57 protein-coding genes and 1 pseudogene (1 of these 58 only partly in view) are annotated in these 55,551 nt (G+C 72.4%); 24 read left to right on the top strand and 34 right to left on the bottom strand.

The genetic code is table 11. From position 1 onward, the window contains the following. Positions 1-492: 492 nt before the first annotated feature. The 3 genes from ABD901_RS49315 to ABD901_RS49325 form a co-directional block, all read right to left on the bottom strand. Positions 493-1,083: a hypothetical protein gene (locus ABD901_RS49315; protein WP_345139911.1), complete on the bottom strand. Its 591-nt coding sequence runs from the start codon at positions 1,081-1,083 to the stop codon at positions 493-495. 382 nt (positions 1,084-1,465) lie between these two features. Further along, entirely contained in the window at positions 1,466-1,627 is a 162-nt protein-coding gene (locus ABD901_RS49320; RefSeq protein WP_345139914.1) for a hypothetical protein, read from the bottom strand. 372 nt (positions 1,628-1,999) lie between these two features. Next, positions 2,000-2,599, bottom strand: coding sequence for a ribonuclease FAU-1 family protein (locus tag ABD901_RS49325; protein ID WP_345139917.1), 600 nt, complete (start codon positions 2,597-2,599; stop codon positions 2,000-2,002). A gap of 10 nt (positions 2,600-2,609) precedes the next feature. On the opposite strand from ABD901_RS49325, the gene ABD901_RS49330 reads away from it, so the two are divergent. Next, positions 2,610-3,512 carry a GIY-YIG nuclease family protein gene (locus ABD901_RS49330; RefSeq protein WP_345139920.1) on the top strand — a complete coding sequence of 301 codons (903 nt, stop codon included), beginning with the start codon at positions 2,610-2,612 and terminating at the stop codon, positions 3,510-3,512. A 245-nt stretch (positions 3,513-3,757) separates the two neighbouring features. Here ABD901_RS49330 and ABD901_RS49335 read toward each other — a convergent pair whose 3' ends face one another. The 3 genes from ABD901_RS49335 to ABD901_RS49345 form a co-directional block, all read right to left on the bottom strand. Next, the gene (locus tag ABD901_RS49335) at positions 3,758-4,429 is read right to left on the bottom strand and encodes a tyrosine-protein phosphatase (protein WP_345139923.1); all 672 of its coding nucleotides are present in this window, start codon (positions 4,427-4,429) and stop codon (positions 3,758-3,760) included. A gap of 324 nt (positions 4,430-4,753) precedes the next feature. Beyond that, positions 4,754-5,506 (bottom strand): peptidylprolyl isomerase, encoded by a 753-nt coding sequence (locus ABD901_RS49340; RefSeq protein WP_345140151.1) that lies wholly within the window; start codon positions 5,504-5,506, stop codon positions 4,754-4,756. A gap of 77 nt (positions 5,507-5,583) precedes the next feature. Next, positions 5,584-8,316 carry a cellulose binding domain-containing protein gene (locus ABD901_RS49345; RefSeq protein WP_345139926.1) on the bottom strand — a complete coding sequence of 911 codons (2,733 nt, stop codon included), beginning with the start codon at positions 8,314-8,316 and terminating at the stop codon, positions 5,584-5,586. A 445-nt stretch (positions 8,317-8,761) separates the two neighbouring features. Between ABD901_RS49345 and ABD901_RS49350 the strand changes: the two genes are divergently transcribed. Then, the gene (locus ABD901_RS49350; protein ID WP_345139929.1) at positions 8,762-9,874 is read left to right on the top strand and encodes a hypothetical protein; all 1,113 of its coding nucleotides are present in this window, start codon (positions 8,762-8,764) and stop codon (positions 9,872-9,874) included. 225 nt (positions 9,875-10,099) lie between these two features. On the opposite strand, the gene ABD901_RS49355 is transcribed toward ABD901_RS49350, so the two are convergent. Then, positions 10,100-10,453, bottom strand: a complete 354-nt coding sequence (locus ABD901_RS49355) for a DUF1304 domain-containing protein (RefSeq protein WP_345139934.1) — start codon at positions 10,451-10,453, stop codon at positions 10,100-10,102. Beyond that, on the bottom strand, positions 10,450-11,430 hold the full coding sequence (locus ABD901_RS49360) for an NADP-dependent oxidoreductase (RefSeq protein WP_345139937.1): 981 nt from the start codon (positions 11,428-11,430) through the stop codon (positions 10,450-10,452). Before ABD901_RS49360 ends, ABD901_RS49355 begins: the two co-directional genes overlap by 4 nt. 52 nt (positions 11,431-11,482) lie before the next feature. On the opposite strand from ABD901_RS49360, the gene ABD901_RS49365 reads away from it, so the two are divergent. Both ABD901_RS49365 and ABD901_RS49370 read left to right on the top strand, forming a co-directional pair. Further along, positions 11,483-12,073, top strand: coding sequence for a TetR/AcrR family transcriptional regulator (locus ABD901_RS49365; protein WP_345139939.1), 591 nt, complete (start codon positions 11,483-11,485; stop codon positions 12,071-12,073). Beyond that, positions 12,070-12,978: an aminoglycoside phosphotransferase family protein gene (locus ABD901_RS49370; RefSeq protein ID WP_345139942.1), complete on the top strand. Its 909-nt coding sequence runs from the start codon at positions 12,070-12,072 to the stop codon at positions 12,976-12,978. The genes ABD901_RS49365 and ABD901_RS49370 overlap by 4 nt, the downstream gene beginning before the upstream one ends. A 12-nt stretch (positions 12,979-12,990) precedes the next feature. On the opposite strand, the gene ABD901_RS49375 is transcribed toward ABD901_RS49370, so the two are convergent. Then, complete coding sequence (locus ABD901_RS49375; protein ID WP_345139945.1) at positions 12,991-13,257, bottom strand: hypothetical protein; 267 nt, start codon at positions 13,255-13,257, stop codon at positions 12,991-12,993. A gap of 384 nt (positions 13,258-13,641) precedes the next feature. Continuing rightward, positions 13,642-14,595 (bottom strand): quinone oxidoreductase family protein, encoded by a 954-nt coding sequence (locus ABD901_RS49380; RefSeq protein ID WP_345139947.1) that lies wholly within the window; start codon positions 14,593-14,595, stop codon positions 13,642-13,644. Positions 14,596-14,677: 82 nt separating this feature from the next. Between ABD901_RS49380 and ABD901_RS49385 the strand changes: the two genes are divergently transcribed. Next, a complete protein-coding gene (locus tag ABD901_RS49385) occupies positions 14,678-15,262 on the top strand; it encodes a TetR/AcrR family transcriptional regulator (protein ID WP_345139949.1) in 585 nt (194 codons plus the stop codon). A gap of 421 nt (positions 15,263-15,683) precedes the next feature. On the opposite strand, the pseudogene ABD901_RS49390 reads toward ABD901_RS49385, so the two are convergent. Continuing rightward, a pseudogene (locus ABD901_RS49390) lies at positions 15,684-16,547 on the bottom strand (phosphatase PAP2 family protein); the annotation flags it as partial. Positions 16,548-16,633: 86 nt separating this feature from the next. Between ABD901_RS49390 and ABD901_RS49395 the strand changes: the two are divergent. Beyond that, positions 16,634-17,983: an MFS transporter gene (locus ABD901_RS49395; protein ID WP_345139952.1), complete on the top strand. Its 1,350-nt coding sequence runs from the start codon at positions 16,634-16,636 to the stop codon at positions 17,981-17,983. 22 nt (positions 17,984-18,005) lie between these two features. Further along, entirely contained in the window at positions 18,006-18,209 is a 204-nt protein-coding gene (locus ABD901_RS49400) for a hypothetical protein (RefSeq protein ID WP_345139955.1), read from the top strand. A gap of 30 nt (positions 18,210-18,239) precedes the next feature. Here ABD901_RS49400 and ABD901_RS49405 read toward each other — a convergent pair whose 3' ends face one another. Genes ABD901_RS49405 through ABD901_RS49420 form a run of 4 tightly spaced genes read right to left on the bottom strand, consistent with a single transcriptional unit; the run spans position 18,240 to position 21,125 of the window. Next, positions 18,240-18,914 (bottom strand): GNAT family N-acetyltransferase, encoded by a 675-nt coding sequence (locus ABD901_RS49405; protein ID WP_345139957.1) that lies wholly within the window; start codon positions 18,912-18,914, stop codon positions 18,240-18,242. Positions 18,915-18,923: 9 nt separating this feature from the next. Next, on the bottom strand, positions 18,924-19,457 hold the full coding sequence (locus ABD901_RS49410) for a hypothetical protein (RefSeq protein ID WP_345139959.1): 534 nt from the start codon (positions 19,455-19,457) through the stop codon (positions 18,924-18,926). Between the two features lie 58 nt (positions 19,458-19,515). Beyond that, positions 19,516-20,484 carry a Gfo/Idh/MocA family protein gene (locus ABD901_RS49415; protein WP_345139961.1) on the bottom strand — a complete coding sequence of 323 codons (969 nt, stop codon included), beginning with the start codon at positions 20,482-20,484 and terminating at the stop codon, positions 19,516-19,518. A 14-nt stretch (positions 20,485-20,498) separates the two neighbouring features. Beyond that, entirely contained in the window at positions 20,499-21,125 is a 627-nt protein-coding gene (locus tag ABD901_RS49420) for a hypothetical protein (RefSeq protein ID WP_345139963.1), read from the bottom strand. Positions 21,126-21,145: 20 nt separating this feature from the next. Between ABD901_RS49420 and ABD901_RS49425 the strand changes: the two genes are divergently transcribed. From ABD901_RS49425 to ABD901_RS49435, 3 genes are all read left to right on the top strand, one after another. Continuing rightward, positions 21,146-21,337 (top strand): hypothetical protein, encoded by a 192-nt coding sequence (locus ABD901_RS49425; RefSeq protein ID WP_380132657.1) that lies wholly within the window; start codon positions 21,146-21,148, stop codon positions 21,335-21,337. A gap of 20 nt (positions 21,338-21,357) precedes the next feature. Further along, positions 21,358-22,584, top strand: coding sequence for a phosphoglycerate dehydrogenase (gene serA / locus ABD901_RS49430; RefSeq protein ID WP_345139966.1), 1,227 nt, complete (start codon positions 21,358-21,360; stop codon positions 22,582-22,584). Positions 22,585-22,748: 164 nt separating this feature from the next. Further along, entirely contained in the window at positions 22,749-23,381 is a 633-nt protein-coding gene (locus ABD901_RS49435) for an HNH endonuclease family protein (protein ID WP_345140157.1), read from the top strand. On the opposite strand, the gene ABD901_RS49440 is transcribed toward ABD901_RS49435, so the two are convergent. After that, positions 23,368-24,972 (bottom strand): alkaline phosphatase D family protein, encoded by a 1,605-nt coding sequence (locus ABD901_RS49440; RefSeq protein ID WP_345139969.1) that lies wholly within the window; start codon positions 24,970-24,972, stop codon positions 23,368-23,370. The two genes, ABD901_RS49435 and ABD901_RS49440, sit on opposite strands and share 14 nt — an antisense overlap. 73 nt (positions 24,973-25,045) lie before the next feature. After that, positions 25,046-25,531 (bottom strand): hypothetical protein, encoded by a 486-nt coding sequence (locus ABD901_RS49445; RefSeq protein ID WP_345139972.1) that lies wholly within the window; start codon positions 25,529-25,531, stop codon positions 25,046-25,048. 75 nt (positions 25,532-25,606) lie between these two features. On the opposite strand from ABD901_RS49445, the gene ABD901_RS49450 reads away from it, so the two are divergent. Then, on the top strand, positions 25,607-26,503 hold the full coding sequence (locus ABD901_RS49450; protein ID WP_345139975.1) for a ribonuclease Z: 897 nt from the start codon (positions 25,607-25,609) through the stop codon (positions 26,501-26,503). Here ABD901_RS49450 and ABD901_RS49455 read toward each other — a convergent pair. Then, positions 26,500-26,793: a DUF4193 domain-containing protein gene (locus tag ABD901_RS49455; RefSeq protein WP_345140160.1), complete on the bottom strand. Its 294-nt coding sequence runs from the start codon at positions 26,791-26,793 to the stop codon at positions 26,500-26,502. The genes ABD901_RS49450 and ABD901_RS49455 overlap by 4 nt on opposite strands. Before the next feature lie 330 nt (positions 26,794-27,123). Here ABD901_RS49455 and ABD901_RS49460 point away from each other — a divergent pair, with 330 nt between their 5' ends. The 9 genes from ABD901_RS49460 (at position 27,124) to ABD901_RS49500 (ending at position 39,967) form a co-directional block, all read left to right on the top strand. After that, on the top strand, positions 27,124-29,547 hold the full coding sequence (locus ABD901_RS49460) for a GcvT family protein (RefSeq protein ID WP_345139978.1): 2,424 nt from the start codon (positions 27,124-27,126) through the stop codon (positions 29,545-29,547). A gap of 256 nt (positions 29,548-29,803) precedes the next feature. Further along, complete coding sequence (locus ABD901_RS49465; protein WP_345139981.1) at positions 29,804-30,631, top strand: ATP-grasp domain-containing protein; 828 nt, start codon at positions 29,804-29,806, stop codon at positions 30,629-30,631. Next, complete coding sequence (locus ABD901_RS49470) at positions 30,624-31,169, top strand: phosphoribosyltransferase family protein (protein ID WP_345139984.1); 546 nt, start codon at positions 30,624-30,626, stop codon at positions 31,167-31,169. Before ABD901_RS49465 ends, ABD901_RS49470 begins: the two co-directional genes overlap by 8 nt. A gap of 217 nt (positions 31,170-31,386) precedes the next feature. Further along, positions 31,387-33,303, top strand: a complete 1,917-nt coding sequence (locus tag ABD901_RS49475) for a cellulase family glycosylhydrolase (protein WP_345139987.1) — start codon at positions 31,387-31,389, stop codon at positions 33,301-33,303. Positions 33,304-33,334: 31 nt separating this feature from the next. Continuing rightward, the gene (locus ABD901_RS49480) at positions 33,335-34,642 is read left to right on the top strand and encodes an ABC transporter substrate-binding protein (RefSeq protein WP_345139992.1); all 1,308 of its coding nucleotides are present in this window, start codon (positions 33,335-33,337) and stop codon (positions 34,640-34,642) included. Continuing rightward, positions 34,639-35,541 (top strand): carbohydrate ABC transporter permease, encoded by a 903-nt coding sequence (locus ABD901_RS49485; protein WP_345139999.1) that lies wholly within the window; start codon positions 34,639-34,641, stop codon positions 35,539-35,541. The genes ABD901_RS49480 and ABD901_RS49485 overlap by 4 nt, the downstream gene beginning before the upstream one ends. Further along, complete coding sequence (locus ABD901_RS49490) at positions 35,538-36,350, top strand: carbohydrate ABC transporter permease (RefSeq protein WP_345140011.1); 813 nt, start codon at positions 35,538-35,540, stop codon at positions 36,348-36,350. Before ABD901_RS49485 ends, ABD901_RS49490 begins: the two co-directional genes overlap by 4 nt. A 37-nt stretch (positions 36,351-36,387) precedes the next feature. Next, positions 36,388-37,440 carry a LacI family DNA-binding transcriptional regulator gene (locus ABD901_RS49495; RefSeq protein WP_345140017.1) on the top strand — a complete coding sequence of 351 codons (1,053 nt, stop codon included), beginning with the start codon at positions 36,388-36,390 and terminating at the stop codon, positions 37,438-37,440. A gap of 100 nt (positions 37,441-37,540) precedes the next feature. Beyond that, positions 37,541-39,967, top strand: coding sequence for a glycoside hydrolase family 2 protein (locus ABD901_RS49500; protein ID WP_345140020.1), 2,427 nt, complete (start codon positions 37,541-37,543; stop codon positions 39,965-39,967). On the opposite strand, the gene ABD901_RS49505 is transcribed toward ABD901_RS49500, so the two are convergent. Both ABD901_RS49505 and ABD901_RS49510 read right to left on the bottom strand, forming a co-directional pair. Continuing rightward, positions 39,957-40,607: a TMEM175 family protein gene (locus ABD901_RS49505; protein ID WP_345140024.1), complete on the bottom strand. Its 651-nt coding sequence runs from the start codon at positions 40,605-40,607 to the stop codon at positions 39,957-39,959. The genes ABD901_RS49500 and ABD901_RS49505 overlap by 11 nt on opposite strands. 54 nt (positions 40,608-40,661) lie before the next feature. Next, positions 40,662-41,279, bottom strand: a complete 618-nt coding sequence (locus ABD901_RS49510; protein WP_345140030.1) for an L-threonylcarbamoyladenylate synthase — start codon at positions 41,277-41,279, stop codon at positions 40,662-40,664. 28 nt (positions 41,280-41,307) lie between these two features. Here ABD901_RS49510 and ABD901_RS49515 point away from each other — a divergent pair, with 28 nt between their 5' ends. After that, positions 41,308-41,661, top strand: a complete 354-nt coding sequence (locus ABD901_RS49515) for a nuclear transport factor 2 family protein (protein ID WP_345140034.1) — start codon at positions 41,308-41,310, stop codon at positions 41,659-41,661. On the opposite strand, the gene ABD901_RS49520 is transcribed toward ABD901_RS49515, so the two are convergent. Both ABD901_RS49520 and ABD901_RS49525 read right to left on the bottom strand, forming a co-directional pair. Next, complete coding sequence (locus ABD901_RS49520) at positions 41,658-42,365, bottom strand: hypothetical protein (RefSeq protein WP_345140037.1); 708 nt, start codon at positions 42,363-42,365, stop codon at positions 41,658-41,660. The two genes, ABD901_RS49515 and ABD901_RS49520, sit on opposite strands and share 4 nt — an antisense overlap. A 239-nt stretch (positions 42,366-42,604) precedes the next feature. Then, entirely contained in the window at positions 42,605-43,462 is an 858-nt protein-coding gene (locus tag ABD901_RS49525; protein WP_345140041.1) for an NAD(P)H-binding protein, read from the bottom strand. A gap of 99 nt (positions 43,463-43,561) precedes the next feature. Between ABD901_RS49525 and ABD901_RS49530 the strand changes: the two genes are divergently transcribed. Next, positions 43,562-44,125, top strand: coding sequence for a TetR/AcrR family transcriptional regulator (locus ABD901_RS49530; RefSeq protein ID WP_345140046.1), 564 nt, complete (start codon positions 43,562-43,564; stop codon positions 44,123-44,125). Here ABD901_RS49530 and ABD901_RS49535 read toward each other — a convergent pair. The 6 genes from ABD901_RS49535 to ABD901_RS49560 form a co-directional block, all read right to left on the bottom strand. After that, positions 44,081-45,328 carry an RNA polymerase sigma factor gene (locus ABD901_RS49535; protein WP_345140057.1) on the bottom strand — a complete coding sequence of 416 codons (1,248 nt, stop codon included), beginning with the start codon at positions 45,326-45,328 and terminating at the stop codon, positions 44,081-44,083. The genes ABD901_RS49530 and ABD901_RS49535 overlap by 45 nt on opposite strands. Before the next feature lies 1 nt (position 45,329). Then, positions 45,330-45,692 carry a YciI family protein gene (locus ABD901_RS49540; protein ID WP_345140163.1) on the bottom strand — a complete coding sequence of 121 codons (363 nt, stop codon included), beginning with the start codon at positions 45,690-45,692 and terminating at the stop codon, positions 45,330-45,332. A gap of 5 nt (positions 45,693-45,697) precedes the next feature. After that, entirely contained in the window at positions 45,698-46,405 is a 708-nt protein-coding gene (locus ABD901_RS49545) for a DUF998 domain-containing protein (protein ID WP_345140061.1), read from the bottom strand. 80 nt (positions 46,406-46,485) lie between these two features. Then, positions 46,486-47,091 (bottom strand): response regulator transcription factor, encoded by a 606-nt coding sequence (locus ABD901_RS49550; RefSeq protein ID WP_345140067.1) that lies wholly within the window; start codon positions 47,089-47,091, stop codon positions 46,486-46,488. Continuing rightward, positions 47,088-48,218, bottom strand: coding sequence for a sensor histidine kinase (locus ABD901_RS49555; protein WP_345140072.1), 1,131 nt, complete (start codon positions 48,216-48,218; stop codon positions 47,088-47,090). Before ABD901_RS49555 ends, ABD901_RS49550 begins: the two co-directional genes overlap by 4 nt. Positions 48,219-48,231: 13 nt before the next feature. Further along, on the bottom strand, positions 48,232-49,389 hold the full coding sequence (locus ABD901_RS49560) for an alpha/beta hydrolase family protein (protein ID WP_345140075.1): 1,158 nt from the start codon (positions 49,387-49,389) through the stop codon (positions 48,232-48,234). Between the two features lie 121 nt (positions 49,390-49,510). Between ABD901_RS49560 and ABD901_RS49565 the strand changes: the two genes are divergently transcribed. Then, positions 49,511-50,614 (top strand): WD40 repeat domain-containing protein, encoded by a 1,104-nt coding sequence (locus ABD901_RS49565; protein WP_345140078.1) that lies wholly within the window; start codon positions 49,511-49,513, stop codon positions 50,612-50,614. Here the strand turns inward: ABD901_RS49565 and ABD901_RS49570 are convergent. From ABD901_RS49570 to ABD901_RS49595, 6 genes are read right to left on the bottom strand one after another with little or no spacing between them, the layout of a single operon-like run. Beyond that, entirely contained in the window at positions 50,577-52,100 is a 1,524-nt protein-coding gene (locus ABD901_RS49570; protein WP_345140081.1) for a polyamine aminopropyltransferase, read from the bottom strand. The two genes, ABD901_RS49565 and ABD901_RS49570, sit on opposite strands and share 38 nt — an antisense overlap. Further along, on the bottom strand, positions 52,097-52,813 hold the full coding sequence (locus ABD901_RS49575) for a hypothetical protein (RefSeq protein WP_345140084.1): 717 nt from the start codon (positions 52,811-52,813) through the stop codon (positions 52,097-52,099). The genes ABD901_RS49570 and ABD901_RS49575 overlap by 4 nt, the downstream gene beginning before the upstream one ends. Then, positions 52,813-53,235 (bottom strand): DUF350 domain-containing protein, encoded by a 423-nt coding sequence (locus ABD901_RS49580; protein WP_345140087.1) that lies wholly within the window; start codon positions 53,233-53,235, stop codon positions 52,813-52,815. Before ABD901_RS49580 ends, ABD901_RS49575 begins: the two co-directional genes overlap by 1 nt. 6 nt (positions 53,236-53,241) lie before the next feature. Next, entirely contained in the window at positions 53,242-53,667 is a 426-nt protein-coding gene (locus tag ABD901_RS49585; RefSeq protein ID WP_345140092.1) for a DUF4247 domain-containing protein, read from the bottom strand. Continuing rightward, on the bottom strand, positions 53,664-54,143 hold the full coding sequence (locus ABD901_RS49590; RefSeq protein ID WP_345140095.1) for a DUF2617 family protein: 480 nt from the start codon (positions 54,141-54,143) through the stop codon (positions 53,664-53,666). The genes ABD901_RS49585 and ABD901_RS49590 overlap by 4 nt, the downstream gene beginning before the upstream one ends. Position 54,144: 1 nt before the next feature. Further along, positions 54,145-54,765 (bottom strand): DUF4178 domain-containing protein, encoded by a 621-nt coding sequence (locus ABD901_RS49595; protein ID WP_345140098.1) that lies wholly within the window; start codon positions 54,763-54,765, stop codon positions 54,145-54,147. A gap of 89 nt (positions 54,766-54,854) precedes the next feature. Between ABD901_RS49595 and ABD901_RS49600 the strand changes: the two genes are divergently transcribed. Continuing rightward, positions 54,855-55,551 carry the 5' portion of a DUF2252 domain-containing protein gene (locus ABD901_RS49600; RefSeq protein ID WP_345140105.1) on the top strand. 590 nt of this gene lie beyond the right edge of the window, so the window shows 697 of its 1,287 coding nt (coding positions 1-697); it begins with the start codon at positions 54,855-54,857; its stop codon lies off the right edge, out of view.

Below are 55,551 nucleotides of genomic sequence, written 5' to 3' on the forward strand. Positions count from 1 at the left end.
ATGCGAGGCGGGGCGCCATGCGAGGCGGGGCGCCATGCGAGGCGGGGCGCCATGCGAGGCGGGGCGCCATGCGAGGCGGGGCGCCATGCGAGGCGGGGCGCCATGCGAGGCGGGGCGCATGGCCGCGCGGGGCCGGGCGCCGCGCGGGGCGGGGCGCCGCGCGGGGCGGGGCGTCGATCACGTGCCAGCAGCGCGGCGAGCGGATCGCCGGCACGATGCGCACCACCGACCAGTGGGACCGCCGTGCAGGGCGGGGCGCCGCTTCGGGTAGCCCACTTGGTCATCGCGTCGCGCCCCGCCCCGTTTCGTCCCGGCCAGCCGGGCCGCGGCGGGGCGGGGACTATGCGGGGCCGGGCACCATGCGCGCCATGCCGCGGGCGGGGCCACGATCGCTCTGCAGGGCGCGGCCGCCGTGCGGGGAGCGGCCAGTCCATCGCGCGGGCGGGGCCGCCGAGCGGGGTCGGCCGGGCTGCGGCGCCGAAGCCGGCGGGCTCAGGCGAGGTGCGTGTTGACCCAGGTTGCGAGGCGGTTCGCCGACTCGTGAGGGGTTCCGTCGTCGGTGCGGATCAGCGTCGGGACGGTGGCGCGCAGGTAGGCGGCGAACGCGTTGTGCCGGTCGATCTCGCGCTCGCGCCACCGCGCGCGGGCGTTCAGCCGCGCGGCGCGCACGTCGTCGGCGCAGTCCAGCGCCGCGAAGTGGATGTCGGTTATCCAGCGGCGGGACGGCAGCTCGTCGAGTTGCGCCTCGGTGAAGGGGCCCAGCAGCACCGTAGGCCGGGCGCTCTGGGCGGCGCCGTGTGCGATCGTCAGCCAGGCATCGCGCAGCGCCGGCCAGTCGACCTCGCCGAACTCGCAGGCGCGCTGGAACGGGCCGATCAGCCAGTCCACGTCGAAGACCACGCAGTCCGTGAGGGCCGCCACCAGGTGCGGGAACACGGCCGTCTTGCCCGATGCCGAGGCGCCGGTGACGACGAACAACGGAAGGCGGCGGGCCTGCTCGGTCGCGCCGCAGTCGGGGCAGACGGCCAGGTCGTCTTGCGGTGCCATGACGATGGGGTCGTCGCAGCGCTGGCAGTAGTGCACCGATCGACCCTACCCGGCGCGCACGAGGCCCCGGCCGATCGCGCACGCCGCCGGCCGCACCACGAAGCGCGCCCGAGCGATCCGGCACGGCGGGTCATCGGCCGGCCGACCGAACGGCGCGCGAGCAAGCGCGGGCCCAGAACGTCCGACCGCACAAAACCAGGCGGGTGCGCAAGAATGGCGCGTGGGCGAGAACCGGGCGCCTGCGGGAGAAGCGGCCGCACGGAGTAGGCGGTGGCTCCGCGAGACTGGCGTCGTATGCGAGAACGCCGCGCGGAGTGGGCGGTGGCTCCGCGAAGCTGGCGTCGTATGCGAGAACGCCGCGCGGAGTGGGCGGTGACTCCACGAGGCTGGCGTCGTGTGGTGTGTGGCGTGGGTGTGGTTATCCGACCAGGCGCGTGAAGAAATCGCCGAAGCCGGTGCCGAGCTGGCCGATCAGGGCGGCGATCCCGCGGACGACCTTGGCGGCCGAGTCCGGGCGGAACGCCACGAACCAGATTACGAAAGCGACCGCGCTATACGTCAGAGTCTTTTTCAGCGTCATTGACCTTGTTGACCTTGCCCCGTGCGAGTCATTGGTGTATTGAACTCCAAAGTAGACCCACTCGGGCGAGGTAGAGGGCGAAACGGCGCCACAGCAGGTTCTGCGGCAGCTCGAGGCGCGGCCGCGATCATCGGCACAGCGCTCCAGCGGGTCCTCCAGCAGCCCAAGGCGCGTCCGCACGGTCGAGGCAGAGCGCTGCGCCGGGTCCTGCGGCAGCCCGCGGCGCGGCCGCAACCCGGGGCGACGCTACAGCGGTCCCGCGGCGCGGCCGCAACGGTCGGGGCGACGCTACAGCGGTCCCACAGCGCGGCCGTGACGGTCTGGGCGACGCTACAGCGCTCCCGCGGCGCGGCCGTGACGGTCGGGGCAGCGCTACAGCGGGTCCTGCGGCAGGGCCGGGCGCGGCCAGGACGGGTCGGGCCGGAAGTCGCACCAGGTGCCGTCGAACGGGAACCTTGCGGCCTCGATCGCGGCCGCCACGCGTTCGCCCTCGGCGCGGATCCCCTGCGCTTCGGCCTCGGACCAGAAGCCGGGGACGCCGGTGCGGTCGGTGAAGGTGTCCTCGTCCTTCCATCGCCACTCGCGGTCGGGGGTCACGACGATGTCGAGGTGGTGGTCGACCACGTCGATCGCATCGGTACGCCGGGCCGGCCGGGCCTCGAGGTTGACGTACCAACCATGGAAGCCTTTGTTCTTGAAGAACCACCACACAGAGTGCGCGGCGCCGGGCGGGTGCAGGATCAGCACGTCGAGGTCGGTCCAGGTGCGGCGCTGCAGCGGGGCTGCGCCGTAGTCCTCGATGCCGGGCGCGTCGCGCAGCGGATCGCCGTCGAGGCCGACGCGGCAGGCGAAGTCGGCGCCCACCGGCAGCCACAGGAGCAGGCCGCGCTCGTCCTCGCCGACCGGGTGGGTGGCCTGCGCCCAGCTCACATACGGGCCGCGAAGGTACCGGCGCACGAACACCTGTCGCATAATACCGGCAATGTCCATGCCTGCGGGGGCCCGCCGCCTGCCGTACACGCCCGGCGTGTACCGATTCCGCGACGGTGCCGGCCGGATCCTCTACATCGGCCGGGCCACGCAGCTGCGCTCGCGCGTGGGCTCGTACTGGTCGGACCTGCGCGACCGGCCTCGACTGCGGCGCATGGTCGCGCAGGTCACGGCGGTCGAGGCGGTGGTCTGCGACTCGGTGCACGAGGCGGCGTGGCTCGAGCACAACCTGCTCACGCGCCGCAAGCCGCGCTGGAACCGCACGCGCGGCGGGCAGGAGTCCACGGTCCACATCGGACTCGACGCCGGGCCGGCGGCGCCGGGGCTGCGGGTGACGCACCTGCCGACGCCGGGGTGCTACGGGCCGTACCTCGGCGGCGGCCGCACCCGCCTGGCCGTGTCCGGGCTGCATCGCATCCGGCCCTTGGCGTACACGGGAAGTCGGCTGACCGGCGCCGAGCGTGACCTCGCCGCCAAGCGCGGCGTGACGGCGGGCGACCGCGAGACCTTCGCCGCGTCGGTGGCCGCGGTCCTGGACCGCGACGCGGCGTCGGTGGCCGAGGCGTGCGCCGACCTCGAGGCGCTGCGCGACCGGGCCGCCGAGGGGCTGCAGTTCGAGCTGGCCGCGCAGATCCACGAGGAGTTGCAGGCCCTGGAATGGATCACCAGCCCGCAGCGGGTGTCCGCGTTGGAGCCGGCCGACCTGCGGGTCGCGGGCTGGGCCGACGGGGTTCTGGTGTTGTTCACGGTACGAGCGGGTCGGCTCGACGAGTGGACCCAGCGGCCGTCGACGGCGGGGCGAGCGGCACGGTACCTCGAGGCCACGCCCGCCGAATGGCGCGAGTTCGCCACGCGCAACGCGGAGCTCGCCGTCACACTCGGTGGGGGCGAGTAGACGCATGGTCACGTCCACGCGGCGCGAGTCGGCGGTGCGCAGCGACGAGCTGGCCGTTGCGCTCGGTGGACGCGGGTAAACGCACGGTCAGACCGCAGCGGCGCGAGTGCGCGGTGCGCAACGACGAGCTAGGCGTCGCGCTCGGTGGACGCGGGTAAACGCACAGTCAGACCGCAGCGGCGCGAGTGCGCGGTGCGCAACGACGAGCTAGGCGTCGCGCTCGGTGGCGGTGTGTAGGCGGACGGTCAGGGGCGCAGACGAGTGCGTAGGCGCTCGAGCTGGGGCTCGGTCAGGCCGTGCGCGAGCAGGTACGCCTCGACGCCCCCGTAACGCTCGTCGACGCGGTCCAGCGCGGCGCGGATCGTGGCCGGCTCGCACTCGCCGGGGCGGTCCCAGCAGACGGCCGAGTACGCGTAGTCGGCGGCGATGACCTCGTCGGAGACGCCGGCGATCCGCAGCAGCAGCGCGACCAGCATGCCGGTGCGGTCCTGGCCGCTGGTGCAGTGCACGAGGACCGCGCCCGGCGGGGCGTCGGCGACGGCGGCGATCGCGGCCGCCACGTGCGGGGCGTTGCCGATAATGCTCGCCCGGTACACGTCCGCGAGCGGGGCCAGGTCGGCCAGGTCCCGGGCCGGGTCGGCGGTCTCGTCGATGAAGGGCATCAGGCGGTACATCGCCTCGCCGGCCAGCACGCTCGGCTGCCGCGCGGCCTCGTCGGTGGCGCGCAGGTCGATGACCCGGCGCACCCCGTAGGCGCGCAGCGCGGCGAGGCCCTCGGCGGTCAGGCGGTGCGGCGAGTCCGAGCGCACGATCGACCGCTCGCGCACGGTGCCGCCGCCGGCGATCGGCAGGCCGCCCGGGTCGCGCACGTTGCGGCAGTCGGGCCAGTGCAGCCGGTGCCGATCGAGGGTGATCATGGCCGCGGAATTATCGATTACCGAATTGCCGATAATTGCTCTTCACGCCGGGCAGCCTACCGGGCGCGGCCAGGCGATCTATCACTCGCTGCCGGGGCGAACCGCCGGTCGCGGCGGCGCGGCCCGTCAGGCGCGGCCCGTCAGGCGCGGCCCGTCAGGCGCGGCCCGTCAGGCGCGGCCCGTCAGGCGCGGCCCGTCAGGCGCGGGCCGTCAGGCGCGGCCCGGGGGGCTCGTTGGGCACGGCAAGGCAGCCTACTGGGCGCAAGCGAGCAGCCGGCTGGTCCACGCGTCGCTGAAGGGGCTCGGCAACGGCGAGCTGCCGGCCTAGGCGTAGGACACCGTGACCTGCTGCAGGACGATCTCAACCTTCGGCGTGCCGTCGGTCGGGGAGTTCGGGTCGCTCGACGTGGCACCGCCGGCGGCGACCTTGTCGACGATGTCCATGCCGGTCGTGACGGTGCCGAGCACCGTGTACAACGGGTCGAGGTTCGTGTTGTCCCTGTAGTTGATGAAGAACTGGCTGGCGCTGGAGGCCGGCTGGCCGGTGTTCGCGATCGCGACAACGCCTCGCGTGTACGGCACAGTGAGGTTCTCCTCGGCGTAACGGTACGTCGGCCCGCCGTAACCGGTCGCGGACGGGTCGCCGCATTGCAGCACCCAGATGCCCGCGGTGGTGAGGCGGTGGCATTTCGTGTTGTCGAAGAAGTGCTTGCCGGCGAGGTAGTTGAAGCTGGCCACCGCGCACGGTGCGGCCTTGGCGTCCATGTCGACGACGATCGGGCCGAGGTTCGTCGTGAGGCGCATGACGGCCTTGCCGGAGTTCTTGGCCTTCGCCGGCGGCACGCCGACGTCCTTGGTGGCCGCTTTGGTGTTCGCGTCGGGGGTCTCGGTCGGCACCGTGTATCGGCAGTCGACGCCGTTGCCGGCGGCCGCGGAGGTCGAACCCGGCCCGGCGGCGTGCGAGGCGGAGAGCGGGCGGCCCTGCGCCGTCCCGCCCGTCACCGTCGTCGAGCAGGCGGTGAGGGCGAGTGCGCTCAGGGCGAGCAGGGGCACGAAGAGCACACCGTTGGCACGCATGGTCACGACCGCAGGGTAGAGCAGTGACGCCACGGGCCCTCGCGGTTGGCGTCGCGAGGGCCCGTGTGTCCGGTCCGTCAGCTCACGGAGCAGGCGGTGCCGTTGAGCGTGAACGCGGTCGGTTTCGCGTTCGTCGTGTTGTTCCAGCTGGCGATGAAGCCGAACTCCACGGTACCGCCACCGGCCGCGATGGTCTTCGTGTAGTCGGCATTGGTGATGGTCACGTTCGCGCCGCTCTGGCCGTTGACGCCGCCCCAGATCTGGCTGATGACCTGGCCGTTGGCGTACGTCCACTTGAGCGTCCACCCGTCGACCGCGGTCGACGAGTTGTTCGTGATCTTCACGCCGCCCTGGAAGGCACCGCCCCACTGCCCGGCGATGCTGTACGCGACGCTGCACCCGCCGGTCGGCGACGAGGACGCCGAGCGCGACGGCGACACCGACACGGACGGCGACGTCGAGCGGGACGGGGACACCGACACGGACGGCGACACCGAGCGGGACGGGGAGGCGGAGAACGACGGCAGCGGCCCGGTGCGGTCGCCGTAGATGATGCCGCGGCCGTTGGTGCCGAGGTAGACGCGGCCAAAGATGCGCGGGTCACCGGTGATGGTCTCGCCGATGTTGCCGTACTGGTGCTGGTCGTCGTTGATGCGCAGCCAGGTCGCGCCGGCGTCGTCGGAGCGGAACACGCCCTTCTTGCCGTCGACCTGCCCGACCAGGAACACCGCCGGGTTCGTCCGGCCCGGTGCCGCCTTGCCGAAGCCGACCGCGAGCGCGCCCTGCACCGTGGTGACCTTGGTGAACGAGGTGCCGCCGTTCGTCGAGCGCAGCAGGCCGCCGGTGTCGCCGCCGGCCAGCCAGATCTCGCCCTGCGCACCGGCCACGGCCTTGAACTTGGCGGTCGAGGGCAGGCCGGTCGCCGCGGCCGTGAAGCTCGCGCCGCCGTTGTGGCTGACGTAGAAGGTGCCGCCGGAGTACCCGTAGAACGTGTTCGGGTCGACGCGGTCGGACTCGACGATCGCGTTCTGCGGGATGCCGCTGGCCTGCGTCCAGCTGTTGCCGAAGCCGACGCTGTACACCACGGCGCTGTTCTTCGGCGCCCACAGGAAGCGCGACCCGTCGGCGTTGGCGGCGATCGTGCCGCCCTCGTTGATGCCGCCGGGCTCGCTGCCCTGGAACCAGTTCGCGCCGCCGTCGGTCGAGAACGCGGCGTGACTGTCGTTGGGCCGGTCCGAGTCGGTGAAGTTGCCCGCGCGCACCATAACGCTCGGGTTGAGCTCGGCGTAGTCGAGGCTCGTGGTCGAGGTGAACGTCGGCGCGCTGAACATCGCCGAGGGCACCGCGTCGAGGTTGGTGTGGCGGAAGCCGCCGATGTCGCCGAGGGCGGAGACCAGCGGCGCGCCGGTCGGCGGGCTGATCAGGTCGAGGACGGCGGTCTCCTCGAGGCCCGGGGCCATCGGCTTGATGGTGATCTGGCCGCCGGTGTCCCACGTCGTCAGGTCGGTGCTGCCGTAGATCGTGGCGCCGGTGCCGTACATGAACCGGTTCGAGTTGAACGGGTCGATCTCCAGCGACTCGTTCATCCAGCCCAGCTTCGGGGTGACCTCCGGCGGCTGGGGGTTCGTCCCGAAGTTCAGCCACGGCGAGCGGGTGATGTCCATCTTGTACCGGAAGCTGCGGTTGGGGTAGCTCGTCCAGTCCCAGATCCGGGTCCACGTCGCGCCGCCGTCGGTGCTGCGCCAGAAGATGGCGTCGGGCCACCACGACACCTGCGTCGCGACCATGATGGTGTTCGGGTGCAGGCGGTCGATCGTCAGGCCGCTGTAGCCGAAGTAGTCGTCGCTGCTGCTGACCGCCACCGGGGAGATGTTCGTCCAGGTGCCGGTCGCCGTCGCGTACTTCCACACCTCGCCCTTGGCGCCGTCGTACGGGCCGCCGGTGTCGCTCGTGGAGATGTACAAATAGCCGCCCGACGTGTCGAGCACGCCCTTGTGGGCGATGTACCCGGTCGGCTGCCCCGCCAGGCGAGACCACGTGCTGCCGCCGTCGGTGCTGCGGTACACCGTGTTCTGCTTGTCGGCGACGCCCACGTAGATCGTCTGCGTGGTGTTGCCGGCGGTGCCGGTCCGCTTGTCGAAGGTCACCCAGACGACGCCCTGGTTGTCGGTGAGGTACCCGTTGGCGTCGTTCGGGTCCTGCACGTAGTTGCCAGGGTTGGGGAACGAGGTCACCTTCGCCCACGTCGCGCCGGAGTCGGTGCTGCGCCACAGGCCGTTGCCGCTGGGGGTGCCGAGGTACAGGATGGAGTTCTTGTTGGGGTCGACCGCGAGGCGCTCGCCCATGCCGCGCCCGGGCATGTTGCCGCCGAGCTTGAACGGCAGCGCCGTGGCCTGCCAGGTCGCGCCCTTGTCCGAGGAGCGCAGCACGGCGCCGTTGTTCGGGTCCCAGGAGTTGGTGTACATGCCGACCGCTGCGTACACCTTGTTGGGGTCGACGGAGTCCGTCGCCAGGCTCACGACGCCGTTGTACCCCCAGTTGTCCTGCCCGACCCAGTCGAGCAGCGGGATCCAGCGGTTGGTGCTCGGGTCGAGGCGGTACGCCCCGCCGATGTCCGTCCGGGCGTACACCAGGTTCGCCTGCGACTGGTTGAAGATGATGCCCGGCACGAAGCCGCCACCCTCGATCTGCACGTTCTTGAACGCGTACGGGTCGGCGGCAGCGGCCTCCGCGGGCCGCACGGCGGTCTGCACGGCGAAGCCGATGGCCGCGACCACCACGGCCGCCACGGCACAGGCGCCGAGTCTCATCGATCTGTTTCGTTGGCGCTGGGGGCTCATTCGCATGCGCGGATCGTGTGAGCCCTCGATGTCCCGGGTCAATCACCCCCAGCTCGCGGGCAGGTCAAGCGCTTCGACAGTGTGAAACTCTCACGGCTTTGCAACTGTCCCGAGCCCGTAAATGGCCCCCGACCTGGAGGATTGCCGTACTGCGCACCGCGACCGCCGGCGCGACCGCGCTGCGGCCCCTGCTCATCCCTGACCGACGCGCGTGCCGCGACGCTCTCCTCGGCACGGCCCGCGTCTCGTTCGCCGGCACAGTGGCATCGTCCTGCGCCGGCGCGATCGTCGCGTCGGTCCGCACTGGCCGCCGCGACGGCAGCCCGCGCTCGGTCCCGGTCGCCGCGGCGTCGATCCGCCACGCGCTGACCCCGCGTGTTTGGAAACGGTGTTCAACACCGGCTACCTTGCTGCGGTGACCTCGGCCAGCCCAGCGCCCGCACCGCCTCGACCGTCGCGGCTCACCTGGCGAAGGGCGCGCCCACTGATCGCGCTCGCGGCGGCGCTCGCGGCGGCCGGCTGGCTCCTGACGGTCGTGGAGTCGTCGTCGCCGCCGACCTCGGTCCCGATGCAGCAGGCGGCGTCCGCGTCGCCGCCTCCCGCCGTCTCGATCTCCGGGAAGCTGGCCGACGGCTCGGAGTACACGCCGCTGTTCTACGCCGACGCCGCCACCTCGGTCGGCACGGCCTCGTCCGCAGGCACCGACGACCGGCTGGTGCTACGCTCGCCCGCCGGCGAGCGCGAGCTGCGCCGCGTCGCCAGCGACCGGTACGCCCAGTTCCTGGGCTTCACCGCCGCGGACCGCGTCCTGTACTGGGCCGAGTCCGCGGCCCTGCCGGACGGCACCTACGAGACCCGGATGTGGCGCGCCCCGCTGGACGGCAGCGCTCCCCCGGCGTCGCTCACCGCCGACACGGGCGCCGCGGTGTTCTTCGACTCCGAGTTCGACCTGGTCGTCGCGGGCGGCCGGCTGCACTGGATCGCCGCGCCGCCCGACGACTCGGCCCGCACCGAGCTGCGCAGCGTCGCGCTCACCGGCGGCGCGGTCACCACGACGTCGTTCGAGGGCCGCTTCCGGCACACGTCCTGGCCGTGGCTGCTCAGCGTCGACGAGCAGGCCCCGCTGGTGCTGGCCAACCCCGAGACCGGCGAGCGCCGTACCGTCACCCGGGCGGCGGCCGAGTCGGTGGTGTGCACCCCGACGTGGTGCCGCTCGATGGTGCAGGCCGGCGACCGCCACCTCTACGACGTGCGCCACCCCGACGGCACCGCCCGCCGCCGCGTCCCCGGCGACCTGACCGCCATCACGGTCGACGCCGCCGCGGCGGGCCGCTACGAGCTGTTCACCGAGCTCAACGTCGACCAGGTACGCCTGGTCGCCTACGACCTCGACTCGTCCTCGATGCGCATCCTGAGCCCGAGCATCGGCATCACGTCCACCCGCGCCGGCGTCGTATGGTGGGCCGACCGCCCCGCCAACCCGACGGCCTGGCTGTCGATCGACCTACGCACGCCGCTCGACCGCTGACTCCCGCCGCACCCCGCAGCGGCCGCACTGCCGACTCCACCGCAACCCGCGGCAGACTCCGACCGCCGACTCGGCCACACCCCGCAGCGGCCGCGCTGCCGACTCCACCGCAACACCGCGGCGCGCACCCCGACCGCTGGCTCCACGGCAACCCGCGGCAACCCGACCGACGACGCCTCGGCCGGCTGCGGTGTGAGCAGCGGCGGCTTGCGGAACTGGCTCGCTCTACCGGGCGATGAGCACGGCCGCGAGTGCGAGCGCACCCGGCAGCGCCTGCACCAGCAGGATGCGACGGTTGGCGGTGACCGCGCCGTAAAGCCCGGCGACGATGACGCAGATCAGGAAGAACACCTGGAACGCGAGGCTGGAGGCGATCAGGCCGTAGACGAGGCCCGCGACGAGGAACCCGTTGTAGAGGCCCTGGTTGGCGGCGAGCGCCTTGCTGGCGTTGGCGAACTCCTCCGTCGTGCCGAAGGCCGCCCGGGTGCGCGGCGCCGTCCAGAGGAACATCTCGAGCACCAGGAAGTACAGGTGCAGGGCGGCGACGAGCCCGACGAGGATGCCGGCGGCGATCTTCACGACCGAGAGAGTACCCGCACCACCAGCTTCCCGGTCTTGTGCCGCCCGGCGAAGTCTGCCAATGCCCGCACGGCGTCGGCGAACTCGTATCGCGCCGCGATCCTGGCCCGCAGCCGCCCGGCGAGCGCATCGACCGCGACCTCCGCCATGCCGCCGTATCGCCCCTCCATGTCCAGCACCAGCCGGACGTCGACCTCGTCGTGCGGCGCCGGCGGCGGGAACGTGATGCTCAGCAGCGTCCCGCCGGGCCGGACGGCCGCGACGAGCCGCTCCAGCCGGTCGCCGGGCAGCACCAGGTTGAGCGCGAGGTCGACGCCTTCGGGATAGTCGTCGTATCCGACGGCCTCGGCCGCGCCGAGCGAGCGCACCAGGTCGGCGTCGGCGTCGCGCGCGGTCGCCACGACGTGGGCGCCGGCCTGGGCGAGGAGCGGTAGCACCGCGGTGCCAACCCCTCCAGTCGCGCCTACAACCAGGACCCTGGTTTCCGGCTTGACCTCGGCGGACGCCATGAGCGCCCGAGCCGTGAGCCCCACGGTCGGCAGGGCGGCCGCCTGCTCGACGTCGAGGGCGTCGGGCCTTCGCGCGAGGAACGGCGTCTCGGCCTCGAACACCGCGTACTCCGCGAGGGCGCCGGTGCTCAGCGATGAGCTGCCCATGTGGCGCAGCACCCGCGGCGTGGCGAAGCCGAATATCTCGTCGCCGACGGCGTATCGCGTGACGCCCTCCCCGACGTCGCTCACGGTGCCGACGAAGTCGTTGCCGGGCACGTGCGGGAACGGCAAGTCGATGGCATCGCGGAAGTCGCCGGCGGCGAGGCGCACGTCGGCGGGGTTGATCGACGCCGCGGCGATGCGGACCTGGATCTGCCCGGGGCCGGGTTGAGGCACCGGGAGGTCGGCTATGGAGTGCTCCTCGGCGGGGCCGTATCGGTGGGCGACGACTGCCTTCATGGTTGACTGGGCGTTGAAGCGGACCATGCGGTCACCTTATCGGAAGCGGACCGGGCGGTCAACTTGCTAGGCTGTGGGGGTGACCCGACCGCTGCGCGCCGACGCCGCGCGCAATCGGCGGCTGCTGCTGGCCGCGGCCGCCGACGAGTTCGCCGAGCGCGGCCTCGATGCGTCGATCGCCGACATCGCGCGGCGCGCCGGCATCGGCAAGGGCACGGTGTTCCGCCACTTCGCGACGAAGGAGGACCTGATCGCGGCGATCGTGCTCGACCGCGTCGAAGTCCTCATCGAGACCGGCGACCACCTGCTCGAGGCCGAGGACTCCGGCGAGGCGCTGCTGGAGTTCCTGAGCGTGGCCGCGGAGCAGCGCCAGCAGCGCGACCTGTCGTTCCTGCAGGGCGCGAGCGGCGGCAACGCCGAGGTGTCGCGCGTGCAGGCCCGGCTGCAGGAGACCATCGACGCGCTCGTCGGCCGCGCGCGCGACCAGGGCGCCGTGCGCGACGACGTCACGGGCACGGACCTGTTCCTGCTCATGTGCGCGCCGAACTACGTCGCCGGCTACGCCCCCGGCGCCCCGCCCGACCTGTGGCGGCGCTACCTGGCGATCATCTTCGACGGCCTCCGGCCACAGGGCGCCCACCCGCTCCCGCACCCGGCACCGCGCCTGTGACCCCGGTCTCCGCAGAGCTCGTCGGCTGGCTCGACGAGCGGCTGGCCGCCGCCGGCCGGCGCCGCACCGGCGAGGTCGAGGTGCCGCGCGAGCGCCCGTGGGGCACGGTCCTGCGCACCGACACCGACGCCGGCGGCGTGTGGCTCAAGATGCCCGCGCCCACGACGGCGTTCGAGGTGGAGTTGTACCCCGTGCTGCACCGCCTGGCCCCGCACCAGGTCCTCGCCCCGATCGCCGCCGACCCGCCCCTCGGCCGCCTGCTGCTGCCCGACGGCGGCCCGGCCCTGCGCGACGCCTTCACCGGCGACGAGCTCGACGAGGCATTGATCAAAATTCTCCCGCGGTACGCCGAGCTGCAGCGCTCCCTCATGCCCGCCGTCGACGAGCTGCTGGACATCGGCGTCGCGGACATGCGCCCGGCGGTCCTGCCGGAACGGTTCGAGGAGGCCCTCGAGGCCGCGTCGATCGCCGGCGACGTGCGCGCCGTCCACGCCCGGCGCTCCTGGTTCGCCGACGTCGCCGCCGCGCTCGCCGATTCCCGGGTCCCGCCCAGCCTCGACCACGCCGACCTGCACCCCGGCAACATCTTCGCCGACGGCGGCCGCTTCTTCGACTGGGGCGACAGCGTCGTCGCCCACCCGTTCGCGTCGATGCTGGTGACGCTGCGGGGCGCGACCGACGACCGCCTGCGCGACGCCTACCTGGAGCCCTTCACCGACCTGGCCCCGCGCCAGGAGCTCCTGGCCGACCTGCGCAACGCCATGATCGCCGGCAACGTGATCCGCGCCCTGACCTGGCACCGCGCAGTGGTCATCGCCGGTTACGAGCACGCCGGTGCCTTCGCCACGGGCCCGGCGACGCACATGAACCAGCTGCTCGCCGCCGCGCCGTGGACGTGCCCGTAGCCGCGGCGGGTCTCAACGCCTGCGCTCGCAGTACGGGTGCTCGGACATCTCGACGCTCTTGTCCGTTGGGCCTTCCGTGCTGCCGTGGTCGACCTGGGTTTCGTCGGTCTGGTAGTTCTCGTGGTGTGCGTGCCCGGTGAGCCCGTCCACCATCGCCTCGATCGGCTGCGCGATGTAGTCGAACGCCGGCACGGCGATGTCCTCGGCCTCGTCGCGGATGGTGTCAAGGTCGACGGCCTCGTCAACGCGGGGCACCCCGAGGTTGTCCGTCTTCGTCATATATCTGAGTTATCCACGCCGGTACCCCTCAAACGCCCACATTCCACCCGTCAGCCCGTTGACGCCGAGCGCCGTGGCGTCCCACGTCCCGTAGGCAAGCGGCCACCGCGCCGGGCTCCCGGAAGGCGACAGAACCTCCAGGGCCCCGACGCGGAGACCCGGGCGCCGCCGAAGGCCGCTCACCCCTCCCCGGGAACAGCGACGACCGCGACAACAACAGCCACAGCGACAACAGCGACGACGACGACGGCTGCGGCGGCGACAACGACAACGACGACGGCGGCAGCGACGGCAGCGACGACGACGGCGGCAGCGACGACTACGGCAGCGACGGCGACGGCGGCAGCGACGGCGACGACGGCGGCAGCGACCGCGGCGGCGGGGCTAGGTCGACGGGTCGAGGACTAGTTTGCCGATCGTGTTGCGGGTCCGGAGGTCCTCGTGGACGCGGCGGACCTCGCTCATGGCGTAGTCGCCGCCGTGGATTACTCGCAGCTCGCCCGCCACGACGAGGGTGGCGAGCTCCGCGTATGCCTTCTCGAGGAGCTCCGGGCGGGCGAAGGCGTGCATCAGCCAGAAGCCGCTCACCGTCGCCGAGCGGCGTTGCAGAGCGCGCAGTGAGACCTTTTCGGGCTCGATGCGGCTGGCCATGCCGTAGAACGCGAGGCGGCCGAACGGGGCCAGCGCCGCCAGGCTCTGGTCGGTCACGCGGCCGCCGGTCATTTCCAGGACCGCGTCTACCGGGGTGCCCGCGTTGGCGGCGATGAGCTCGGCGGTCAGGTCGTCGGCGGACGGGTCCACCGTGGCGTCGGCGCCCAGGGAGGTCGCGACGTCGCGCTTTTCCTGGGTGCCGGCCACGGCGATGACGCGGGTCGCGCCGCGCAGGCGTGCGAGCTGGATGGCCAGGGAACCTACGCCGCCGGCCGCGGCGTGCACGACGACGCTGTCGCCGGGCTGGACTCGGGCGGTGTGGTGGACCAACCACCAGGCGGTCAGGCCCTGGGCCAGCAGGGCGACGGCCTCGACGTCGTCGAGCCCGTCGGGCACCGGGAAGGCGTGTGCCGCCGGCACGGCCACCCGTTCGGCGTAGCCGCCGCGCTCGATCATCGCGGCGACGCGGCGGCCGTCGGGGGTCCGGCCGGTGACCTCGCCGCCGGGGATCAGCGGCAGCGTCGCCGACGCGATGTAACCGTCCTCGCGTAGCAGGGAGTCGGCGAAGTTGACGCCGCTGCGGGCCACCTCGACCAGCACCTCGGACGGGGCGGGAACCGGGTCTGGGAGGTCGCGCACCTGCACGACCTCGGGGCCGCCGAACTCTCTGATCTGGACCGCTCGCATAATTCTCCCCCGGTTCGGTATTGAGTTCCGATTGGTACTGAGTACCGTAACGGACTCGGTTCAAGAACGCTAGACTGGTGGGGTGGGTGGTCACGAAGCGTCACTGCGGGAGCGCAAGCAGCAACGGGCGCGCGAGGAGATCGTTGCGGCTGCGTATGATTTGTTCGAGGAGCGCGGCTACGCCGACGTGACCGTCACCGATATCGCCGAGCGGGCGCAGGTCGGCCGGACGACCTTCTTCCGGTACTTCGGCGACAAGCAAGAAGTCGTATTCGCCAACGAACAGGACTGGCTCGACGGGCTGCAACTGCCGCAGAGCCTGAGTGACCAAGGCAAGCCCGGCTTCGGCGACGCCATCGCGTTGCTTCGGGCCGTTGCGGAGCGGATCTGCGCAGCCGTGACGAGCGACCCGGAGCTGTACGTGCGGCGGGAGCGCCTACTCGCCGAGAACCCGGAGTTGGAGGACCGCAACGCTCGCAAGCACCGGGCGTTCGCGGAACGGATGCGGCAGCTGCTCGCCGAGCGGGGTGCCTCGTCGGAGACGGCCGTGCTCGCACCGCGGCTGGCCCTCGCGTGCTACTACACCGGTCGCGAGCTGGCCGGAGGAGAACCGGCGGCGTTGTGGCCGAATGTCGCCGCCGCATTCGACACGATCAAGTGGAAGTGAGAAACGATCGCGCGGAACTGAGAAGCGATCGCGCGGAAGGAAGAGGCGACTGCTAGAGGCGGCCCCCGCGTCAGGTCGGTCGAATCACATGGGTAGTCGAGTCGCCGCCGCCGGAGCCGGTCGTGCCTGGGGAATCGCCCGAGCGTAGGTCGACGGTGCTCGACTCGCCGAGGTTCAGCCGGTGAGTTTCGGCGTGGTCGGCGGACAGGTCGATCGTGGTTGCGTCGCCGAGATCCGGGGCGCGGCTGTTCGGGTCGTTCGCATGTAGAGGGACGGTCATCGGCTCGTCGCTGACGGTACGACGGGTGGTCGGATGAGGCGCCGGCGACCTGCGAGCGTCTGAGGCCGGGGCATCCGAAGAAAAAGGAGCCGGAGGCGGGGAGGGGCGACCAGGGGGAGAGTCCTCGACGGGGATCAGGTGCGGGACCACGCGGTGTACCGAGGAAAGGACCGCGGCGATCATCAGGCCGGTTGTGCCGGCGATGCCGAGTGCGCCGCCGGCGTACGCGACGAAGAGGCGGCGGCGGCTCAGGTCGTCCACGGCGCGCGTGATGACCTCGTCCGTCAGGCGTAGGCAGAGGGCGGCGCCCAGCAGGAGGCCCAAGGACACCAGCGTCAGGAAGACCGTGGTGTAGGTGCTGGCGGGGCCGTAGGAGACGCCGCCGTGGCGGCGTTGGGCGAGCACGATGAACAGGCCCGCCACCGCGGCCCACGTGCCGACGATCAGCAGGGCGGCCACCGCGTCGCTCGGGCGGTGCCAGCCCGCCGAAAGGGTTGCCACGCCGGCCAGTGCGGCGAAGACGGCGCCGATCAGGGCCGCGGCGCCGCGGGCCTTTGCCGGTACCACCATGACCAAGGCCACGGCGACCGACGCTGCGATGGTGGTGTGGCCGCTCGGCAGGCTGTTGCCGGCCGCGGCACGCTCCGGGTCCACGCCCAGGTCCGGGCGGTAGATGAGGGCCTTGAACACCTGGGTCGTCGCGTTCGCGCCGCCGATGAGCAGGACGGCGCCGACCGCCAGGGCGACGCGGCGGCGGGCCAGGGCGATGAAGCCGATCGCGATCGTGGCGGCCGTGAGCGAGACGATCGAGATGCCGTTGAGCGTGTTGTGCACGAGGGTCTCGAGGCGCACGCGGCCGATGCTGTTGCCGGTGATGGCCACGAAGTCCAGCAGCTGGCCGTGTTCGCTGTTGACGAAGAAGCGCCAGACGGCCAGGAAGCCGGCCGCCTCCAGAGCCGCCACCAACAGGAGCCAGACTGCGAGCCCGATGGGCCACCCACGCATGGCACGCAAGATAGCCCAATGGCGCGAATTGCGCTCATCGCGATTTTCATTGCCTCCGTGGTACCGCATGAGGTCTCGTTGCCCGCATGCTCCTGACGCCCTACCGGCCCGTGCTCCGGCACCCGGTGCTGCGGCGCGTGCTGCCGGGGATCGCCGTGTCCGCGCTCGGCGACGGCATGTCGGTCGTGGCGATCGCGTGGCTGGCGCTGCAGATCGCGCCGGACGGCGGGCGCGGTGCGTGGGTGGCGGCGGCGGTCGCGGCGTACTCGCTGCCGAGCGCGCTCGGCGGCGTGCTGCTGCGCCGGTACCTCGGGCATCGCAGCGGTGCGCAGCTCGCCGGGTGGAACGCGATCCTGCGCGGCGGTGCGCTCGGTGCGGTGGTCGTCGCATACGCGGCGGGAGTGCTGCAACCGTGGCTCTACGTGACGCTGCTCGGGATGTCGTCGCTCCTGGCCGCATGGGGGTCGGCCGGGCGATACACGCTGGTGGCCGAAGTCCTCCCGGCCGAACACCACCTGGCGGCCAACGGCGTGCTGACGGCGATCGGCGAGTTCGCCACGATCGTCGGGCCGCCGCTGGCGGGGTTGCTCATCGGCCGGACCAACGCGGCGGTCCTGCTCGCGGTGGACGCGGCGAGCTTCGCGGTCCTCGCGGCCACATACCGCCTGGCCATGCCGAGGGCTGGTCCAATCGGACGAAATCCGGATGAAATCGAAGAAGTCTCCGCGGCGGACGGCGTTGAGGAGGGCAAGGACACCACACAGGCGGGCAAGGAGGGCACGGAGACAGCGCAGGACGGTGCGGAGCGAGGCGAAGCGGAGCGAACCGGCGAAACCCGAAATCGCACGCAACGCGCGCTGCTGGTGCTGTCGTTCGCGTTCTTCCTGCTCTTCGGGCCGTTCTACGTGGCCTTGCCGATCCACGTGGCCGACGACCTGCACGCCGGGGCGGGGCTGCTCGGGGCGTACTACACCGCGTTCGGCGCCGGGGCGGTCGCCGGGGCGCTGGCCAGCGGGCACCTGCGCCGGCTGCCGCTGTGGCCGGCGTTGACCGGGATCATCGCGCTGTTCGGGGTCGCCATGCTGCCGCTCGGGCTCGGGTGGCCGGTCGGCGTCGCGCTGCCGGCGTTCGCGGTCGCGGGGGCGTGCTGGTCGCCGTACCTGGCGACGGTGATGGCGCTGTTCCAGCGGACCACGCCGGTGGAGCGGCTGCCGAAGGTGCTGGCGGCGTTCGGATCGGTCACCGTGATCGCCGTGCCGCTCGGCACGGCCGCGGGCGGGCCGCTGGTCGAAACCGCCGGCGCGACGAATGCGCTGCTCGCGAGCGCTGTGGGGATGATCGTGCTCGGGGGGCTGGCGGCGTCTGTCATGATCTCCCGCGGATCAACCGGGCGTACACGGGAGGAAACGCACCCCAATGGGTATACGCAGCGTTGAGCGGACAAGGGGGCGGTGGGGCATGGTGCTGGTCGGCTACACGGTCGAGGCGACCGATGGTGAGGTGGGCGCGATCGACCGCCGGACGTACGACGGGCGGCAGGTCGTGGTCGCGGGAGCGAACGGCGAGCTGCTCAAGGTGGATGTCAGCAGCGTCGAGCGGATCGACCACCGCGAACACCGGGTGTACCTGGGAGTCAGCCGGCGAGAGCTCCGGGCCGGCTAGAGAAGGCAGAGCGCCCGCGCTCGCCGGCAGCTATCCGTTCCCGGCGAGCGCGTGCACCCGCCAGCCGGGGTCGGGGAAGCCGGCCGCGACGGCGACGTGGGCGCTGGCGGTGTTCGCCGGGTCGTGCAGATAGATCGGTACCGCACCGGCGCCGACGATCCGCCGAGCCGCCCGGGCGACCAGGCGCCGGGCCAGTCCCCGGCCGCGGGCGGCCTCGGTCGTCCCGACGGAGATCTCGATCCCTGTCGGGTCGTGCGGCTTGAGCCCGACGCCGGCCAGGTACTCCCCCGTGCCCGGCTCCCGCGCCACGAGCACCTCGCCGGGGAACGGCCGCAGCCAGTCCGGCAGGCCCGGCCCGTCCGACGGCTCCCAGGCGCCCTCGTCGGGCAGGTCGGCCGGTGCCTCGCTCCAGCGGAAGACGCCGGCGAAGAAGTGCTGCTCGGGCCGGCCGAGCAGGGCCGGCAGCCGCTCGGCCAGGGCGACGGCGAGGTCGGCCGGCGCGGTCGCGGCCACGAGCGCGGCGACGGCGTCGCGGGCGGCGGGCGGCACGGACAGCACGCCGTTGCCGGCCGCGTCGGTCACGCCGAGGGCGCGCTGCTCGCCGCCGTCCCACCGCGGCTTGTCCCGCAGCGGGCTGCCCACCACGGTGAGCCCCCCAGGAGACGGCCAGCTTCCGAGCCAGGCACGCAGGAACCGATCGAGCACCCGTGCATCCTAGGCCTGGGCGCGGTACTGGGCATTGAGCGCGTCGGCGACGCGCTTGGTCCAGTCGGCCGGGCCGTCCACGGTCCAGTTCTCCCCCAGCGCCATGAACAGCGGCTCGCGGCTGCCGGCCAGCGACGACCACTGCGCCTCGACCTCGCTGTGGATGGCGTACACCCCGACGCCGACGGACGCGCCGGCGGCCTCGCAGCGGCCCCGGCCGACGCCGTCGCGCGAATCGCCGACGGTCTCGTAGGCGTCGCAGGTCAGGCCGCGGCGGTCGAGGTAGTCCACCAGCGCCTGCGGCGAGGTGAAGCGCTGCGGCGGGCCCTCGGCCGCCTCCGCGGGCGAGCGGTCGATCCGGCCGATGAGCAGGGCGAGCACGCCGCCGGCGAGCACCACCCCGGCGGCGAGGCCGGCGATGAGGCCGCGCGCCGGGCGGTGGTCGGGCTCGGGCCGCACCGGCGGGGGCAGGGGCACTGTCGCCTCGGGATCGGGCACCGGCGCATCCTGGTGGTCGAGGGGCTCGTGTGGCTCTTCGGTCACGCGAGAAAGCTACCCCGGCCGGTTCGCAGATCGCGCACGTCCGAACGGCCAGAGTTCCTCAGGAGTTTATGGCCATTCGCACACCCTGGCGTTGCGCAGAGGCATAAATCGCCTCGACGGTGGCGACCGCGGCGAGCCCCTCGGCGGGCCGGATCTCCGGCTCGGCGCCGTCGCGCACGGTCCGGACCAGGGCGCGGTACTGCCGGGCGAAGGACTCCGTGTACTCGCGGTCGGCGTCGAACTCGACGACCCGCCGCCCGCCGGCGGTCAGGCCGGTCGGGTCGAGCAGCAGCGTGCCGCGCTCGCACTCGACGGTCGTTTCGTGGCGGAACGCCTCAGCGGAGTACCACCGGAAATGGCACGTCACGGGCGCGTCGAAGAACAGCTCGCCGTCCGCGGACGTCTCGATGCGCCAGCCGTCCGGGGTCTGCGTGGTGGCGGCGACGGCGACCGGGGCAGCGCCGAGCAGGATGGACGCCCGGTCGATGGTGTGCACGCCGACGAGCATCGAGACGCCCCCGCCGGCCAGGCCGGGATCGAAGAACCACGCCGGACGTCCCGGTCCGTAGTGGTTGCTGCGGATTTCGCGGTACCGCAGGATCGCCCCGAAATCGCCCGAGCGCAACAGGTCGCGGGCGGCCCGCACGTGCGCGAACTGCCGTTGCTGCTGCCCGACCCACAGCACCACGCCGGCCGCCTCGGCGGCGGCGATCATCCGCGCGCAGCCGGCGGTCGTGGTGGCCATCGGCTTCTCGACGAGCACGTGCCGGCCGGCCGCGGCGGCGCGCACGGCGAGATCCTCGTGCAGCGCGTGCGGGACGGTGAGCACGACCACGTCGACCTCGGGGTGTGCCAGCAGCGCGTCGAAGTCGGGCACCGTGGACCGCTCGGGGCGAACGTCGTAGACGGCGGCGACCCGCACGTCGTCCACCGTCGCCGCGGCCGCGATGTGCCGCTCGGCGACCTCACCCGCGCCGACGAGGCCGAGCCCGAGCGGCGTCCGGCTGAGCGGATGCGGCTGCTGCACGCCCGCCTCGCTGCTCATGCGGCGGGCAGGGACACGGCGATCTCCTCGCCGAGCGCGGCACCGCCCTGCAGCCGCAGGTCGTCGCCGCTCCAGAACTTGCCGGGGTCGTACCAGTTGGCGCGGCGTCCCGTGGCGAGCAGCCCCATCTCCTCGTAGGTGACGGCGACGACCTCGGCGCAGTAGGCGGTCTCCAGCGTGCCGGAGGTCTGCTCGCGCAGGTGCGGCACGCGGCCCTTGAACCAGCGGCCGGCGAGGCGCGCGGTCGACGGGAACGGCGTGCCGTCCAGGCGTGCGATCGTGCGCAGGACAGCGTCCTCGACGGCCGGGCCGACCTCGGGGAACAGCTGGCGCAGCCAGGCGCGCTGGCCGTAGCGGCGGCCCCAGACGAGCACCGCGTCGCGCAGGTCGTGCAGCTGCACGCCGCGCTGGTGCGTGCCGGTCCACATGTCCGGCAGCGAGCGGCCCAGCTCGGCATGCCACATCAGCGGCGGCATGTCGTCGAGCACGACGGCCATGCCGACGTGGTTGACGGGGCTGTTGGTCAGGGTCTGGATGGCGCGGTCGGCGGTCGTGCGGCCGCGGAACACCCACAGGTCACCCGTGCGTGTCATCCGCACGGCGTCGTCGAGATCGACCGTCACCGGTACTACCCTAGGGCCTCATGCGCATCAAGTGGTGGAAGGTCGCGGGGCTCGCGGGTGTCGTCGGGGTGGCGGCCACGGGCGTGCTGGTCGTGCGGGCCGAGCGGCGCCGCCGGGCCTACACGCCCGACGAAATCCGGTCGCGGCTGCGCGAGCGGCACGCGGTCGCAGACGGTGGGACGAGTCGCGGCTCACGTACCAGTGACTCGTAGGGTCACATAGGGTAGGGGGTGTGCAGCCATTGACTTCCCAGGCCGACCCGGTCCGCGTCCTGTTCCTCGAAAACATCCACCCGATCGCGGTCGAGCGGATGCGGTCCGAGGGCTACGAGGTGGAGACCGTCGGCCGCGCGCTCGACGAGGACGAGCTGATCGCGAAGCTCGAGGGCGTGCACCTGCTGGGCATCCGCTCCAAGACCCAGGTCACCGCCAACGCGCTGGCCTCGGCGCCGCAGCTGCGCGCGATCGGCGCCTTCTGCATCGGCACCGACCAGATCGACCTGCGCTACGCCGCGGAGTCCGGCATCGCCGTGTTCAACGCGCCGTTCTCCAACACTCGCAGCGTGGTCGAGCTCGCGATCGCCGAGATCATCGCGCTCACCCGGCGGCTGACCGAGAAGAACGCCGACATGCACAACGGCGTGTGGAACAAGGACGCGGAGGGCTCGCACGAGATCCGCGGCCGGTCCATCGGCATCGTCGGCTACGGCAACATCGGCACCCAGCTGTCGGTGCTGGCCGAGAACCTCGGGCTGCGGGTGTACTTCTACGACACCTCCGAGAAGCTCGCGCTGGGCAACGCCGTGCGCTGCAACTCCCTCGACGAGCTGCTCGAGGTCGCCGACATCGTGACCCTGCACGTGGACGGCCGCCCCGGCAACAGCGGCTTCTTCGGCGAGGAGCAGTTCGGCCTGATGCGCCCGCGCAGCATCTTCCTCAACCTCAGCCGCGGCTTCGTCATCGACCACGACGCCCTGCGCCGGCACCTCGACAACGGCCACCTCGCCGGCGCCGCCGTCGACGTGTTCCCGAAGGAGCCCAAGGCGAAGGGTGACGAGTTCGTCTCCGCCCTGCGCGGCCTGCCCAACGTCATCCTCACCCCGCACATCGGCGGCTCGACCGAGGAGGCGCAGTCCGACATCGGCTCGTTCGTCGCCGAGAAGCTGCACAAGTACGTCGCCGAGGGCTCCACGACGCTGAGCGTCAACCTCCCGTCGCTCAACCTGGTCCAGGCCCCCGGCACGCACCGCATCGCCCTGCTGCACCACAACGTCCCGGGCGTGCTCGCCGACGTCAACAGCATCATGGCCGGCCACAAGGTCAACGTGGAGGGCCAGATCCTGGCCACCCGCGGCGAGTACGGCTACCTGCTGACCGACATCGCGATCGACTACCCGCAGGAGATCCTCACCCAGCTGGCCAACATGGCCACCACGGTCCAGGTGCGCGTCCTGTCGTAACACCGCCACCGCCGGCAAGGGGCCCCGCGCAATCGCGCGCCGGGCCCCTTTCTTATCGACCGTAAGATCCACAATCTTCGATAGGTGGCCATCCGGGCGTCGAGGGTCGTTCATGGCCGAACGAAAGTCTCCTTCCTACCGAATGGGAGGAGACACGTATGTCGATGGGTCGTGTCGGGCGGGTTCTCGCCGCGGCGGTGATCGGTGGTGCGGCGGTGCTCGTCGTCGCCGCCGCGCCGGCCGGGGCCACGCCGCCCGGGATTCCGTCCAAGGCCACCGCGCAGTCGCAGCTCAACGCGCTCGCCGTGGCCACCGAAGGGTCGATGAGCGGCTACTCGCGCGACAAGTTCCCGCACTGGATCACCATCAGCGGGTCGTGCGACACCCGGGAGACGGTGCTCAAGCGGGACGGGACCTCCGTGGTCACCAACAGCTCGTGCTCGGCCACGTCGGGGCGGTGGTACAGCCCCTATGACGGTGCGACCTGGACCGCCGCCTCCGACGTGGACATCGATCATGTGGTGCCGCTGGCCGAGGCGTGGCGCTCCGGGGCGAGCTCGTGGACCACGGCGCGCCGGCAGGACTTCGCCAACGACCTGAGCCACCCGCAGCTCATCGCGGTCACCGACAACGTGAACCAGTCCAAGGGCGACCAGGACCCCACCACGTGGCAGCCGCCCTTGTCCTCGTACCGGTGCACCTACGCCAGGATGTGGATCAACGTGAAGTACGTGTGGGGGCTCAAGCTGCAGTCGGCGGAGAAGTCCGCGCTGCAGACCATGCTCAACTCCTGCTGATCGTGCTGGTGCCGGCCTCCACGACGTAGGACGCGCTCGTCGACACCGCCGCCGTGCGCGTGGCGATGGTGTCGACGGTGCGCGCGTCGGTGCGCCACAGGTCCTTGGCGACCTCGCAGCGCAGGTAGCCGCGGCGGGCGCCGTCGAAGTACTTCACGTGCGGGTTCAGCACCGGGTTGACCGCCTTCAGCGGCCCGTCGAAGGCGATCGGAAAGTCCGAGCTGACCGACGTGGCGGTGAACTCGACGGCGACGCTGGGCTGCTCCGGGTGGTCGAAGTCCAGCTTGAGCTCGCTGAACCAGCTCGAGTGGATGTCGCCGGCCAGGACCACCGGGTTGGCGACCTTAGCGTCGGCGAGGTGCTGCAGCAGGCGGGTGCGCTGCGGCGCGTAGCCGTCCCACTGGTCGAGGTTGGCCAGCACCGGCGGGACGCCGCCGGTCGGGTTGGGCAGCTTCGTGCGGCTCATCATGACCTGCTGGGCGACGACGTTCCAGCGGGCCGGCGAGCGGTCCAGGCCCTCGCGCAGCCAGCGCTCCTGGTCCTCGCCGGTGAGCGTGCCGGTCGTGTTCGCCGTGCCGGCGGCGGGCAGGCCGAAGTCGCCGGGGAAGCCGCCGGGCTGGTCGGTGCGGTACTGCCGCGTGTCCAGCACGTTGATCCGCGCCAGCCGGCCGAAGTCGAAGCGGCGGAAGATGCGCAGGTCGGGGCTGCCGGGGCGCAGGTTCGCGCGGATCGGCATGTGCTCGTAGTAGGCCTGGTAGGCCGCGGCCCGCTGGCGCGCGAACTGCTCCGGCGTCTGGTGCTGCGCGCCGGTGTCGTCGATCTCGTCGACCAGCCCGGCGTAGTTGTTCTCGGTCTCGTGGTCGTCCCAGGTCACGACCCACGGGAAGGCGGCGTGCGCGGCCCGCAGCACCGGGTCGCCCTTGTACTGCGCGTGCCGCGCCCGGTAGTCGTCGAGGGTCTGCAGCTGGTCCAGGCCGGGCGTGGCCGGGGTGGTGTGGTTGCGGTCGGCGAACGCGCTGTGCGGGTCGTACTCGTAGATGTAGTCGCCGAGGTGCAGGACCACGTCGAGGTCCTCGGCGGCGAGGCCGGCGTAGGCGGGCCAGTAGCCGTTCTGGAAGTCCTGGCAGTTGACGATGCCGAAGCGCAGCCGGCCCCCGTCCTGCCACGGCGCCGGCGCGGTCTTCGTGCGCCCCGCCGGGCTGAGCGCGCCCTGCGCGCGGAAGCGGTAGTGGTACTCCCGGCCCGGCTGCAGCCCGCGGACGTCGACGTGCACCGAGTGGCCCAGCTGCGGCGACGCCGTCGTGTGCCCGGAGCGCACCACGCGGTGGAACCGCTCGTCGAGGGCGACCTGCCACTCGACCTCGACCGGGCGCGCCGGCAGCGGCCCGGACGCGCGCAGCAGGCGGGTCCAGAGGATGACGCCGTCGGGCAGCGGGTCGCCGCTGGCCACGCCGAGCGCGAACGGCCCTTCGTGGTCGTGGTGGTCGCCGTGCAGCGGGGCGGCGAAGGCCTGGTCGGCGGCGGTGAGCGGCAGGACGATGGCGCCGGTGGCGGCGGCCGCCCCGGTCAGCAGTTGACGTCTGGTAGGCATTGGCACACTCTCACAACGCCTCATGTCTGCGGCCGGAACGGGTCGCGAACGCCGGACAACGGCCGCGGCGGGCTCAGTGCGTGTAGGGCTCGAGGCAGCCGAACTCGGCCGCCGAGCCCATGACCTCGGCGGTCACGGTGGCGGGCGTGACGGTGCCGATCACGCAGGAGCGCGCTCCGGCGTGCACCGCGTAGACGGCGCCGGCGACCGACGGGTCGCGCATGCCGGTGACGGTGACCTTGTCGGCGGTGTACCCCACCGACAACAGCGCGGAACGAACACTGAGGTAGCCGAGGTCGCCGCCGGAGCGCACCTTCTCGAGGGCCGGGCGGATCTTCTCGGCGGCCGCCTCTGCCTCGGCGCGCTCGGCGTCGGTCAGCTCGGCCCGCACCTTCCACGCGTTGTTCTCGGCGTTGTGCGGCGCACCGTCGCCCGGCGGCAGTGCACGCGGCGACGACGACCGGGGCGCCGGGTCGGGCGCCCCGGGCGAGGCGACCGGGCGGGCACAGCCGACGAGGGCGAGGGTGAGTGCCACGGCCGCGGCGAGTCTGGTTCGCATGGCCCGATCCTGCCGCAGCCGGGCCGATCGGAAATCCGTCGAGGTACTCAGCGCGGGATGAGTACAGTCCGCGGAATGTCGCCTCGTGAGCTCGTCGTGCTGGGCACCGCCAGCCAGGTGCCGACCCGGTTGCGCAACCACAACGGGTACTTCCTGTCGTGGGACGGCGAGGGCATCCTCTTCGACCCGGGCGACGGCACGCAGCGGCAGATGGTGCACGCCGGGATCGCGGCGAGCGACATCACCCGCGTCTGCCTCACCCACTTCCACGGCGATCACTGCCTCGGCCTGCCGGGGGTGATCCAGCGGATCTCGCTGGACCAGTCGCCGCGCGACGTGCAGGCGTACTTCCCGGCGAGCGGCGAGGAGTACTTCGACCGGCTCCGGTCCGCCGCGCCGTTCTACGACTGCGCGACCATCACCAAGAATCCGGTCAAAGGCGACGGAATCATAGCGGAGACGCCGAAGTTCCGCATCGAGGCGTACGGGCTCGACCACGGCATCGAGGCGTACGGCTACCGGCTGGTCGAGCGCGACGGGCGCCGCATGCGGCCGGATGCGCTGCGCGAGCGCGGCATCGCCGGGCCGGACGTGGCCGTGCTGCAGCGGGACGGGGAGCTGCGGGGGGTGCGTCTGGAGGAGGTCAGCGAACCGCGGCGCGGGCAGCGGTTCGCATTCGTGATGGACACGCGGCTCTGCGACGGCGTCGGGCGGCTGGCCGACGGAGCCGACGTGCTGGTGATCGAGTCCACCTACCTCGCCGAAGACGAAGGACTGGCCGTCGCGCACGGGCACCTGACCGCCGGGCAGGCGGCGCGGGTGGCCGCGGATTGCGGGGTGCGCACGCTCGTGCTCACCCACTTCTCGCAGCGCTACGACGACCCGTCGCGCTTCCGGCGCGAGGCGGAAGCGGTCTTCGACGGTGAGGTTGTGGTAGCCGAGGACCTGACCAGGGTCAGAATCCGGGGCTAGTCACATTCGGTGCAGATCGGCGCGCCGTTCTTCTCCCGCGACAGCTGACTGCGGTGGTGGACCAGGAAGCAGCTGGAGCAGCGGAACTCGTCGCCGCGCATCGGCACGACGGGCACCGTCAGCTCCTCGTCTGGCAGCTCGGCGCCCGGCAGCTCGAATCCGATCTCGCTGTCGTCGACGTCGACCGCGGCCGACTGCCCATTTGCCCGGCGTGCGGTGAGCTCTTCGAGGCTGTCCTCGGCGAGGTCGCTGCTGACCGGGTGGCGTGGCGCGTCGTAGTCGGTACTGATGGCCATGGCGTTCACCCTCTCTCGGTGACTTGGTTGTGCAAAGAACGCCGCCGGCCTCGGAAGTGTTCCCGACCGCTTCCCCGACGTAGATGAATGAATCCTGTGTGTTCCGGCTCACGCCCGTCTCACGAGGATCCGGGCCCGATTCGGTCCACTGTGGACATATCAACAGCGGCAGCGCCAACGAGGCTACCTCGCCGGATCGCCCGTGCGCGCCTTTTTGGGATTCTCGGCGAGCATGTTGCCGAGCAAGTTGCGTCGCCGCAGGTCAGGGGCCCGCGACTGGCCGGTCGGAGGAACGCGGGCGGGGCCGCCGTTACAGTGCACGGCATGAACCTCCCCGAGCGGGCCCGCGTCGTGGTCGTGGGCGGCGGCGTCATCGGCACCTCCGTCGCGTACCACCTGGCGAAGATGGGCGTGTCCGATGTCCTGCTGCTGGAGCGGGACCGGCTCACGGCCGGGACGACGTGGCACGCGGCCGGGCTGATGGTGACCTTTGGCTCCCTGTCGGAGACGTCCACCCGTCTGCGGCAGTACACGCGCGACCTCTACGCGAGCCTGGAGGCCGAGACCGGCCTGTCGACGGGCCTGCGGCAGTGCGGGTTCATCGAGCTCGCCGCGGACGAGGGGCGGCTCGAGGAGTACCGCCGGGTGGCCGCCTTCAACCGGCACCTCGGCGTCGACGTGCACGAGATCTCACCCGCCGAGGTGCGCGAGCTGTTCCCGCTCGCCCGCACCGAGGACGTCCTGGCCGGCTTCTACGTCGCCGAGGACGGGCGCGCCAACCCCGTGGACGTGACCATGTCCCTGGCCAAGGGGGCGCGGCAGCGGGGCGTGCGCGTCATCGAAGGGGTACCGGTGACCGGCACCCTGCGCCGCGGGGACACGGTCACGGGCGTGCGCACCCCGTTCGGCGACGTCGAGGCCGAGGTCGTCGTCAACTGCGCGGGCATGTGGGCCCGGCAGCTGGGCGAGGAGGCCGGGGTGAGCATCCCGCTGCAGGCCGCCGAGCACTACTACCTCATCACCGAGCCGATCGACGGGGTGAGCGCCGACCTGCCGGTGCTGGAGGACCCGGGCGCCTACGGGTACTTCCGCGAGGAGACCGGCGGGATCATGGTCGGGCTGTTCGAGGGGGCGGCCGCGCCGTGGAGCGTCGAGCGGGTGCCCGACGCCTTCTCCTTCGGCACCCTCCCGCCGGACTGGGACCGCATGGCGCCCTACCTGGAGGCGGCGATGGCCCGCATCCCGGTGACCGCCACCGCCGGCGTGCGCACCTTCTTCTGCGGCCCGGAGAGCTTCACCCCCGACCTGGCGCCGATCTTCGGCGAGTCGCCGGAGCTGCGCAACTACTTCGTCGCGGCCGGGATGAACTCGATCGGCATCCTGACCGGCGGCGGCATCGGGCGGGCCATGGCCGCCTGGATCGCCGAGGGGCGCCCGGACGTCGACGTCACCGGGATGCACATCGACCGGCTCCAGCCGTACCAGCGCAACCGCGCCTACCGGGCCGCGCGGACCGTCGAGGCGCTCGGCCAGGTGTACGCCACCCACTTCCCCGGCAAGGCCCTCACCTCGGCGCGGGACGCCCGCCGCTCGCCGCTGCACGACCGGGTCGCCCCGCTGCGGCCGTACCTGCGGGATGTCTCCGGCTGGGAGATGCCGGACTTCTACGACTTCGGCGGACATTTCACCCCGTCCTGGGGGCGCCCGGAGTGGTTCGGCCAGTGGGCGGCCGAGCACCGGGCGGCCCGCGAAGAGGCGATCCTCATGGACATGTCGTTCATGGCCAAGTTCCTCGTCCAGGGGCGCGAGGCCGGCGCGGCGCTCGAGGAGCTCTCGGCGAACCGGGTGTGCAACCCCGGCCGGGTCACCTACACCCAGTGGCTCAACGAGGGCGGGACCATCGAGGCCGACCTCACCGTCACGCAGTTGGACGAGGACCGCTTCTGGGTCGTCGCCTCCGACACCGCACACCGCCACGCGCTCACCCGCCTGCGCCGCCACCTCGGCGACCGCCACGCCTTCGTCACCGACGTCACCTCGGGCTGGGCGCAGATCAACGTGCAGGGCCCGCGCTCCCGCGAGATCCTCGCCGCCGCCGCGGAGGCCGAGATCGGCCTGCCGTTCCGCGGCGCCGCCGAGATCGAGATCGGCTACGCCCGGGTGCTGTGCCTGCGCATCACGTACGTCGGCGAGCTGGGCTACGAGCTCTACGTCCCCGCCGAGCAGGCGGTGCACGTGTACGACCGGCTGGTGGCCGCCGGCGCCGGGCGCGGGCTGCGCCACGCCGGGCTCAAGGCCCTCGCCAGCCTGCGCATGGAGAAGGGGTACCGCGACTACGGCCACGACATCGACAACACCGACGACGTGCTCGAGGCCGGCCTGGGCTTCGCCGTGGCGCTGGACAAGGAGCACTTCATCGGCCGCGACGCCGTGCTGGCCCGCCGCGCCCGCGGCCCGCTGACCCGCCGCCTCGTCCAGGTGCTCGTCACCGACCCGAAGGCGCTCATGTTCCACGGCGAGGTGGTGCGCCGCGACGGCCGCGACGTCGGGTACATCCGCGCCGCCTCCTACGGACACACCCTCGGCGGCGCCGTCGGCCTCGCCATGCTCGACGCCGGCGCCGACCCGCTCGACCAGGCGTGGCTCGACGGCGGCGAGCTGAGCGTGGAGATCGCCGGCGTGACGTACCCGGCCCGCGCCTCCGTGCGCCCCCTCTACGACCCGGCGAGCGAGCGCGTCCGGGGCTGAGCACGGCTTGCCGCCGGGTCAGGAACGTGACGGCCGTCACCAGGCGGCGACGGCGGCGGACGCGGCGACGGCGCGGGTCCGCCGCTCGGTAGCCATGCCATGCTGTGCCCGATCTGCGGTGTTCGCGCCAAACGTCGGCCTTGATGTCCCCGAAAAGTGTCACGCCGGATGCCCTCGGTGAACGCCGCCGGGCGTCGGTGTGCCGTCTGTGGGCTCCGGCAACGACACTGACGAAGCTCGCTGGCAGGATATGAGGGTGCGTCAGTTCCGGACCCTGGCAATGCGCGTGCGCTCCCCCGAGGCGAGCGCGGCGCTGACGCACGCCGCTCAGCGCATCGGCCTGCCGGTCGAGCAGCTGCCGGGCGACCCGGCCGAGGTCAACGGGCTGCACTCCGCCGACGGGGTGGCCTGGCGCGCGGCCGGCGGCTACCTCACCACCCTGATCGCGGGCGGGGCCGACGTGTGCCTGTCGGGCGCCTCGCCGTCGTGGTTCGCCGCGCTGCCGAAGGACGTGACCGGGCGCGACATCCGGCTCGTCAGCGTCGGCGAGGCGCCGGACGTCGTCGGGCCGCGGCCGGCGGTGGCCAAGCTCGCCGACGAGAAGCATCCCGCGTTCTCCGCCGCCTGGGTGCGCAACGCCGACGACCTGCGCAACCGGCTGCGCACCGCGCGGCTGCCCGCCGACAGCACGCTGATCATCATGGACCACTGGCTCGACCTCGCCTCGGAGTACCGCGTCTTCACCATCGGCCGGCACCCGGTCGCCTGGTCGCCCTACCTGGTCGAGGGCGAGGAGTGGAGCCCGACGCTGCGCATGCACCGGGCGTCCTGGCACGACGAGGCGGCCGCCTTCGTCGCGCTGACGCTCGCCGACCTGCCGGCCGACGACGTGCCGCCGACCGCGGTCATCGACGTCGGGCGCACCGACGACGGGCAGTTCGCGGTCCTCGAGGTCAACAACGTGTGGAGCTCCGGGCTGTACAGCTGCGACCCCGACGGCGTCCTGCGCGCCGTGCTGGCCGCCAACGACCCGGACTGCGACCCGCGCTGGCGCTGGCAGCCGGCACCCGCGCTCGGTGCCTGACCTGCTCAGCCGGCTCCGCGTCGGCTTCCACTGGCGCGGCGGGCCGGATGTCGTCTTCGCCGACATCACCGAGTGGTGGCGCGACCCCGTGGTGCTGCATGAGCTGCCGGCGACCCTCGCGGGACTGATCGGCGGCGAGCCGACGATCGTCATGGGGCCGGCCTCGCGCGGCACGCTGCTCGGCGCGCTCGTCGCCGCGCACCTCGGGGTGGGCCTGGTCGAGGTGCGCAAGAACGACCGGGTGGCCGCCCACTCGCCGTTCTACTCCGAGCGGCGGCTGCCCGAGCAGTACCACGCGGGCGGCGCGACGCTGAGCTTCCGCCGGGCGCTGGTCCGGGCCTCCGACCGCGTGCTCTGCGTCGACGACTGGGTGGAGAGCGGCGGGCAGGCCCTGGCGATCCGGGAGATGGTCGACGAGATCGGCGCCCGGTGGCTCGGGCTGGCCTGCGTCGTCGACGACCTCGGCGAGCGCGAGCAGATCCGGCGGCACCTGGGCGTGCGGTCGCTGCTCACGGCCGAGTCGCTGCTGCGCGACTGAAGCGGGTAATCACGTTCTTGACTGACCTGGGCCCGGCTCGTATCGTCGGCTCAGATTAAGCGCTTAACACGACGCGCCCGCCGAAAGTTTCACGCCCGGCATCCGGGCTGAACAGCGGGGTCGTCGCGGTTCGTTTGCTGCATGCACGGTGCTGACTACGTTGCTCGGCGTGGGCGACCACCCCAAAAGCCCGCCTCCCCGCCAAGGAAGGCCACCGATGTACAAGAGACTGCTCGTGAGCGCGATCGCGGTCCTCGCGGTCGCCGCCGCCGCCGGCACCGCGTCGGCCGCCGAGCGCGGCACCGGGTTCGTCGCGCGGCAGGGCTCCGACCTGCGGCTGGACGGCCGGACGTTCCGGTTCGCCGGCTCGAACAACTACTACCTCATGTACAGCTCCCCGAAGATGGTCGACGACGTGCTCGGCGACGCCGCCGGCGCCGGCTTCAACGTCCTGCGCACCTGGGGCTTCCTCGAGGGCTCGCAGAACGGCGTGTCGTTCCAGTCCTTCGACGGCACCCATCCGGTCTACAACGACGGCCCCGACGGGCTGGCCCGCCTCGACTACGTGCTCAAGGCCGCCCGCGACAAGGGCATACGGCTCGTCATCCCGCTGACGAACAACTGGAGCGACTTCGGCGGCATGGACCAGTACGTGCGCTGGCGGGGCGGGACGTACCACGACGACTTCTACACCGACTCGGTCATCCGCGGCTGGTACAAGGACTGGATCTCACACGTCCTCAACCGCACCAACAGCCTGACCGGCGTGCAGTACAAGGACGACCCGACCGTCATGGCGTGGGAGCTGGCCAACGAGCCGCGCTGCGGCGGGTCCGGCGCCCTGCCCCGCTCCGCCTCCTGCACCGACCGGACGCTGCTGGGCTGGGCCGACGACGTCACCCGCTTCATCCACGCCGGCGACGCGCACCACCTCGTCGGCGTCGGCGACGAGGGCTTCCTGTGCAGCGACCGGGCCAGCGCCGACTGGACGGTCAACTGCGCCGACGGCGTCGACTCCGCCGCCCTGGCCGCGCTGCCCGCCGTCGACCTCATGTCCTTCCACCTGTACCCCGACGGCTGGGGCAAGGACGCCGCCTGGGGCACGCAGTGGATCCGCACCCACGTGCAGATCGCCAACCGAATCCACAAGCCGGTGATGCTGGGCGAGTTCGGCTACAAGGACAAGGCGACACGCAACCCGGTGTACAAGGCGTGGACCGACGAGGCGGTGCGCGACGGCATCGACGGGTTGCTGTACTGGATCCTCTCCGGGGTGCAGGACGACGGCACGAACTACCCCGACTACGACGGCTTCACGGTGTACTGCCCGAGCCCCGTCTGCACCACCATCGCCAACGCCGGCGACGAGCTGCGCCACGGGCAGCGCTCCCGCCCGCCCGTGGCCGACGACGACCTCGCGCAGACCCTGCGCGACGAGGCCGTCACGCTGAACCCGGCGGCGAACGACATCGCGTACCGCACCAGGGTGAAGCCCTCCACGATCCGCCTCGACCCGGCCGGCGGCACCGGCGGCACCTTCGCGCTGGACGCCGCCACCGGCGCGGTCACGTTCACGCCGGCGCCGGGCTTCCAGGGCCACGCCGCCATCACGTACACCATCCGCGACGAGGCCGGCCGCACGTCCAACGCCGCGCGCATCGAGGTCACCGTCCGGCCCCGCCCGGGCGACCCGCTGCTCATCGCCGGGTTCGAAGACGGCACCGACGGCTTCGCGCCCGGCAACTGGCAGGCCAACGCCGGCACCGCCGCCCAGACCGCCGACTTCCACACCCAGGGCGCGTCCGGCCTGCGGGTCACCGCGGCCGACGGCGGCTGGTTCGGCATCGCGCCGCTGCCGGCGCCGCTGGACCTCTCCGGTAAGGGCACGGTGCGGTACGACCTGCGCACCGGATCGGCCGGCACCTCCACGAGCCTCGCCGTGCAGACCGGCGACGCCTGGACCTGGTGCCAGTCCAGCTTCGGCTGGGTCGACGCCGGCACGAGCACCACCGTCTCGATCGACCTCACGACCGCCATGTCCTGCGACGGCGCGGCCCTGGCCGACGTGCGCGTGGTCTACCTGTGGGTCTCCGGCGGCGGCACCTTCGACATCGACAACCTTCGCGCCGAATGACACCCCCACTCCACCCCCGCAAGAAATGGACATGGAAGGCGGTACCGCCGACATGAAGAAACCGCTCATCGGACTGCTGGCCGCGAGTCTCGCCCTCGGCGGGCTCGCCGCCTGCGGCAACGACGACGGCTCGAGCGGCGCCGGCAAGATCGCCGGCGAGATCACCGTGCTGACCCAGCGCACCGACATCGTCAACACGGTGTTCCAGGAGTACAAGAAGAAGTTCGAGGCCAAGTACCCCGGCACGAGCGTCAAGTTCGAGGCGATCACGGACTACGAGGGCGAAGTCCGGGTGCGCATGAACACCAAGAACTACGGCGACGTGCTGCTCATCCCGAACTCCGTCAACGCCGACCAGCTGCCCTCGTTCTTCGAGCCGCTCGGCACCGTCGACGAGCTCAAGGACAAGTACCGCTTCGTGCGCAACGAGCAGACGTTCGACGGCAAGGTGTACGGGCTCGCGATCACCGGCAACGCGCAGGGATACGTGTTCAACAAGAAGCTCTGGACCCAGGCGGGCATCACCGAGGCGCCGAAGACGCCGGAGGAGTTCCTGGCCGCGCTCAAGGCCATCAAGGACAAGACCGGCGCCATCCCGCTGTACACCAACTACAAGGACGGCTGGCCGCTGGGCCAGTGGGAGGGCGCCCGCGGCGCGATCAGCGGCGACCCCGACGCGGCGATCAAGCTCGGCCAGGACGACGCGCCGTGGACCGCCGGCAAGGAGCACTTCGTCATCGACTCGCTGCTCTACGACGCGGTCAAGGGCGGCTACACCGAGCCCGACCCGACGACCACGAACTGGGAGCAGTCCAAGGGCCTGCTGGGCACCGGCAAGATCGCCACGATGATGCTCGGCTCCTGGTCGATCGTGCAGATGCAGCAGGCCGCGAGCAGCAAGGACGACATCGGGTACTGGCCGTTCCCGTACCAGACCGACGGCAAGTTCCACACCGTCGTCGGCGGGGACTACAAGAACGCGATCAACATCAACTCGAAGAACAAGGCGACCGCGCGGGCGTGGATCGACTGGTTCACCGACGAGTCGAACTACGCCACCGACCAGGGCGGCGTGTCCACGCTCAAGAGCGCCGCGATGCCCTCGACCCTCGCCGGCCTGACCGCGGCGAAGACCGAGTTCATCGAGCTCAACCCGGCGCCGAAGGGGCAGGAGGGGCTCGCCGACAAGATCGGCAACGCGGCCGAGATCGCGCTGTACGACGGCAAGTACCGCCAGGGCATCGTCGACGCCGCGCGCGGCGCCAAGAAGGAGTCCAAGGACCAGATCTTCGCCGATCTCAACAAGAAGTGGTCCCAAGCCCGGGCCAAGCTCAAGTGACGTCCAGCCCCACACGGCCGCGCCGGCGCACCCGCCGGCGCGGCCCCGTCACGCCGTACGCCTTCCTGGTCGCGCCGCTGGCGTTCCTGGTCGTGTTCACGTACATCCCGGTCGCGAACATGTTCTGGTACAGCGTCACGTCCTGGGACGGCCTCAGCCCGTCGAAGGAGTTCGTCGGGCTCGACAACTACGTCGAGATCTTCACCCGGCCCGAGCTGTTCGGCGTGCTGAAGGTCAGCATCTACTACATCGGCGCGTCCGTCGTGCAGATCGTCCTGGCGCTCTACTTCGCGACGATCCTGAGCTTCAACACGCGGTTGCGGAACGTCTTCAAGGGCGTCATCTTCTTCCCGTACCTCATCAACGGCGTCGCCATCGGCATGATCTTCCTGTTCTTCTTCCAGCCGGGCGGCACCCTCGACTCGGCGCTCGGCGCGGTCGGCCTGGGCGGCCTGCAACAGCAGTGGCTGGGCAACCCCGACGTGGTCAACTACTCCCTCGCCGGCACGTCGATCTGGCGGTACCTCGGCCTGAACTTCGTGCTGTTCCTCGGCGCCATCCAGTCGATACCGGCGCACCTCTACGAGGCCGCGGAGCTCGACGGCGCCGGCCGGTGGGCGCAGTTCCGGTACATCATCATGCCCGGCATCCGCCCCGTCGTCGGGCTGTCGTTCATCCTGGCGATCTCGGGCTCGCTGTCGGTGTTCGAGATCCCGTTCATCATGACCGGCGGCGCGAACGAGAGCGAGACGTTCGTGATCCAGACGGTCAACATGGCGTTCAAGTACTACAAGTTCGGGCTCGCCTCGGCGATGGCCGTCGTGCTGCTGGTGATCATCCTGCTCGTGACATGGCTGCAGCGGCGGGTCGCTCCGGATGAGAAGGTGACGCTGTCGTGACGCGGGTGCTGAAGTACCTTTCACTCGTCGGCGCGTCGGTCGTGGTCCTGCTGCCGCCCCTGGTGCTGGTCATGGCCTCGCTCAAGACGCACCAGGAGTTCGCGACCACGGGGCCGTTCGACCCGCCCCACTCCTGGTTCAACCTGCACAACTACGCGGTCGCGTTCAACCAGGGCCACATGCTGCGCGGCTTCGTCAACACCTCGATCATCCTGGCCCTGTCGCTGGCCGGCACGGTGCTCATCGGCTCGATGGCCGCGTACGCCATCGACCGCTTCGAGTTCCGGCTGCGCGGCACCGTCATCGCGCTGTTCCTGCTCGCCACGCTCGTGCCGGGCGTGACGACCCAGGTGGCCACGTTCAAGGTCGTCGACGCGCTCTCGCTCTACGACACCCGCTGGTCGGCGATCGCGCTGTTCCTCGGCACCGACATCATCGCCATCTACATCTTCCGGCAGTTCCTGCGCGGCGTGCCGACCGAGCTCGACGAGGCGGCGGCGCTGGAGGGCGCCGGGCCGTTCACCATCTACCGGCGCATCATCCTGCCGCTGATGAAGCCGGCGATCGCCACCGTGGTCATCATCAAGGGCATCGCCATCTACAACGAGTTCTACATCCCGTTCCTGTACATGCCCTCGCAGGAGCTGGGCGTCATCTCCACGTCGCTGTTCCGCTTCAAGGGGCCCTTCGGCGCGCAGTGGGAGGTCATCTCGGCCGGGGTCATCCTCGTCATCGTGCCCACCCTGATCGTGTTCCTGCTGCTGCAACGGTTCATCTACAACGGCTTCACCGCCGGGGCCACGAAGTGAAGATGTCCCACCAAATGAGCGTGTACTGTGCGCAACGATGAGTGGATCCGAGCAGCAGTCGGGGCGGGTGACGATCCGGCAGGTCGCCGTGCACGCCGGCGTCTCGGAGGCGGCCGTGTCCTATGCGCTCAACGGCCGGCCCGGCGTGTCCGAGCAGACCCGCGCGCGGGTCCTCGCCGCCGCCCGCGACCTCGGCTGGGCGCCGAACATCGCGGCCCGCTCGCTCGGCACCGCCCGGGCCAACGCCGTCGGCATCGTGCTGGTCCGCCCGCCCCGGGTCATGGTCGTCGACTCGTTCTTCACGCAGATGCTCAGCGGCGTCGAGGCCGAGCTCAACCGCAACGACGTCGCCCTGGTGCTGCACCTCGTCGACGACTTCGCCGAGACCATCGACGTGTACCGGCGGTGGTACGCGGGCCGCCACGTCGACGGCGTGATCCTCACCGATCTGCGCCACGGCGACCCGCGCCCGGCGGCGCTGCGCGAGATCGGCCTGCCGGCCGCGGTCATCGGCGGCGGCGCCGGCGCGGCCGACCTGACCGGGCTCAGCTGCGTCGACGCGGACGTCGCCGGCACCGCGCACGGCATCATCGGCTACCTGCGCGCCCTGCGCCACCGCGACATCGCCCGCGTCGCGGGCCCCCGGGAGCTGCTGCACACCGCCCAGCGCGACGCGGCCTACCGCGCGGCGGTCGAGGAACTGGGCGAGGTGCGCTACCAGGCGGTGTACACCAACTACAGCGCCGCCGACGGCATGCGCGCGACCCGGGAGCTGCTCAGCCGCGGCGAGCCGCCGACGGCGCTGGTCTTCGACAACGACGTCATGGCCGCGGCGGCGCTCAAGGTGGCGCACGAGATGGGGCTGTCGGTGCCCGAGGACTTCTCCGTCGTCGCCTGGGACGACTCCGACCTGTGCCAGATCACCGTGCCCGAGATCACCGCGGTCGTGCAGGTGCCCGCGCTGCAGGCCGAGCTCACCGCCCGCGCGCTGCTGCAGGCGCTCGGCGGCGGCGGGGAGACGCACCTGACGCTCCCGCCGGGCACCCTCACGGCGCGGCAGTCGACGCGGCCGCCCAAGACCCGCGCCTAATCGTTTCAGTTGACACTGCTTCGAGCGGGCACCTAGTGTTTGAGGCCCGCCACTTATCCGGTTCAGTAGTGGCCGGCCCAGTTCCGAACGGGAGCCGCACATGTCAGTCCTGCGTCCGCTGCACACCGGCTGGACCGTCCGGGCGGCAAACCCGGACACCGCGGTGCAAGGGCGGGAGTTCCCCGCGACCGTGCCCGGCTGCGTGCACACCGACCTGCTGGCCGCCGGCGCGATCCCCGACCCGTTCCTGGACGCCAACGAGCGCGAGCTGCTGTGGATCGGGCGCACCGCGTGGGTGTACGAGACGGCCTTCGACGCCGGCGACCTCGACGGCGAGCGGGTCGACCTGGTCGCCGAGGGCCTCGACACCGTGGCCACGGTCGAGCTCAACGGCGTGGAGCTGGGGCGCACGGCCAACATGCACCGGGGGTACCGCTTCGACGCCCGCGCCGCGCTGCGCCCCACCGGCAACCGGCTGCGCGTGCGCTTCGACTCGGCGTACGAGTACGCGGAGCGCGTCCGCGACGAGGTCGGCGCCCGCCCGAACGCCTATCCTGAACCGTTTCAGTACATTCGGAAGATGGCGAGCAACTTCGGCTGGGACTGGGGCCCGACCGTCGTCACCGCCGGCATCTGGCGCCCGATCGGGCTGCACGCCTGGTCGGCCGCCCGCCTGGCCCGGGTCCGGCCGCTGGTGGGCGGGGACCGGGTGGAGATACAGGTCGATCTGGAACGGGAGCGGCCGGCCGCCCTTCGGCTGCGTGCGCAGGTCGCCGGCCGGGTCGCGACCGCCGAGCTCGCCCCGGACGCCACGACCGCGACGCTGACGGTCGAGGTCCCCGACGCCCGCCGGTGGTGGCCCCGCGGCCACGGCGAGCCGGCGCTGTACGACCTGGAGGTCACCCTCGAGGACGCGGACGGCGCGGAGCTGGACGCGTGGCACCGGCGGATCGGCTTCCGCACCGTCGAGTGGGACACCGCCGCCGACGCCGACGGCTCCCGCTTCACGCTCGTCGTCAACGGCCGGCCGGTCTTCGTGCGCGGCGTCAACTGGATCCCCGACGACGCCTTCGTCACCCGCGTCGACCGGGACCGCTACGCGCAGCGGTTCGCGCAGGCGTGCGACGCCGGCGTGAACTACCTGCGGGTGTGGGGCGGCGGCATCTACGAGAGCGACGACTTCTACGACCTCGCCGACGAGCACGGCCTGCTCGTCGGGCAGGACTTCCCGTTCGCGTGCGCGGCCTACCCGGAGGAGGAGCCGATCGGCGGCGAGGTCGCCGCGGAGGCCCGCGAGCAGGTGGTCCGCCTGATGAGCCACCCGAGCCTGGTGCTGTGGGTCGGCAACAACGAGAACATCTGGGGCTACCACGACTGGGGCTGGCCCGAGGAACTCGCCGGGCGCACCTGGGGCGAGGGCTACTACCTGCGCGTCCTGCCGTCGATCGTGGCCGAGCTGGACCCCACCCGCACCTACTGGCCGGGCAGCCCCTACTCGGGCGACCCGGCGGTGCACCCCAACGACCCGGCGCACGGCACCACGCACATCTGGGACGTGTGGAACACGCACGACTACCGCCACTACGCCACCTACCGCCCGCGCTTCCTCGCCGAGTTCGGCTTCCAGGCCCCGCCCACCTACGCCACGCTGCGCCGGTCGGTGTCCGACGAGCCCCTCGCGCCCGACTCCCCCGGCGTCGCCTACCACCAGAAGGCGACCGGCGGCAACGAGAAGCTGCTGCGCGGGCTCGCCGGGCACTTCCCAGCGCCGTCGACGTTCGACGACTGGCACTGGGCGACCCAGCTCAACCAGGCCCGCGCGCTCGCGTTCGGCATCGAGCACTTCCGCTCGCTCAAGCCGCTGTGCATGGGCACGATCATGTGGCAGCTCAACGACGACTGGCCGGTCACCTCGTGGTCGGCGGTCGACGGCGACGGCCGGCGCAAGCCGCTGTGGTACGCCCTGCAGCGCGTCTACGCCGAACGGCTCGTCACCGTCCAGCCCCGCGACGGCGAGCTCGCGATCGTCGCCGTCAACGACACGCCGGAGCCCTGGCGGGCCCAGCTGGAGGTGCGGCGCCTGTCGTTCACGGGCGAGCCGCGGGCGAAGACGGCGGTGGAGGCCGACGTGCCGGCCGGCGGCGCGGTCACGGTACCGCTGCCGCCCGACATCGCCACCGCGGACGACCCGTCGACCGAGCTGATCGTCGCCGACGGCGACGGCGGGCGCGCCGTGTGGTTCTTCGCCGAGGACGCGGACCTGCGCTACCCGGCGCCGCAGGTCGACGTCGCGGCGCGGGCCGAGGCCGGCGCCGTGGTGCTCGCCGTGACCGCCCGCACCTTCGTGCGCGACCTGGCGGTGTTCCCGGACCGGGTCGACCCGGCCGCGACGGTCGACCGCCAGCTGGTGACGCTGCTGCCGGGCGAGTCGGTGACGCTGACCGTGCACGGCACCGCGAACGCCGACCCGGCTGCGTGGTCGGCGCGGCCGGTCCTGCGCACCGCCAACGACCTCGTCACGGGCTGACGGCCGCCGCCCGCAACCGGCGCCGGTTCATCAGGCGGCTGGTGAAGTTCCCGAGCCACGGCACGGCCATCCAGCACACGTACGACCAGTGGGTGACGAACGCGACCGGGATCGACACGAGGAAGCCGGCGGACAGCGACAGGGTGGCGGCGCGGGCGTGCGCGAACATCGTCTCGGGCGTGCCCTCGCGGTAGAGGCGGTGCTTGCGGATCTGGTGGACCATGAGCGCGAAGACGCCGCCGGTGGCGGCCTGGACCGCGGCGTAGAAGACGAACCGGGCCTCGAAGGCGCCGTCGCCGTTGAGCACGCGGGTGGCGTACGGCGTGATCACGAGCAGGAACAGCCAGCCCAGGCTGAGCAGGCCGAGGCGGCCGCCGAGGGACTCGACCCAGCGGAACACGCGGTGGTGGCCGGTCCAGTGCGCGCCGATGACGAGGAAGCTGATGAGGAACGCCAGATACTCGTGACGGTGCTCGCCGACCGAGTGCAGCAGCTCCCGGTTGGTGGCGCCCACCGGCACCGGCAGTTCGAGCGCGAGCAGCGTGATGGCGATGGCGATCACGGCGTCGGCGAAGAACGTGAGCCGCTCCGCCGCCACCGCCTTCGCCACGACCTCGGTTCCCTGGGCCTCTTCGGACATGCCGCAGAGCCTGCCACACGCCGATCAATGCCTCGGCGGGTGGTGTTCCGTTCGCTATTCGAAGCGAGCGGGATCGCCCGCGCCGACGCGCAGGATCTCCGGCTCCTCCTCGGAGAGGTCGACGACCGTGGTCGGCTCGGTGCCGGACTCGCCGTCGATGACGGCGTCGAGCTGGTGGTCGAGCAGCTCCTTGATCTCCCAGCCCTGCGTCATCGGCTCGTCCTGCCCGGGCAGCAGCAGCGTGCTGGACAGCAGCGGCTCGCCGAGCTCCGCGAGCAGCGCCTGGGTGACGGTGTGCTGCGGGATGCGCACGCCGACGGTGCGCTTCTTCGGGTGCAGCAGCCGGCGCGGCACCTCGGGGCTGGCCGGCAGGATGAACGTGTAGCTGCCCGGGGTGACGGCCTTGACGAGCCGGAACACCGAGTTGGAGATCTGCACGAACTGCCCGAGCTGCGCGAAGTCGGCGCACATCAGGGTGAAATGGTGCCGCTCGTCCAGGCGGCGGATCTCCCGGATGCGCTCCAGCCCGGGGCGGCTGCCGAGCTGGCAGCCCAGCGCATAGCAGGAGTCCGTGGGGTAGGCGATCAGGCCGTCCGCGCGCAGCAGCGCCACGATCTGCTGGAGCAGCCGCGGCTGCGGATTGTCCGGGTGCACGTCGAAGTACCTCGCCACGACTCCAGCCTACGTGTAGGAATAGCCCATGACGGATCTGGAGGCCCTGACCGGCTGGGTCGAGGGTTACGTGCGCGCGTGGAACACCAACGACCCGGCCGATATCGGGGCGTTGTTCGCGGCGGACGCCGCCTACTACACGGCGCCGTTTCGCGAGCCGTGGCGGGGCCGCGACACGATCGTGGCCGAGTGGCTGGCCCGCAAGGACGAGCCGGGTGAGGCGACGTTCACCTGGTTTCCGGTGACGGTGAGCCCGGAGCTGTCCATCGTGCAGGGCACGACGGTGTATCCCACGGTCGTGTACAGCAACCTGTGGCTCATCCGCCTGGACGGCGTCGGCCAGTGCCGCGAGTTCACGGAATGGTGGATGAAACACTCCTAGTACGGGGGCGGCAGCACGGGCTCTCTCGGGTTCAGCCGCCGCCAGACGACCACGACGAAGGCACAGAGCAGCCCCAGCATCACGATCCGCAGCGACGCGAACATGATCGCCGTGTGGTTGACGGACAGGGCCTCGGCGACGAACGCCGAACGGTCGGCCGGGCGGCCCTCGTCGCGGGCCGCCTCGGCGAAGAGGTAGACCACGAGCGGGATCAGGGCGAGGCGCCAGCCTAGGTACGTCCAGTGCCGCAGCACCGTGCGCCGGTCGTGCCCGAGCCGGTCGGTGACCCGCCCGACGACGCCGAACCAGACGGCGAACATCAGCAGCGTCACCCACAGCGCGACGGTGACGGCCTCGCCGACGCGGTCGACGAGCGCGAACACGGCCTGGGTCGCGGGCCGGTCGAGGGTCGAGGGTTCCACCTCGTACGCGCGCAGCACCGCGTCCTCGCGGCGCAGCACGAGCACGTCGACCACGAGCAGCACGGCGTGCAGCGTGGTGACGACGACGAACAGCCAGGTGTACACCCGCAGCGCCGCCGGCGGCTTCTCCTCGAGCTCGTCGATGGCGTCGAGCTCGTCGAGGCGGTCCAGGACCTCGTCGGGTGCCTTCGTCGGTGTCAGCCACGGATTCGGCGGCTGGTTCGGTAGAGGGCTCGGCGGCTGGCCGCCGACGAGCGCGGCGACGAACGCGGCGGAGGGCACGCCGCCGTGATGGACGCAGAGGATGGCGCCACGGGTGTCGTGTCCGGGAGCACCACACGTCACGCAATGCATCGACACAAGATCGTTAGCCTAGCCGCCGATACGGCGTCCCGCCTGCCCCGGAACGGCCGATCCACCCGGCTGTTCGGCTCGGATTCATCGCCCTGACCCGGCGCCTCTCACTCCGCTCACCCTCGACTGGTTGCCTCGCCCGGCCGGGCCCGCCGCTTCACCCGGGGTTAGGACCAGTTCCACCCGGCTACGGCCTGGCGTACCGCTTCGCTCGCGGTTATCGAGGTCCTTCCGAGCAGTGCCGCGAGGTCCCCGGTCGGCGTGCCGGCCCAGCCGCTGCGGATCGAGCCGTACAGCGCGAGCAGCTGATCGGCCACGTGAGGCGGGAACCCGTTGGCGACCGATCGCGCCCGGTAGTCGGCGTCGGTCTCCGGCCGGTACTCGACGCCGCCCATCGCGGCCAGCTCCTCCCAGCCGATGGTGTCCGGCCCGGTGAGGTCGTACGTCCTGTGGTCGTGCACGCCGTCCTCGCCGGCGAGGATGCGCGCGACCGCCTCACCCTGGTCCTCGGTGGCTCCCACCGCGAGCCGGGCGTCTCCGGCGGGCGCAGTGAGTACCCCGTCGCGCCGCCCGGCGATCACGTCCCGGGCCAGGGCGGCGGCGAGCCCGTACCCGACCCGGACGATGGTCCACGCCACCGGCAGCTCCCGGACGGCGCGCTCGGTCTCGGGGAAGTCGGCAGTCGACGGGATGGTGCTGCGTTCGGCGTCCTGCCAGCTGGTGACGACGATGCGTTTCGCGCCCGCGGCGACGGCGGCCTCGAGCGCATCCCGCATGTGCTGCCGCCGCACGTCGGGCGCGGTTCCGTAGTACGTGGCGTTGATGAGGATGACGTCCCCGTTCACGAACGCGTCCGTCAGCGTCCCGGGCCGCCCGAAGTCCCCCTGCCGCACCGCAACGCCCTGCTCACGCAGCGCCTGCGCCTTGCCGGCGTCGCGCAGGCTGGCCGCAACCTCGCGGCCTGTCCCCAATTTGTTGATGACGGCCCGCCCGAACGGCCCGTTGCCCCCGGTCACGATAATCATGCGCAGCCTTGTCCCTTCACCCAACCGGGGCGCGAGCCCCGCTTCTATGCGTCGACTGTAGCGGGGCGATCGCCCCGCTTTCAAGGGGTTGATTGCCGCATGCCCGAACGCCGCCCGCGCGCCGACGCCGTGCGCAACCGCGAGCGCGTCCTGTCCGCGGCTCGCGAGGCCTTCGCCGAGGCCGGCCCAGCGGTGAGCCTGGACGACGTGGCCCGCCGGGCCGGCGTGGGCCCCGGCACGGTCCACCGCCACTTCCCCACGAAGGACGCCCTGTTCGCGGCCGTGATCGCGGACCGACTGCAGGACCTCGCCGCACGCGCGGCGCAGCTGTCCGAGTCCACCGACCCGGGCGCCGCCTTCTTCGACTTCTTCCACGTCCTGGCCACCGAGGCCGCACAGAACCTGGCCCTGTCGGCGGCGTTGACCGACACGTCCCACCTGACGGACCCGATCCACGCCGCGGGCCGCGACCTGGAGTCGTCGATCGCGACCCTGCTCCAGCGCGCCCAGGCCGCGGGCGCGGTGCGCCCCGACCTGACCACGACCGAACTGCACGCCGTGATCGCGGGCGCGCTCGTGATGGAGCAGCGCCTGCCACCCGAGTCGCGGGGCCGTGGCCTACGCCTCGTCGCCGACGGCCTCGCCCACCGCCCGGGTCAGTAGCCGGTTGGCCCGGGCGGTGAGGTACCGCTGCTCGGCGATGCTCGTCGTGCGCCGCGCGGCCGCCCGGTAGTGCGTCATGGCCCGCTCGCGCTCGCCGGCCATCTCCAGCAGGTGCGCCCGCACCGCGTCGAGCCGGTGATGGCGGGCGAGCCGCTCGTCGGCGTCGAGCCGCCGCAGCAGCGCCAGCCCGGCGGCGGGGCCGTGCACCATGGCGGCGGCCACCGCGCGGTTGAGGGTCACGACCGGGTTGTCGGTCATCCGCTCCAGCAGGACGTACAGGGCGAGGATCTGCGGCCAGTCGGTGTCCTCGGCCCGCCCGGCCTCGGCGTGCACCGCGGCGATCGCCGCCTGGATCTGGTACGGGCCGGGCCGCCGGCGCGCCATCGCGGCGGTGACGGTCGCGATGCCTTCGTCGATGGCGGCCCGGTCCCACCGGCCGCGGTCCTGTTCGGCCATCGGGATCATCGCGCCGCCGGGGCCGGTGCGCGCCGGGCGGCGCGCGTCGGTGAGGAGCATGAGGGCCAGCAGCCCGGCGACCTCCCCGTCCTCGGGCAGCAGCCTCCGTAGCAGGCGAGCCAGCCGGATCGCCTCGGCCGAGAGCTCGACCCGGTGCGCGCTCAGGTGACTCTCGTTGAAGATGAGGTACAGCACCTGGAGCACCACCTCGAGCCGGCCGGCCCGCTGCGGTTCGGGCGGTGGCCGGAACGGGATCCCGGACGCCTTGATCCGCTGCTTGGCCCGGCTGATGCGCTGCGCCATGGTCGGCTCGGGCACCAGGAAGGCCCGCGCGATCTCGGCGGTGGTGAGGCCGCCGACCGCGCGCAGGGTCAGCGCGGCCTGCGCCGGCGCGCCGAGCGCCGGATGGCAGCACAGGAACAGCAGCGCGAGCGAGTCGTCCTCGTCCGTGTCCGCGGACGGCGACGCGTCGGCGGGCGTGCGGACGGCGGCGTCGGCCTCCCTGCTCCGGCGGGCCTGGTCGCTGCGCAGCTGGTCGATCATGCGCCGGGACGCGACCCGGATCAGCCACGACCGGGGCCCCTCGGGCACCCCGCCGTCCGGCCACTGCAACGCGGCGGCCAGCAGCGCCTCCTGCACCGCGTCCTCGGCGACGTCGAAGTGCCCGTACCGCCGGACGAGGGCGCCGAGGACCTGCGGCGCCAGCTCGCGCAGCAGGTCCTCGACGCGCCGGTCCGGCTGCGGCACGCTACGCGTCCGCCCCGGGCGGCCCGCCCATGATCGGGCGCACCTCGACGGTGTCGCCGACGGCGTCCACCACCCGCGCGGCGATCGCCATGACCCGCTCGTGACTGGCGCAGTCCACGATCGCGAAGCTCACCAGGACCTCCTTGGCCTCCGCGTACGGCCCATCGCTGGCCGCCACCCCGCCGTCCCGCCGGCGCAGCGTCCGGGTCAGCGACGGGTCGGCCAGCCCTTCGGTCAGCACCAGCTCGCCGGACTCGGTGAGCTCCCGGCCGAGGTCCGCGTAGAACTGGCACATCGCCTGAAACTCGGCGCTCGTGACGTCGACCTGCGCCCAGTCGGTCTGCCCCGTGTACGCCAGCAGCATGTACTTCACGTGCGCTCCACCCCTTCCGTCGGTTGCCATCCTCGCAGTTCGGCCATGAGCCGGGCCGCGAGCAGCGAGGCCCACCCCCAGCCCACCGCGGCCGCCAGCGCCAGCGCCAGCGCGAACCAGGCGCGGCCGAACAACAGGTCCGGCGACGCCAGCACCAGCCACACGGCCAGGCTCCCCGCCATCCAGCTCCACTCCCGGAGCTTGCCGAACCGCCGGGCGAACACCAGGCAGGCCACCGACAGGGCCAGGAAGGCCAGCGGCGGCGCAACACTGTGCAGGAGCCCGTGCCAGGTCATGTGCCCCGGCCCGTCCGGCGTCCCCGGCGGAAACCCTTCGTACGGGTCCGGCGGGAAGACCCCCGCCCAGATCAGGCACGCACCGAACACCCCGATCAGCCGGGGCCCCCAGGTGCCGCCGCGGCCGCCGCGCAGTGCCCGCCGGATCCCCACCGCGCACCCGGCGTAGAGCGCACCGGTGACGATGAAGTTCGCGATCTGGATCCAGCCGGGCCCGCCGAGGCTGAGCAGGCTCAACGGGTGCCATTTGAAGTCGAACCCGTCCCGCAGCGCCGCCTGTGCGAACACCACCGTCACGAACAGCGGGCCGGCGACGACCCCGCCGGCCAGGAGCGCCCGGGTCACCCCCGGTCCCGCACGAACCTCGGCCGGCGCCACCGCGACCGGCCGGGCACTCGCCTGCGTCATCCTGTCGTCCTCTCCTCGGTTGGACCGTTGCCGGTACCTCGGAGCCGGGGCCGCCGTCTCGACACATCCGCCGAGAATTTTTAGATCCAGCCCCTTGAACGGGCGAGGCGGGCGGCCTCGTGGCGGGTCGTGCACGACAGTTTGGAGATGGCCGACGACAGGTAGTTGCGGACCGTGCCGGGAGACAGGGCCGCGCGGCGGGCGATCTCCTCGACCGGGGCGCCGTCCGCGGCCAGGCGCAGGACGTCGGCCTCGCGCGGCGTCAGCGGGCTGTCGCCGGCGCTGATGGCCTCCGCCGCCAGCTGCGGGTCGACGTAGCGGCCGCCCTGGTGGACGGTGCGGACGACCGATGCCAGTGTCTCGGCGGAGACGGTCTTCGACAGGAAGCCGCGCACGCCGCCGGTCAGAGCGCGTTTCAGGTGGCCGGGCAGGCCGTGGCTGGTGACGATCATCGTCCGGCAGGCCGGGAGCTCCTCGTGTATGGTCGCCGCCACCGACACGCCGTCCCGGTCCGGGAGCTGCAGGTCCAGGACCGCCACGTCCGGGCGCAGTGCGCGGGCCAGGGACAGGGCCTCGGCGGCCGTCGCCGCCTGTGCCACCACCTCGAGGTCGTCCTCCAGCGAGAGCAGGGCCGCCAGGGCGCCGCGGATCAGGTGTTCGTCGTCGGCCAGGAGGATGCGGATCACGGTGTCACCGCCGGAAGGTCGACCACGACACGGAACGCGTCCGGGGGGACATGCGCGGCACGCAGCGTGCCGGACAGGGCGGCCACGCGCTCCGAGAGGCCGACCAGGCCACCGCCGAAGCGCAGGGGCGTCGCGGTGTTGCGGACGCCGTCGTTGGTCATGGTCAGCGTCACCGCCGCCGGGGTCGAGGTCAGCGCGATGGTGCACGTCGCGGCCTCGCTGTGGCGGAGCATGTTCGTCGTGGCCTCACGGACCGCCCACCCGAGCGTGCCCTGGACGTCCGCCGGGAGCGTGGCCGGGTCGCCCGTCACGGTGCACGTGACGCCGGCCGAGGCCAGCAAGGCCCGCGCGCCGCAGAGCTCGTCGGACAGGTCGGCGGCGCGGTAGCCACCGACCACCGCACGCAGGTCGGCCAGGGCGTCCTGGGCCACCCGCCGCACCTCGAGCATCTCCTCGACCGCCTCGCCGCGGCCGCGCTTGGCCAGCTGGGCGGCCAGTTCGGACTTCAGGGCGACCACCGACAGCGTGCGGCCGACCACGTCGTGCAGGTCGCGGGAGAAGCGCAGGCGCTCCTCGGCCACCGCCAGAGCCGCCTCCACGTGGCGGGAGCGGTCCAGTTCGCGGACGACGCGGAGCATCCAGAGCGTCACGCGATAGCCGAGCAGGACCGCTCCCAGCAGTACCGCCAACGTCAAGGCCGCCGGGAAACCCCCGCCCAGCAGGAGCACGGCCGCGCAGTACGCCGACGCGGCGGTGACGCTCGTTCTCGGGCGGGTCGCGGTCGACAGGGCGGCGATGTACGACATCGACAGGACCATCGTGATGCCGGTCCTCAGCGCCGCGGTGGCGCTCGCCAGGGCCGCGGCCGCCGGGCCGGCGACGGTGACCGCCGTGGCCACGGCGATCAGGCGGCGCGGCTGCGGGCGCTCGCCCAGGTAGTGGCCCACGCCGGCCCGGGCCAGCAGCAGGCAGGCGGCCGTCTGGGTCAGGTTCAGGGCGGCGACCAGGGCCGCGTCGGCGTCGCCGACGTCGACGCGGACCAGGCCGAAGGTCATCGCCGGCGAGAGGACGATGTTGATGTAGAACGACAGCCGGACGTACCGCTCGAAGCGTTCGGCCTTCGTCATCCGGGACACGGTACTAGGCGGCGACGAACCGGATCTCCGGGTAACGCGGCGAAGGGCCGGTCAGCAGGCGGGACTGGCGGCCGCGCAGGTAGCGGTCGAAGAAGGCGAGCAGGTAGGCGCGCTGGGCGGTGACGCTGCGGGCCGGGTCGACGGTGCCGAAGTTCGGGACCAGCTGGTCGGCGGGGACACCGGCCTGCGGGAAGAGGACCTGGTAGTCGGTGAAGGACAGGTGACCCGCGTTCAGCAGCTGCAGGTGGAGGCGGGGGCCGCGCAGGTTCGACCACAGGCGCGCCCACGAGTCGTCGTCGCCGGTGCCGGCGCCGAAGAGGAGGAACGGGCGGTCCAGGCCGGCGTCCAGCACCGCGCCGGACTCGGTGCCGTCCAGGTTGGCGCCGGCGCGGATGCGGCGGTCCTCGTACATCGCCTCGGCGGCCGCGGCGCCGCCGAGTGAGTGGCCGAGCATGCCGGTGCGGGACAGATCGAACACCTCGCTCAGGGCGTGCGGGAGGCGGGCACCGTCGGCGTCCGGGTTGCGGCCGTGTACGAGGAACAGCAGGCGGTCCAGGACGAAGCGGGTGTCGGCGACCCTGGTGCGCAGGGCCTCGGCGATGACCGCATCGGCGTTCGCGGGGTCGGTCGGCTCAGGGATGGACCTCGGCTCGGTGCGGCCGCCGGGGAACTCCACCAGGGAGGAGTCGTGGGTGTGGTCGATGGTGACGACGACGTACCCGTGGCTGACGAGCTCCTCGACGACCGCCGTCGACGCGGTGCGCTCGAGGCCGAGGCCCGGCGAGTAGAGGACGACGGGCCGGCGGCCGGGTGCCGCGGGTGCGCCCAGGTGGGCGTGCGTGACCGGGAGCGTGTAGTCGGAGCCGGGCGGTGCGAGGGCCGCGGCGAGGGCGGGGCTCACCCACGTGGCGCGGGGGTAGTGGCGGGCGTCGCAGGCGGGGTACCAGATCTGGACCATCAGCTCGCGGGCGCGCTGCGCCGGGACCCACGGGTCGGGGCGGGTCGCGTCGACCAGGTGCAGCGACACGGTGCCGATCTGCTCGGGGCCGGTCGGGGCCGGCAGCGTCAGGCGGGTCAGCGGCGGCGCGGCGGCCAGGGCCGGGGCCGCCGTCAGGGAAACCGCGGCGGCAGGCAACGCGGCGAGGAGGATCCGTCGTCTCATAGCGACGAGTCTTCGGGGCGCGACGGATCGCCTGCAGTGTCGCCGCGCACCGGTTCGGGTGCGCGGCGCACGCGTGGGCGATGACGTTTGTCATCGGTCGCGGTCGCAGGGGGGAGCTGGGATGCCGGGACGGGCCAGGCGCGCGACCGCGCTGGTTGCCGTGGTTGTCGTCGTCGCGGCGCTGGCGACGACGCCGCTGTGGTGGGGCGGGGGCGGTGCGGCGGTGCCGCGGCGGGTGCACCTGCCGTGGCCGTGGGCGGCGACGGTCGAGGCGCGCCCGCCGGGGCCGGCCGCGCTGGTGTTCGAGACCGACCAGACGCGGTACTTCGAGGCGACCACGGTCGTGGTCGGGCGCAACGGGAAGTACCGCATCCGGGAACAGGTGCTCGGGCACGTGCGCGGGGCCGTGTCGCCGGACGGGCGGCTGCTGCTCGACGGCTTCGACCGCATCCTGGACCTCACCACCGGCGAGATCCGGCACCTGCCCGGCGGCATGCTGATGGGCTGGTCGCGGGACGGGCGCACGGTCGTGGCGCTCGGGAACAACGGCACCGTCAACCTCGTCGACGTCGCCTCCCGGCAGACACGGACCATCTACGCGGACGCGGGGGTGCTCAACGACGCCCTCGCCGTGTCGCCGGACGGGTCGAAGGTCGTCGTTCCGGTGTACCACGAGAACGACCGCCGGCTGCTCCTGGTCGACGCGACGGAAACCGTGGTCTGGAGCGTGCCCGCGGCGCGGTACCTGATGGCGGACGCGATCGTGTTCAGCCCGGACGGCCGGTACGTCGCCACGACCGCGGACCGGTGCGTCGCGGCGCAGCGCAACTGCCCGGAGCCGGGGCACGGGCGGGCGGTGGTCCTCGACGCGGCGACCGGGGCCGAGGTCGCCTCCTACGCGCCGGCGGACCGGGTCCTCGGCTTCCGCGGCGACGGGCTGGTGCTGGCCCGGTGGGGCGCGCGCGAGAACACGCTCGTGCAGGTCGGGCCGGGCGGCGAGCGGACGCTGGTGACGATGGACGCCGAGGCCGGCGGGCCCGACGTGCCGCTGGACCTCGTGGAGCACGGCGCGTTCGGCGGCGCGGACGCCTGGCCGAACCCCCTCGCCGCGCCCACCTGGTGCTACGTGCTGCTGGGGCTGCTCGCGCTGCCGTTCGTGCCGCGGCCGAGACGCACGACGAGCCGGGTCAGTAGCCCTTCCACTCCTGCCGCGCGTACTCCATGATCTTCGGGTCCATCAGCGTCGACGGCGGCACGTCCAGGGCGCGGCGGTCGGCCGGGAACACCGCGGCGGCGCGCAGGACGTCGGCGTCGAGGAAGCGCAGCGGCGCCGGCGGGTCGAGGCGCAACGCGGGTGCGGCGCCCTCGGCGGAGGCGAGGAAGAAGCCCCAGTCGCCGAAGGACGGCACGTCGACGTGGTACGGCACCGCCGTCAGGCCGGCAGCGGCCAGCGTGGCGCCGACGCACCAGTACTCGCGCGGTGCGAAGTACGGCGAGCCGGACTGCACGACGACCCGGCCGCCGGGTGCCAGCGCCTTGCGGACCATGGCGTAGAACTCGACCGAGTACAGCTTCGCGGTGGCGGTCTCGTCCGGGTCCGGCATGTCCACGACGATGGCGTCGTAGCGGGCGGACTCGTCGCGCAGCCACGCGAATGCGTCCAGCGTCAGCAGGTGTACCCGGGGGTCGGCGAACGCGTCGCGGTTGAGCGCGTGCACTCTCGGGTCGGTGCGGGCCAGCCGGATGACGGCCGGGTCCAGCTCGACCTCGGTGACCTCGGCGACGTCGGGGTAGGACAGGACCTCGCGCAGGGCCAGGCCGTCGCCGCCGCCGAGGATGAGCACCCGGCCGCGGGCGCCGGCGAGCAGCGGGTGGACGAGGGCCTCGTGGTAGCGGTACTCGTCCAGCGACGAGAACTGCAGGTCGCCGTTGAGGAACAGGCGCACGTCGGAGCCGTCGAGGGACTGGGTGAGCACGATCTCCTGGTAGCGGCTGCGCTCGGCGTGCACGATCGGGTCGGCGTACAGCTGCTGGCGGGCGGTGACCTCGAAGCGGGTCGAGTAGTAGTAGGACGTGCCGAGCACCGCGAGGACGGCGAGCGCGCCGGCGACCAGGGCGACACCGCGGCGGCCCGCCAGGTCGCGGCGGAACACGACGAACACGACCGCGAGGCCGACGACGGCGTTGAGGGCGCCGACGACGAGGGCGCCGCGCAGCTGGCCGAAGACGGGCAGTAGCAGGAACGGGAACGCGAGGCCGCCCAGCAGCGCGCCGACGTAGTCCGCGGCGAACAGGTCGGCAACGGCGCTGCCGGCGTCCTGGCTGCGGATGCGCTGCAGCAGCACCATCAGCAGCGGGATCTCGGCGCCGATGAGCGCGCCGAGCAGCAGGGCCATCGCGACCAGGGCGGGCGCGTAGAGGTCGAGGTAGGCGAAGGCGGCGTACAGCGCCAGGACCGACAGGCCGCCGAAGAGCGCGAGGGCCAGCTCGATCCACGCGAACGCGGCGAGGGCGTGGCGCTGCAACGGCTTGGCGGCCAGGGCGCCGATGCCCATCGCGAAGACCATGACGCCGAGGACGATCGAGGCCTGCGCGGCGGCGTCGCCGATGAGGTAGCTGCCGAGGGCGACCAGCGCCAGCTCGTACACCAGCCCGCACGCCGCGCAGACGAAGACCGCCGCCAGGACGGCGGTCCGCCGGAACCGGGTCACTCGTCTTCCGTCCCGGCCTCGGGCTTCGGCTTCTTCGTGCGCGTGAAGACCCACGTGAGCACCGCCGTGCCGATCGCGGCCAGCAGGAACGAGCCGGTGATGACCAGCAGGACCCAGCGGTCGCGCAGGAAGTCGCTGCCGCCCTGCTCGACCGGCGCCGGCGAGCCGGACGCGGTCGCCTCGGGCACGTCGCCCCTGGCGATGCCGGCCTCCATCGCGAGCAGTGGGAGCGCCTCGGCGGCGTCGAGTATCGTCGCGGACGGGTCGTCGAGCAGGCGGTTCGGGCCGGCGCCGAGCCGCTCCAGGCCCGCCGGGTCGATGCCGGCGGCGAGGCCGGCGCTGACGGTGATGGTGTACTGCGCGTAGTCCTCCGACTCGCTGCTGTCCGGATACCAGTGGTACGTGCCGCGGATCTCGACCCACTTCGGGCAACGGTCGGCGCTGGAGTTCACCCGCACGTCGACGCCGAGGTTGGAGCCGGCGCTGACCGGGGTGGTGCCGTTCAGCAGCTGCCAGCCGTAGCAGACGCCGTGCACGGCGGAGGCGCGGGCGAGGTCGGCGGCGACGCTCTGCGCGTCGGCGGCGGGCACGGCGACCGTGTCGTCGCCGGCGCCGTCGCGCGTCGAGCAGTACGCGAACACGCTCAGCATGACGACGGCGACGATGGCGACCCACACGCCGTCGATGAGCTTCTTGCGCGCGCCGGCGTCCATCAGAGGATGGCCGCGGAGACGATGGCGCCGATGGCGAGGTGCACGGCGGCGCTGACCCACACCGCCGGGTGCGGCTCGGGGTGCACGAGCAGCTCGCCGAGCTTGCCCGGGGTCATCATGTCGACGACGACGAACGCGACGGTCATCGCCAGCAGCCCGATGACGCCGTAGCCGGTGGTCGACGCGATGCCCTGCGCGAAGTGCCCGTCGCTGGCCGAGATCGCGGTGACGACGATGACGCCGACGGCGACGAGGTTGGAGACGAGCAGGACGGCCGCGTTGGCGTTGCGCTCGGCCCAGATGAGGTGGCGCAGCGAGCCGGGCGTGGCGACGTCGACGAGGACGGCGCCGATGCCCATGAGCACGAGGCCGATCCCCGCGTAGCCGAGCGTGACGCCGAGGTCGGTGACGAGTTCGATCACAGTTGGCTACTTTCCGCTGCCGGGGCCGCCGCCGCGGCCGCTGATGCCGTCGCCCCTGCCGGTCCAGCCGGTGCCGCCGACCACGCCCGAGTAGCGGTGGTAGGCGGTCCGCAGCGCCTCGACCAGGATCAGGGTGCCGGCGCCGTTGGGCTTGAGCACGATGGAGTCGTTGGAGTACCGCAGGTAGACGCCGGAGCCGTCGACGAAGCGGCCGGCCGGCGACCAGGCGCGCGAGATCTCGTCGGCGACCCGGGTCGGCGGCTTGGTGCTGGTGTAGGCCTTCGCGTCGCCGCCGAGGTCGCGCGCGGCCGCCCGCTGGTAGTGCCCGGCCACGTACGAGCGGGGCGAGCTGCCGGAGAAGGCGGTGATGCCGCCGATGATGAGGCCGACGGCGCCCAGGCAGCCGGCGATGAGGTACCAGATGCGTTTCATGCCAACGTCACCGTCGTCTCGGTCAGGACCAGCTCGCCGGTCTGGGGGTAGGCGTGCGCGGTCCACCAGGCGGCGCCGCCGGCGGCGGGCCGCGCGGCGAGGACCGTCAGGGCGTCGCGGGCGCCGGGGAACGCCCCGGCGAGGGCGTGCGGCTCGGCCTCGGCGCGGCGGCGCAGGTCCGCGCACTCGGCCGCGAACGCCTCGGGGCCGAGCCGGCGCACCTCGGCCCGGAAGCGATACCCGGGCAGCGCATATGCATCCGGTACCGCGGCAGACAGCGCCGGCAGGTAGGCCACCGTCTCGGTGACGCTCCCGCAGCGCACCTGGTGTGAGGCGCCGAGCAGCCGCAGCTGCACGCGCACGCCGCCGACGTCGACGGCGAGCTCGCGCAGCGCCGGCAGCAGCGGCGCTCCGAGGGCGAAGCGCAGGTCGCGGGCGTTCGTGTCGTGGTACGGGGCGTCGAGGTCGACGAGCACCTCAGCCGCCCTGCGACCAGACGCGCACCTCGGCCCGCGTCAGGGTCTCGCCGCGGCCGACCTCCCACTTGTCGTCCTCGCCGGGCCCGGCGTAGGACTCGAAGGACAGCAGGGCGCCGTCCTTGGCCTCGTAGTCGACGTACTTCGCGGTGCCCGTCGCCGACAGGCCGGTCGTGCCCGTGGAGACGAACTTCGCCTTGCCGGAGTCGTCCTTGGCGTAGCGACGGCCGTCGAAGTCGACGCTCTGCGGCCCGGGGAGCACGGTCGCGCCCGGCACCTCCCGCCACAGCGACAGCTCCAGGTCGGGGTCCTCCTCGACGCTGAGCCACACCTTCGGGCCGCCGCTCGAGTCGTCGAGCATGTGCTCGGCCCAGCTCCACGACTGCTCGCGGTAGGTCAGGGTGCCGCGCACCGTATACGTGGTGCCGCGGATCTCGACGAGGTCGCCGGCCTTGAGGGTGCGCGGGTCGCCGCGCAGCGCGTCCTCGCCGGCGTCGCGGAACGGGTCCTGCGGCCCGGCAGGCGCGGGCGCGGGTGCCGGCCGCCGGCGGCGCAGCAGGATGACGAGCAGCACCGCCACGAGGACGAGCAGCGCGATGATGACGATCACGGGGCCGTTCACGCGGGGGGTCCGTCCTTGCGGGGGTGGGGGGCAGGACTGATCGCACAATGTAGCAAGGCCATGCTGCACGGGGTGTTTATCGTCGGGTGATGGATCGTGCCGAAGTGCTGACGAACGTGTTCGTGACCGAGTTCGGGGAGCTGATGGCCCTGGACCCCGCCGCGTTCCGCCGCAAGTTCCGCAAGATGGCCGCCTCACCGTTCGCGTTCTACCGCGGCAGCGCCTGCCTGTTCTACGCCGACGTGCAGGGCACGGCGGACGAGTTCCTCGACGAGCGCACCTCGGCCGTGTGGATCCACGGCGACCTGCACGCCGAGAACTTCGGTACCTACATGAACGCCGCCGGCGTGCTCGTGTTCAACGTCAACGACTTCGACGAGGCGTACGTCGGGCCGTTCACCTGGGACCTCAAGCGCTTCGCGGCCAGCGTCGCGCTCATCGGCTACGAGAAGGCGCTCTCCGACACCGTCATCGGCGACCTCGTCGCCGCCTACGCCCGGTCCTACGTCGCGGAGCTGCGCGGGATCGCCTCCGGCGGCGCCATCGGCTCGCTGACCCTCGACACCACGGAAGGGGTACTGCACGACGTGCTGCAGCGGGCCCGGCTCAACACCCGGGTGGCGCTGCTGGACACGCAGACGGTCATCGAGGACTACGACCGGCGGTTCATGATGGCCGACGGGGTGTACGCGGTCGGCGAGGAGGTGCGCGCCGAGGTGGCGGCCGCGTTCGCCGAGTACCTGCCGACGCTGCCCGCCTGGGACTCGGCCCGCCCGGAGCAGTACC

The sequence above is a fragment of the Dactylosporangium darangshiense genome, from assembly GCF_039537565.1.
Taxonomy (GTDB): domain Bacteria; phylum Actinomycetota; class Actinomycetes; order Mycobacteriales; family Micromonosporaceae; genus Dactylosporangium; species Dactylosporangium darangshiense.

Excerpts from the sequence above, each read along its gene's own strand:
- ABD901_RS49540 (WP_345140163.1), bottom strand. The coding sequence starts at position 45,692 with ATGCTGCTGGCGTACACGGGGCAGACCGACTGGGCGCAGGTCGACGTC.
- ABD901_RS49545 (WP_345140061.1), bottom strand. The coding sequence starts at position 46,405 with ATGACGCAGGCGAGTGCCCGGCCGGTCGCGGTGGCGCCGGCCGAGGTT.
- ABD901_RS49380 (WP_345139947.1), bottom strand. The coding sequence starts at position 14,595 with ATGCGAGCGGTCCAGATCAGAGAGTTCGGCGGCCCCGAGGTCGTGCAG.
- ABD901_RS49375 (WP_345139945.1), bottom strand. The coding sequence starts at position 13,257 with ATGACGAAGACGGACAACCTCGGGGTGCCCCGCGTTGACGAGGCCGTC.
- ABD901_RS49400 (WP_345139955.1), top strand. The coding sequence starts at position 18,006 with ATGGTGCTGGTCGGCTACACGGTCGAGGCGACCGATGGTGAGGTGGGC.
- ABD901_RS49480 (WP_345139992.1), top strand. The coding sequence starts at position 33,335 with ATGGAAGGCGGTACCGCCGACATGAAGAAACCGCTCATCGGACTGCTG.
- ABD901_RS49450 (WP_345139975.1), top strand. The coding sequence starts at position 25,607 with ATGTCGCCTCGTGAGCTCGTCGTGCTGGGCACCGCCAGCCAGGTGCCG.
- ABD901_RS49320 (WP_345139914.1), bottom strand. The coding sequence starts at position 1,627 with ATGACGCTGAAAAAGACTCTGACGTATAGCGCGGTCGCTTTCGTAATC.
- ABD901_RS49445 (WP_345139972.1), bottom strand. The coding sequence starts at position 25,531 with ATGCGAACCAGACTCGCCGCGGCCGTGGCACTCACCCTCGCCCTCGTC.
- ABD901_RS49395 (WP_345139952.1), top strand. The coding sequence starts at position 16,634 with ATGCTCCTGACGCCCTACCGGCCCGTGCTCCGGCACCCGGTGCTGCGG.
- ABD901_RS49495 (WP_345140017.1), top strand. The coding sequence starts at position 36,388 with ATGAGTGGATCCGAGCAGCAGTCGGGGCGGGTGACGATCCGGCAGGTC.
- ABD901_RS49425 (WP_380132657.1), top strand. The coding sequence starts at position 21,146 with ATGCGCATCAAGTGGTGGAAGGTCGCGGGGCTCGCGGGTGTCGTCGGG.
- ABD901_RS49360 (WP_345139937.1), bottom strand. The coding sequence starts at position 11,430 with ATGGTCCGCTTCAACGCCCAGTCAACCATGAAGGCAGTCGTCGCCCAC.
- ABD901_RS49435 (WP_345140157.1), top strand. The coding sequence starts at position 22,749 with ATGGGTCGTGTCGGGCGGGTTCTCGCCGCGGCGGTGATCGGTGGTGCG.
- ABD901_RS49340 (WP_345140151.1), bottom strand. The coding sequence starts at position 5,506 with ATGCGTGCCAACGGTGTGCTCTTCGTGCCCCTGCTCGCCCTGAGCGCA.
- ABD901_RS49335 (WP_345139923.1), bottom strand. The coding sequence starts at position 4,429 with ATGATCACCCTCGATCGGCACCGGCTGCACTGGCCCGACTGCCGCAAC.
- ABD901_RS49575 (WP_345140084.1), bottom strand. The coding sequence starts at position 52,813 with ATGGACGCCGGCGCGCGCAAGAAGCTCATCGACGGCGTGTGGGTCGCC.
- ABD901_RS49505 (WP_345140024.1), bottom strand. The coding sequence starts at position 40,607 with ATGTCCGAAGAGGCCCAGGGAACCGAGGTCGTGGCGAAGGCGGTGGCG.
- ABD901_RS49325 (WP_345139917.1), bottom strand. The coding sequence starts at position 2,599 with ATGCGACAGGTGTTCGTGCGCCGGTACCTTCGCGGCCCGTATGTGAGC.
- ABD901_RS49525 (WP_345140041.1), bottom strand. The coding sequence starts at position 43,462 with ATGATTATCGTGACCGGGGGCAACGGGCCGTTCGGGCGGGCCGTCATC.
- ABD901_RS49555 (WP_345140072.1), bottom strand. The coding sequence starts at position 48,218 with ATGACGAAGGCCGAACGCTTCGAGCGGTACGTCCGGCTGTCGTTCTAC.
- ABD901_RS49515 (WP_345140034.1), top strand. The coding sequence starts at position 41,308 with ATGACGGATCTGGAGGCCCTGACCGGCTGGGTCGAGGGTTACGTGCGC.
- ABD901_RS49560 (WP_345140075.1), bottom strand. The coding sequence starts at position 49,389 with ATGAGACGACGGATCCTCCTCGCCGCGTTGCCTGCCGCCGCGGTTTCC.
- ABD901_RS49330 (WP_345139920.1), top strand. The coding sequence starts at position 2,610 with ATGTCCATGCCTGCGGGGGCCCGCCGCCTGCCGTACACGCCCGGCGTG.
- ABD901_RS49565 (WP_345140078.1), top strand. The coding sequence starts at position 49,511 with ATGCCGGGACGGGCCAGGCGCGCGACCGCGCTGGTTGCCGTGGTTGTC.
- ABD901_RS49585 (WP_345140092.1), bottom strand. The coding sequence starts at position 53,667 with ATGAAACGCATCTGGTACCTCATCGCCGGCTGCCTGGGCGCCGTCGGC.
- ABD901_RS49460 (WP_345139978.1), top strand. The coding sequence starts at position 27,124 with ATGAACCTCCCCGAGCGGGCCCGCGTCGTGGTCGTGGGCGGCGGCGTC.
- ABD901_RS49345 (WP_345139926.1), bottom strand. The coding sequence starts at position 8,316 with ATGAGACTCGGCGCCTGTGCCGTGGCGGCCGTGGTGGTCGCGGCCATC.
- ABD901_RS49530 (WP_345140046.1), top strand. The coding sequence starts at position 43,562 with ATGCCCGAACGCCGCCCGCGCGCCGACGCCGTGCGCAACCGCGAGCGC.
- ABD901_RS49440 (WP_345139969.1), bottom strand. The coding sequence starts at position 24,972 with ATGCCTACCAGACGTCAACTGCTGACCGGGGCGGCCGCCGCCACCGGC.
- ABD901_RS49500 (WP_345140020.1), top strand. The coding sequence starts at position 37,541 with ATGTCAGTCCTGCGTCCGCTGCACACCGGCTGGACCGTCCGGGCGGCA.
- ABD901_RS49475 (WP_345139987.1), top strand. The coding sequence starts at position 31,387 with ATGTACAAGAGACTGCTCGTGAGCGCGATCGCGGTCCTCGCGGTCGCC.